Annotated in this window: 48 protein-coding genes (1 of these 48 running past the window's edge); 39 read left to right on the plus strand and 9 right to left on the minus strand. The window is 49.1% G+C overall.

The annotated features are described in order from the left end of the window. Positions 1-134: 134 nt before the first annotated feature. From ACAN56_RS00005 to ACAN56_RS00015, 3 genes are all read right to left on the minus strand, one after another. Entirely contained in the window at positions 135-1,202 is a 1,068-nt protein-coding gene (locus ACAN56_RS00005) for a HAMP domain-containing sensor histidine kinase (RefSeq protein WP_379139543.1), read from the minus strand. Then, positions 1,199-1,870 carry a response regulator transcription factor gene (locus tag ACAN56_RS00010; RefSeq protein WP_038591972.1) on the minus strand — a complete coding sequence of 224 codons (672 nt, stop codon included), beginning with the start codon at positions 1,868-1,870 and terminating at the stop codon, positions 1,199-1,201. Before ACAN56_RS00010 ends, ACAN56_RS00005 begins: the two co-directional genes overlap by 4 nt. Before the next feature lie 173 nt (positions 1,871-2,043). Further along, positions 2,044-3,969, minus strand: coding sequence for a PAS domain S-box protein (locus tag ACAN56_RS00015; protein WP_379139546.1), 1,926 nt, complete (start codon positions 3,967-3,969; stop codon positions 2,044-2,046). 141 nt (positions 3,970-4,110) lie between these two features. Between ACAN56_RS00015 and ACAN56_RS00020 the strand changes: the two genes are divergently transcribed. Beyond that, complete coding sequence (locus ACAN56_RS00020; protein WP_038591975.1) at positions 4,111-4,650, plus strand: GNAT family N-acetyltransferase; 540 nt, start codon at positions 4,111-4,113, stop codon at positions 4,648-4,650. A gap of 151 nt (positions 4,651-4,801) precedes the next feature. Here ACAN56_RS00020 and ACAN56_RS00025 read toward each other — a convergent pair whose 3' ends face one another. Continuing rightward, complete coding sequence (locus ACAN56_RS00025) at positions 4,802-5,818, minus strand: CapA family protein (RefSeq protein WP_379139548.1); 1,017 nt, start codon at positions 5,816-5,818, stop codon at positions 4,802-4,804. A 305-nt stretch (positions 5,819-6,123) separates the two neighbouring features. Between ACAN56_RS00025 and ACAN56_RS00030 the strand changes: the two genes are divergently transcribed. The 17 genes from ACAN56_RS00030 (at position 6,124) to ACAN56_RS00110 (ending at position 28,306) form a co-directional block, all read left to right on the plus strand. Then, complete coding sequence (locus tag ACAN56_RS00030; protein WP_379139550.1) at positions 6,124-7,362, plus strand: FprA family A-type flavoprotein; 1,239 nt, start codon at positions 6,124-6,126, stop codon at positions 7,360-7,362. 16 nt (positions 7,363-7,378) lie between these two features. Beyond that, a complete protein-coding gene (locus tag ACAN56_RS00035; protein WP_379139552.1) occupies positions 7,379-8,593 on the plus strand; it encodes an NAD(P)/FAD-dependent oxidoreductase in 1,215 nt (404 codons plus the stop codon). 28 nt (positions 8,594-8,621) lie between these two features. Beyond that, positions 8,622-8,804: a rubredoxin gene (gene rd, locus ACAN56_RS00040; protein WP_038591984.1), complete on the plus strand. Its 183-nt coding sequence runs from the start codon at positions 8,622-8,624 to the stop codon at positions 8,802-8,804. 46 nt (positions 8,805-8,850) lie between these two features. Next, a complete protein-coding gene (locus ACAN56_RS00045) occupies positions 8,851-9,561 on the plus strand; it encodes a Crp/Fnr family transcriptional regulator (protein ID WP_052092084.1) in 711 nt (236 codons plus the stop codon). A gap of 158 nt (positions 9,562-9,719) precedes the next feature. Then, complete coding sequence (locus ACAN56_RS00050; protein WP_379139554.1) at positions 9,720-11,081, plus strand: extracellular solute-binding protein; 1,362 nt, start codon at positions 9,720-9,722, stop codon at positions 11,079-11,081. 221 nt (positions 11,082-11,302) lie between these two features. Then, positions 11,303-12,379 (plus strand): SGNH/GDSL hydrolase family protein, encoded by a 1,077-nt coding sequence (locus ACAN56_RS00055; protein ID WP_379139556.1) that lies wholly within the window; start codon positions 11,303-11,305, stop codon positions 12,377-12,379. A gap of 5 nt (positions 12,380-12,384) precedes the next feature. Next, entirely contained in the window at positions 12,385-13,941 is a 1,557-nt protein-coding gene (locus tag ACAN56_RS00060; RefSeq protein WP_379139558.1) for an extracellular solute-binding protein, read from the plus strand. Positions 13,942-13,980: 39 nt separating this feature from the next. Further along, a complete protein-coding gene (locus ACAN56_RS00065) occupies positions 13,981-16,452 on the plus strand; it encodes an alpha/beta hydrolase fold domain-containing protein (RefSeq protein WP_379139560.1) in 2,472 nt (823 codons plus the stop codon). Between the two features lie 103 nt (positions 16,453-16,555). Beyond that, positions 16,556-16,762, plus strand: a complete 207-nt coding sequence (locus ACAN56_RS00070) for a tautomerase family protein (protein WP_341093199.1) — start codon at positions 16,556-16,558, stop codon at positions 16,760-16,762. Further along, entirely contained in the window at positions 16,752-17,708 is a 957-nt protein-coding gene (locus ACAN56_RS00075) for an ABC transporter permease (protein WP_379139563.1), read from the plus strand. The genes ACAN56_RS00070 and ACAN56_RS00075 overlap by 11 nt, the downstream gene beginning before the upstream one ends. A gap of 21 nt (positions 17,709-17,729) precedes the next feature. After that, complete coding sequence (locus ACAN56_RS00080) at positions 17,730-18,614, plus strand: carbohydrate ABC transporter permease (protein ID WP_341093201.1); 885 nt, start codon at positions 17,730-17,732, stop codon at positions 18,612-18,614. 65 nt (positions 18,615-18,679) lie between these two features. After that, the gene (locus ACAN56_RS00085) at positions 18,680-19,711 is read left to right on the plus strand and encodes a response regulator transcription factor (protein ID WP_379139566.1); all 1,032 of its coding nucleotides are present in this window, start codon (positions 18,680-18,682) and stop codon (positions 19,709-19,711) included. Beyond that, positions 19,711-21,507 carry a cache domain-containing sensor histidine kinase gene (locus tag ACAN56_RS00090; RefSeq protein WP_379139568.1) on the plus strand — a complete coding sequence of 599 codons (1,797 nt, stop codon included), beginning with the start codon at positions 19,711-19,713 and terminating at the stop codon, positions 21,505-21,507. The genes ACAN56_RS00085 and ACAN56_RS00090 overlap by 1 nt, the downstream gene beginning before the upstream one ends. 46 nt (positions 21,508-21,553) lie before the next feature. Then, positions 21,554-22,315: an SDR family NAD(P)-dependent oxidoreductase gene (locus ACAN56_RS00095; RefSeq protein ID WP_379139570.1), complete on the plus strand. Its 762-nt coding sequence runs from the start codon at positions 21,554-21,556 to the stop codon at positions 22,313-22,315. After that, on the plus strand, positions 22,312-24,396 hold the full coding sequence (locus ACAN56_RS00100; protein ID WP_379139572.1) for a heparinase II/III domain-containing protein: 2,085 nt from the start codon (positions 22,312-22,314) through the stop codon (positions 24,394-24,396). Before ACAN56_RS00095 ends, ACAN56_RS00100 begins: the two co-directional genes overlap by 4 nt. Positions 24,397-24,398: 2 nt before the next feature. Beyond that, entirely contained in the window at positions 24,399-26,693 is a 2,295-nt protein-coding gene (locus ACAN56_RS00105) for a DUF4962 domain-containing protein (RefSeq protein ID WP_379139574.1), read from the plus strand. A 56-nt stretch (positions 26,694-26,749) separates the two neighbouring features. Beyond that, positions 26,750-28,306 (plus strand): extracellular solute-binding protein, encoded by a 1,557-nt coding sequence (locus ACAN56_RS00110; protein ID WP_379139576.1) that lies wholly within the window; start codon positions 26,750-26,752, stop codon positions 28,304-28,306. Positions 28,307-28,448: 142 nt separating this feature from the next. Here ACAN56_RS00110 and ACAN56_RS00115 read toward each other — a convergent pair whose 3' ends face one another. Next, positions 28,449-29,123, minus strand: a complete 675-nt coding sequence (locus ACAN56_RS00115; protein WP_038591987.1) for a FadR/GntR family transcriptional regulator — start codon at positions 29,121-29,123, stop codon at positions 28,449-28,451. A 299-nt stretch (positions 29,124-29,422) separates the two neighbouring features. On the opposite strand from ACAN56_RS00115, the gene ACAN56_RS00120 reads away from it, so the two are divergent. From ACAN56_RS00120 to ACAN56_RS00205, 18 genes are all read left to right on the plus strand, one after another. Beyond that, positions 29,423-30,379: a sugar kinase gene (locus tag ACAN56_RS00120; RefSeq protein ID WP_379139579.1), complete on the plus strand. Its 957-nt coding sequence runs from the start codon at positions 29,423-29,425 to the stop codon at positions 30,377-30,379. Between the two features lie 30 nt (positions 30,380-30,409). After that, positions 30,410-31,075, plus strand: a complete 666-nt coding sequence (locus ACAN56_RS00125) for a bifunctional 4-hydroxy-2-oxoglutarate aldolase/2-dehydro-3-deoxy-phosphogluconate aldolase (RefSeq protein WP_379139581.1) — start codon at positions 30,410-30,412, stop codon at positions 31,073-31,075. A 3-nt stretch (positions 31,076-31,078) separates the two neighbouring features. Then, positions 31,079-32,227: a galactonate dehydratase gene (dgoD, locus tag ACAN56_RS00130; protein WP_379139583.1), complete on the plus strand. Its 1,149-nt coding sequence runs from the start codon at positions 31,079-31,081 to the stop codon at positions 32,225-32,227. A gap of 29 nt (positions 32,228-32,256) precedes the next feature. Beyond that, positions 32,257-35,259 carry a glycoside hydrolase family 2 TIM barrel-domain containing protein gene (locus ACAN56_RS00135; protein ID WP_038591999.1) on the plus strand — a complete coding sequence of 1,001 codons (3,003 nt, stop codon included), beginning with the start codon at positions 32,257-32,259 and terminating at the stop codon, positions 35,257-35,259. 109 nt (positions 35,260-35,368) lie between these two features. Beyond that, on the plus strand, positions 35,369-37,090 hold the full coding sequence (locus tag ACAN56_RS00140; RefSeq protein WP_052092085.1) for a cache domain-containing sensor histidine kinase: 1,722 nt from the start codon (positions 35,369-35,371) through the stop codon (positions 37,088-37,090). Further along, entirely contained in the window at positions 37,057-38,340 is a 1,284-nt protein-coding gene (locus ACAN56_RS00145; protein WP_379139586.1) for a response regulator transcription factor, read from the plus strand. The genes ACAN56_RS00140 and ACAN56_RS00145 overlap by 34 nt, the downstream gene beginning before the upstream one ends. 133 nt (positions 38,341-38,473) lie before the next feature. Beyond that, complete coding sequence (locus ACAN56_RS00150) at positions 38,474-39,808, plus strand: ABC transporter substrate-binding protein (RefSeq protein WP_052092086.1); 1,335 nt, start codon at positions 38,474-38,476, stop codon at positions 39,806-39,808. Positions 39,809-39,841: 33 nt separating this feature from the next. Beyond that, positions 39,842-40,723 carry a carbohydrate ABC transporter permease gene (locus ACAN56_RS00155; protein ID WP_379139588.1) on the plus strand — a complete coding sequence of 294 codons (882 nt, stop codon included), beginning with the start codon at positions 39,842-39,844 and terminating at the stop codon, positions 40,721-40,723. A gap of 14 nt (positions 40,724-40,737) precedes the next feature. Further along, a complete protein-coding gene (locus ACAN56_RS00160) occupies positions 40,738-41,616 on the plus strand; it encodes a carbohydrate ABC transporter permease (RefSeq protein WP_340898284.1) in 879 nt (292 codons plus the stop codon). 59 nt (positions 41,617-41,675) lie between these two features. Then, on the plus strand, positions 41,676-43,766 hold the full coding sequence (locus ACAN56_RS00165) for a beta-galactosidase (protein WP_379139590.1): 2,091 nt from the start codon (positions 41,676-41,678) through the stop codon (positions 43,764-43,766). Between the two features lie 200 nt (positions 43,767-43,966). After that, complete coding sequence (locus ACAN56_RS00170; RefSeq protein ID WP_379139592.1) at positions 43,967-45,127, plus strand: GntR family transcriptional regulator; 1,161 nt, start codon at positions 43,967-43,969, stop codon at positions 45,125-45,127. 125 nt (positions 45,128-45,252) lie between these two features. Beyond that, positions 45,253-46,590, plus strand: coding sequence for a glycoside hydrolase family 125 protein (locus ACAN56_RS00175; RefSeq protein WP_379139594.1), 1,338 nt, complete (start codon positions 45,253-45,255; stop codon positions 46,588-46,590). A gap of 48 nt (positions 46,591-46,638) precedes the next feature. After that, complete coding sequence (locus ACAN56_RS00180) at positions 46,639-47,949, plus strand: ABC transporter substrate-binding protein (RefSeq protein ID WP_379139596.1); 1,311 nt, start codon at positions 46,639-46,641, stop codon at positions 47,947-47,949. A gap of 73 nt (positions 47,950-48,022) precedes the next feature. Next, complete coding sequence (locus ACAN56_RS00185; protein ID WP_038592014.1) at positions 48,023-48,910, plus strand: carbohydrate ABC transporter permease; 888 nt, start codon at positions 48,023-48,025, stop codon at positions 48,908-48,910. A 35-nt stretch (positions 48,911-48,945) separates the two neighbouring features. After that, positions 48,946-49,833 carry a carbohydrate ABC transporter permease gene (locus ACAN56_RS00190; protein ID WP_038592017.1) on the plus strand — a complete coding sequence of 296 codons (888 nt, stop codon included), beginning with the start codon at positions 48,946-48,948 and terminating at the stop codon, positions 49,831-49,833. Between the two features lie 42 nt (positions 49,834-49,875). Then, complete coding sequence (locus ACAN56_RS00195; RefSeq protein WP_379139599.1) at positions 49,876-50,940, plus strand: glycoside hydrolase family 76 protein; 1,065 nt, start codon at positions 49,876-49,878, stop codon at positions 50,938-50,940. 24 nt (positions 50,941-50,964) lie between these two features. Then, positions 50,965-52,035, plus strand: a complete 1,071-nt coding sequence (locus ACAN56_RS00200) for a glycoside hydrolase family 76 protein (protein WP_379139601.1) — start codon at positions 50,965-50,967, stop codon at positions 52,033-52,035. 384 nt (positions 52,036-52,419) lie between these two features. Beyond that, positions 52,420-52,872 (plus strand): MarR family winged helix-turn-helix transcriptional regulator, encoded by a 453-nt coding sequence (locus ACAN56_RS00205; protein WP_038592026.1) that lies wholly within the window; start codon positions 52,420-52,422, stop codon positions 52,870-52,872. Positions 52,873-52,941: 69 nt separating this feature from the next. On the opposite strand, the gene ACAN56_RS00210 is transcribed toward ACAN56_RS00205, so the two are convergent. Continuing rightward, positions 52,942-54,555, minus strand: coding sequence for a DUF4179 domain-containing protein (locus ACAN56_RS00210; RefSeq protein ID WP_379139603.1), 1,614 nt, complete (start codon positions 54,553-54,555; stop codon positions 52,942-52,944). After that, positions 54,539-55,060, minus strand: a complete 522-nt coding sequence (locus ACAN56_RS00215) for an RNA polymerase sigma factor (RefSeq protein ID WP_038592031.1) — start codon at positions 55,058-55,060, stop codon at positions 54,539-54,541. The genes ACAN56_RS00210 and ACAN56_RS00215 overlap by 17 nt, the downstream gene beginning before the upstream one ends. Positions 55,061-55,220: 160 nt before the next feature. On the opposite strand from ACAN56_RS00215, the gene ACAN56_RS00220 reads away from it, so the two are divergent. From ACAN56_RS00220 to bshB2, 3 genes are read left to right on the plus strand one after another with little or no spacing between them, the layout of a single operon-like run. Next, entirely contained in the window at positions 55,221-55,529 is a 309-nt protein-coding gene (locus tag ACAN56_RS00220) for a hypothetical protein (RefSeq protein WP_038592034.1), read from the plus strand. Positions 55,530-55,551: 22 nt separating this feature from the next. Then, entirely contained in the window at positions 55,552-55,896 is a 345-nt protein-coding gene (locus ACAN56_RS00225) for a YojF family protein (RefSeq protein ID WP_038592037.1), read from the plus strand. Between the two features lie 23 nt (positions 55,897-55,919). Beyond that, entirely contained in the window at positions 55,920-56,603 is a 684-nt protein-coding gene (gene bshB2 / locus ACAN56_RS00230) for a bacillithiol biosynthesis deacetylase BshB2 (protein WP_379139607.1), read from the plus strand. Positions 56,604-56,655: 52 nt separating this feature from the next. On the opposite strand, the gene ACAN56_RS00235 is transcribed toward bshB2, so the two are convergent. Both ACAN56_RS00235 and ACAN56_RS00240 read right to left on the minus strand, forming a co-directional pair. After that, on the minus strand, positions 56,656-57,294 hold the full coding sequence (locus tag ACAN56_RS00235) for a TetR/AcrR family transcriptional regulator (protein ID WP_379139609.1): 639 nt from the start codon (positions 57,292-57,294) through the stop codon (positions 56,656-56,658). Then, positions 57,287-57,671, minus strand: partial view of an MFS transporter gene (locus tag ACAN56_RS00240; protein ID WP_379139611.1) — the 3' end only. Its footprint extends 818 nt past the window's final position; the window shows 385 of its 1,203 coding nt (coding positions 819-1,203); its start codon lies beyond the right edge, outside the window; the stop codon is at positions 57,287-57,289. Before ACAN56_RS00240 ends, ACAN56_RS00235 begins: the two co-directional genes overlap by 8 nt.

Genomic DNA, 57,671 nt, shown 5'->3' on the forward strand with positions numbered 1-57,671 from the left:
AACTGCGGGAACGCAGGGATCGCTTGCCCATAAGAGGAGGTTGCTCCTCTGTTCGCAAGAATCCACCCCTTCAAGCGTCAGCTAAGTGGTGGAGATTCAATCGATCTTATCCATTCAATCGCATGGGGAAGAGCTTACTTCTCCACTTTCAATTTGACTGTGAATGTTGTACCCTGGTCGGGCTCACTCCTAACCGTTATGGCACCGCCCACCAGTTCAATGACCCGCAGCGAAAGAGCAAGTCCAAGGCCGTTTCCCTCCCCGGAGTGGGAAGTATCTCCCTGATAGAATTTATCGAAAATATGCTTCATCGTTTCTTCGTCCATGCCGCAGCCAGTGTCTGCTACCGTAACCGTAATCGTATCTTTATCTGAAGTCTGCGATAAGGTGATCGTTCCGCCGGGGGCTGTAAATTTCAGCGCATTGGAGAGAAGATTAAGCCACACGATCTCAAGCATACTTTCATCTGCACGAATGATGGCACGGTCCTCTATGTCCGCCGCAAATTCGATATTCTTCGCTTCCCAGGAATTTTCAAAAGTAAGGGCGCAATCGCATAGCTGTCTGCACAGATCATAGGGTTCGGCAACGTGATTAATCTCCTGATTATCCAATTTGTTCAGCTTCAGAATATTGATCACCAGCGTCGTTAATTTTTGGGAGGCCGAAATGATTGTATCCGTATATTCTGTACGAAGTTTCGGCGACAGATCAACCTTTTGCAGCGCCATAGCGTAACTATGAATGACGGATAGGGGGGTTTTGATTTCATGCGACACATTGGATATGAAATCGTTTTTGAGTGTTTCGATGCTGCCGAGCTCTTCAACCATCTTGTTAAAATCCTCGAACATTACGTCCACATAATCCTTCTTATCCGCTCTATGGAGTGGTTCCAGATAGACAGAAAAATCGCCTTCCGCTACCTGTTTTGCGGCCTCGCTGAGTTTTCTCATGGGCTTATCAAAGGTTTTGTACTTCTGCCTTGCGGTGAAAAGGCAGAAGATGAGGGCAACGATGATCCAATATCCCGTGATCCCGAAGATGTATTGCGGTGGAACGTTTTCTACGGAAAGATAGGCATCGTAGATCAGCGCTTGCCCTGCGGTCAGCGTGGACAGCACAATAAAGGTCCAGAAAAACTCTTTCCATGAAAAATGCTGCGATTTGAGCCGGAGCTTCTCTTTCTTTATCTTCCTCATTGCAGCACTGCCTTGTAACCAAGTCCATGAACCGTCATGATCTTGAAATCCTCACAGCAGGAGAACTTGTCCCGAAGTTTAACAATATATACATCCACGGCACGCAGGCTTGTTTCGCTGCCAATGCCCCAAAATTCATCCATAAGCTGGGCACGGGAAAAGGTATGTTTGGGATAGGAAAGCATCTTGTAGAGTATGTTGAATTCCCGTAGCGTCACCGAAATTTCCTCACCGTTTACCGTTGCGGTCATCTCATCTGCGTCCATCATAAGACTTCCTACCGCCAGTTTCTTTTCATGAGCAATATTCGCCCGTCGAAGCAGAGCACCCACACGCATTACCAGTTCGTCCATATTGACCGGTTTGACCATGTAATCGTCAATCCCTGCACGAAACCCTTTTTGTTTCGAGGAAATATCGTCACGGGCGGTAACAAAAAGAATAGGGATAGTCTTGTTAATAGCCCTGACCGTTTCCACAAATTCAAAGCCATCAATCTCCGGCATCATAACGTCTGAGATGATAAGGTCGTACAGACTGTTATACATCAAATCATATGCCTCGCGTGGGTTTAAACACCCTTTAGCATCGTATCCGTTATCACACAGATAGGTGCAAATAATTTGATTGAGCTTTATATCATCCTCCACAACAAGGATATTGACCATGAAAAAACCATCCTTTCTAAGGAAACTAAAATTAGTATAAGAGTCAAATGTTAAAAAAATGTTTGGATGGAGGGATGAACGAAAAAACCCCTCCAAGTATAACAGTAATGTGATGCTTTTTACTGTCTACCTAAAGGGGATAATGTAATATCACTCAGAAATAATGCTTATCATTATCTGTTCACAAGCTCGTTAATTAGCTTCAGGATGACTTCCCGCTTAATAGGCTTGCTGACATACTCGTCCATCCCGGCAGCAAGACATTTTTCCCGATCACCTTTCAAAGCATTGGCTGTGACTGCGATAATCGGCGGACAGTTCTCCTTGTGTTCTTCTCTTATCAACTTCACCGCATCGAAGCCGTTCATAATCGGCATGTGCAGATCCATTAAAATAAGATCAAACTTTTCTTTGTTTGCTGCTTCAACTGCATCTATTCCGTTTGTGACAGTAGTGATTCTATGACCTATTTTTTCAAGTGTTTTGGTTAACACCAGTTGGTTGATGTAATTGTCTTCAGCAAGCAAAATGTTAATTTCCCGTGTATTAGGGTGCTTGTACAAGGAAGACTCTTGAGCGGGTACTGCCGCTGTTTTCTTGGGCTTGATGGTGAAGGAGAAAGACGAGCCACTCTTGCCGTCACTCTCCGCGTATATCTCGCCGCCCATCATATCGATGATTCTGCGGCTGATCGCAAGGCCCAGACCAGTGCCTTCGTGATTGCGCGTCATAAAGCTGTCAATCTGCGCAAACGGTTCAAAAATGTCATTCAGCCGCATAGGATCAATCCCAATGCCCGTATCAGTTACCGTAAAGGCCAACTTTGTCGGATCTTCCTTTAGCAGCTTCACTTTTACCGATATGCTGCCCTTGGAGGTGAACTTCACGGAATTGCCGAGCAGGTTCAGGAGGACCTGTTTCAAACGGTCGCGATCTCCGTAGATATAGTCCGGAACATCATGATTTATAGTACTGGAGAGCTCAATTTGCTTTTGATCGGCTTTCATGGAAATGACGGCGAAGCTGTCCTTGATGCATTTGCGAAGATCGAATGAATCCTCTTGCAGTTCTGTCCGGCCTGCCTCGATTTTTGAAAGATCAAGAATATCATTGATGATATTGAGCAGCGTTTCCCCGCTTTTGCGGATGATCTCTACATAGCCCCGTTGCTCTTCATCAAGGTTAGTAGTCTCAAGCAGAATATCCGTCATGCCGACTACCCCATTCATAGGGGTGCGGATTTCGTGGCTCATCATCGCAAGAAACTCACTTTTCGCTCTGTTCGTAGACTCGGCAGCCTCTTTTGCAAGCAACAACTGCCGCTGTTCAGAGATGTCCTTACAGATGAGGTAGAATCCGATATTTTGATTACTCACATAAATCGGTGCAATACTGGTGAGCACTTCAACAATCTGGCCACTCTTGGTTCTAAGCGCATTAATGTGCTGTTCAACCGAATCATCGTACAGCGCTCTTTTCAGAATCTTCTGGACATTCTCGTGGCCAATTAGACTCGAAAGCTCCATCCCGATCAGATCGGCCTCTATGGAGTAGCCTGTGATCTTTTCCGCCATACTGTTGGCGTTAATAATTCGGCCGTCTAGGCCAAAGGAAATCACGGTGTCATGGTTGTATTTTTTGAGTGACGTATACCGCTCAACTGATTCCTGAAGGCGCTGCTCGGATTCTTTTTGCTTGGTGATGTCAATGATTTGGCAAATGTAATACAATGCCTGGTCCGCCTCATCACTGAAAAGCTTGAGAGAAAGCAACCCCCACAAGTCGTCTTCATTTTTTGAAATAAACCGTTTTTCGAGCTGTACGTTGGTTCCGTCACCCATGAGCGCCTTGAGCTGGTGTATAGTTCTAAAATCATCATCGGGATGGGAAAGGTTTTCCAACCTCATGCCGTCAAATTCTGCAGTGGAATAGCCAAAGATCTGTTCAATGGCGGGGTTAACAGTTAAAATCACACCTTCTGGCCCAACAAGGGCGATGCCAAAGGAGGCGTGATCAATGACCTGTTGGTTGAATCGTTCCTGGTTCAGGTTTACGCGATGCATGGCGGCCTCCATAGGATAAGGTAATGTGTGCGTCAAAAATAGACCTCCTATATGGAAGGCCTGAATCTAGTGAAATGAATATAACTCCGAAATTGAATTACCCGATTGATTTTTTATTGAAACAGGAAGAAAATTGAAAATACCCGTAACATAATTTCAAGCTAGGAGATGATTAGAATGTACAATCAAGCCAAAAGAACGCTTACTACCGGACGATTGATTTTAAGACCCTTTAAAGAATCTGATGCACAACGAGTCAGTGAGCTCTGCAATAATTACAATATTTATAAAAGTACATTAACTCTACCTTATCCATACTCCATTGATTGTGCATTATCATGGATTCAAACACAAGAGGTTAATTTTAACAATAATAAATCCTATGAGTTCGCCATTACTGACAAAAATACATATGAGCTTTATGGAGCTATCGGCCTGTCCAATAACCAAACACACAAAAATGGCGAACTCGGGTATTGGATAGGTGAGGAATACTGGGGTAAAGGATATGCGACAGAAGCAACAAAAGCTATCCTTGAGTTTGCCTTCACAGAAAAGCATTACCATAAAGTGTACGCGAGATTTTTTGCTTCAAATCCAGGCTCTGGACGGGTTATGCAGAAATCGGGCATGGTGAAGGAAGGTGTTTTATTGCAGCATGTCTATAAAGAAAATAAATTTGTAGACCTTATTCATTATGGAATTATTAACACTTGAGGGTGAGCTTTTTTTATATACAAATGACCAATTGAAACAGCGGCAGCCATGGACGAGTGATACAGTCCTGGACTACCGCTGTTTAGATTATAACGATGGCTATCAGCATATCCGGAATGTTACAGACGAAACTGTTCATTATAAAACGGCTCTACCCCCGCTTTAAGATAGTCTCCGTATGCTTCAACATACCAGTTAAGGCATTTCGCTTCCCCGTGTTTAAATCAGCGGCATTCCGCTTTAACGCATCGCGGATGGGGATGACCTCTGTCATTTTTCTGCCGCTTTTCTCTTTACGAACTACGCAGGTCGGGATGTAATCGACGTTAGTGATACTTGTGTTTCCTTTTTGATCCTTTTTGATTTTAAGAGTAAGAATGATACTGCTTTGGGTATAAGGAATATTCATGAGTTTAGTCGAAACAAAATTACCCAGCGAATAGATAACGAATTGTTTCTTTCCCCGAACAGCTAACGGTTGAAGAACATGCGGGTGAGATCCCAGGATGATGTCCGCGCCATTTTTAAAGAAGAGGTTGACCAGCTGCTTTTGCCGCTTGTTTGGAGTGTACTTATATTCGTTTCCGAAATGCAGATAAAGCAAGACCAGGTCGGCTTTCTTTTTTATATTTCGAATTTCTCGGATGATTTTATCGGTTTCTATCCGATTGACCAGCCATGGCTGACTCGCCGGTACAGGAATCCTGTTGGTTCCTGCCGTGTAAGAGAGAATTCCGATCGTAATCCCTTTTACGTTTTTGATAAGAGTTTTCTTGGATTCTTCTAATGACTTAGATGTTCCGGTATGGTCGATTCCAGTATGGTCCAGAACTTTTAACGTGCGAATCAGACCCTGTGTACCATAATCCATGCAGTGATTGTTCGCAGTTACTAATACATCGAATCCGGCTTCCTTAAGTGCCGGGGCCAATTCGTCTGGGCACTTGAATATCGGACCGCTTGAACGCAGACTTTTCCGGCTATCCCGCCCGCTTCCGGCAAAGGTGGTTTCGAGATTGCCAATCGTCAAATCAGCCTGTTTCAGATAAGGAGCAACTTTTGCGAACAGGGGGCCGAACGAATAGGTACCGTCAGCTTGTTTAGCATCTGAAATAATATGACGTTTGACCATAAGGTCTCCTACAGCATTTATTTGTATTTCCGTCATCGTTATCCACCTTTTTATTGTTTTGATTAGGATATGGCGGAGGGGGGGTATGGGTTATTAATATTCACATCAGAACAAGGGCTGTTTCCGGGACATCGAAAGCTCGGAAAGAGGCTTTATTTTTTCTTTTTTATACAAAATGTGACCCTACGCATAATCACTTCATTTAAATCGTCTAAATTTAAGGTACACGAATTTTATCTCAAACTTTCAGAATTTGATTCAAATCCTCTTTTTTGTTTGGCGGCCATAATAGAATATGGTTATTGATAAACATTATCAACCAAACATTGGAGGTTAACGAAATGAGTACACAGTTCAAAAAAATCGCCGAGGATACTTTCTGGATAGGCAAAATTGATAACCGTCAGGTTCCCTTTCACCGCCTGGTTCTGTCAAAAGGAACGACCTATAACTCATACCTGTTAAAAACAGGCAAGCCGACCGTCATTGATACCGTAGATATGGAATTCGGACGTGAATATGCCGAGTGTCTGGGTGAAATGATTGATCTTCTGGATATTCATTACATCGTAATTAACCATACAGAGCCTGATCACTCCGGTGGACTGGCGGCTCTTGCTGGCAAGGCTGCAAATGCCACAATTGTATGCACCGAAATTGCCGTACCGGAATTGCAGGAAATGTACAAGCTTCATAGCCGGAACTTCCTGGTGGTTAAAGACGGAGATAAGCTGGATATCGGAGGAAAGACACTTCTGTTTAAAGAAACACCGTACCTTCACACTGCTGAAACGATGATAACCTATTGTATCGAAGATCAAATCTTATTTCCTTGCGATATCTTCAGCACGCATGTTGCGGTGGAGAATCTGTTCAGCGATGAAGCCGGTTTTGATATCACGGAAGATTTCCAGGGTTATTACGCCGCCATTATTCATCCTCACAGACGATATGTAAGAACACTGCTGGAGGCTGTCAAGGATATTGAAATCCGGATGATCGCTCCTTCCCACGGATTTGTGATCCGGGAGGACATCCGTAAATATATCGAAATGTACGCCACGTTGAGCCGCGAAACCACTCAAGGAAAAAAGGCAGCCATTGTATATACCACCATCAAAAACAGCACCAAGAAGATGGCCAAAATTATACAAGACTGCTTGCAGGAAAATAATATTGCGACAGAGGTCTGGGATGCGGATAAAAGCAACGCAGCCGATATTCTGAACAGCATTGCGTCAGCCGATGCGGTCTTTATCGGCAGCTCCACTAAATACGCGGACATGATCGGGAACCTGGAGAACATTCTGAAAGAAATGCAAAACATGAATCTGGAAGGCAAGCTTGCTGCAGCCTTTGGCTCATACGGCTGGAGCGGTGAAGCCATTGAAGTCATTCAGGATTATCTGAACGGAACCAACATGACGGTACAAAGTACTTCTGAGGTGATTAAATCCACAGGGATGACACATGTGGAGTTCCCTTTAAGAATCAGATTTTCCCCTAAAGAGAATGAGAAAGTACAAAAAATTAAAAATGCGGCTGAATTTGTATCGGATTTGCTGCTGAGTTCATTTTAGGGAGGAGGATTATAGGATGACAAAACATTACGTTATTGTCGGCGGCGGAGTAGCCGCCGTCCATGCCGCCAAAGCGATCCGTGATCAAGACGCAGAATCGGAAATCTCGATCCTCGGAGAGGAAGACCAACTGCCCTACAACCGGATTAAACTGACCAAAGGCCTGTTTACCGACCTGCACAGTGAGAAGGTGCTGATCAAGAAGGAAAAATGGTATCGCGATAATCGGATATCCGTAAAGACCTCTACCCGAATCAGTTCTGTCCACCCGGACCGGCAGCTGGTGGAGACAGAAGACGGGCAAAGTGTATCGTATCACAAGCTCCTGTTGTGTATGGGAGCAAGGAACCGCGCTCTACCGATTGAGGGTGCGGGCCTAAACAATGTTCATACCCTCCGTGATATGAACGACGCGGACCGGCTGAAAGACAGCCTGCAGGATGGCAGCCGTGTAGCCGTAATCGGCGGAGGAGTACAGGGAATCGAAACCGCTTGGGCGCTGCATGAAGCAGGATATCAGGTAACGGTGATCGAAGCATTTCACCGTCTGATGGGCAGACAGCTTGATGAGAAATCCTCACAGCTGCTTAAGGACACCCTCGAACGATCAGGTGTTAAGGTTATTCTGCAATCAGGGGTGGCATCTATTACAGGGTCAGAGTTTGTTACCGGAATTACGCTGGATGATCAGTCATATTTCTCCTGTGACCATGTAGTTTACTCTATAGGTATCGTACCGAACACGGCGCTGGTAAATGGCTCGAATATTCTAGTCCGGCAGGGCATTCTCGTAAATGAACAAATGCAAACAAGTGATCCGCATGTGTACGCAGCCGGAGATGTTGCTGAAATTAACGGGCATGTGGAAGGACTGTGGGGCGGAGCGATCGAGCAGGGCCGGATTGCCGGCAATAATATGGCCGCCAATCTCACTGTTTATCGTAGAGCTGTTCCAGTGACCTTGTTTAACGCTTTTGGCCTCTCTCTATTTTCAATAGGCAACGTTGATGAACGGCAATGTGACATGATAGTGTGTGGAGAAGAAAATGGAGCGCATACGCTCATCTATGTGAAAGATAACACAATTACCGGGGCGATATCCTGGCAAGGCGCAGCTGCGTCCCTGGTATATAAAGCCGCTGTCGAGCAAGGCATCACGCTTACGGGGATTGATCTCAACGGGAGCAATATCGTGGAAATTATGGCTGAAGTACAAACCAGATTGAACTAAACTACCAACTTTTTAGGAGATGATAATGATGAAGAAATACATCTGTCAACCCTGCGGCTATATCTATGATCCGGCAATAGGCGATCCCGATGAGGATGTGGCTGCAGGTACAGCATTTGAAGACTTGCCTGAAGATTGGGTTTGTCCGGTATGTGGTGAGGATACAAGCCACTTTGCGCCGGTTGAGGACAAAAAGTCTTCTGCTTCCTAAAAAGAAGCAGGAGTTGTAAAAAAAATGAACAAAAGGGGGGACAGTTATGAATGAGCATTCTTGCCAACACGCTGCAGAACCTTGTACCCGCAAGGTGCCGATTTTTGCTGCGTTGAGCGATGACGATCTCTCCCGGATCAGCGCCATGATCAAGCACCGTAAGTTCACTAAAGGTCAACCGTTAATTCTGGAAGGGGCGCCGTCGGATACGCTGTACATCATTCAGCGGGGGCATGTTAAATTATCCAAAACAACTCCTGAAGGCAAGGAACAAATTCTGCACATCCTGACGAACGGGGATTTCTTCGGGGAACTGAGCATATTTAACAGCGATGAGCTGAGCAACTTCAGTGCTTATGCGCTGAAAGAAACCAATATTTGCATGCTGACCCGAACCGATATGGAGCAGCTAATGACTGATAATCCGGATATTTCGCTTAGGCTGTTGAAGAGTGTTACCAAAAGACTAGCCCATACAGAAAATCTGGCGCAAAGCCTGGCAACCAAAGATCCGGAAATACGGATTGCTTACATGATCATGGAACTCAGCGACAAATATGGCAAGCAACGTGGTGATCATATTCATATTGACCTTCCGCTGTCTCGTGAAGAACTGGCCAGTTATGTCGGGGTCACCCGCGAAACTATTAGCAGAAAATTCTCAAGGTTCGAAGATTCGGGTCTTATTGAGCTGATTGGAAACAAGCAGATGGTTATTACAGATCCGGCTGGTTTGGAGAGTTATATGGGGTATTAAGATATGGAGCAAGCTCCGATACTTGTCGTTCTCAGAGGATTTCAGTATGATGAATACTGTATAACTTGTCCCTATGGGCTCGATTAATCGGAAGATGGCGAGGAACCCCAATGCAGAAAAGGAATAGCAGGAAATTTTTCCGTATTCGGTTAGAGGAAATGATTCAAACCTTGCGGCATGAAATTCGTTCCGGGAGTATTGCAATCGGCAGTTATCTCACTTCGGAGAGCGACCTGGAGGTGCGCTTCGGACTTAGCAACGCTTCCGTGCGCAACGGGCTCAAGGTGCTGGTGGACGAAGGCTTAATTGAGAAAATCCCTCGTGTTGGCAATCGGGTACTCTCTCCGGTGCCGGAGGGCAGAACGGCGATCAAGTTCGGATATGTGAACACGATCCCAAAGCTTGTAGAGATGCAAGAGCTTCTGAATGAGTTCGGCAAGCGGTATCCGCATATCGAAGTTCAGCCGATCGAGTTGTCTTCAGGAAACTACTCATCATCGCTAAAGGAACATTTGCAATCGGAAATCATGGATGTCGTACTGATGAACAATAATAATTATCAGGATTTTGTGGAGCAAGGCTGTACGGAGCTGCTGGAGCCGCTGGACGAGCAGCCGGACACCTACCGTTTTCTTTCCGATCCGTTCCGGTATGGTGACCGTAATCGCGTTCGGCCCTTTATTTATTCTCCAGTCGTGCTTTGTTATAATAAACACCATTTTAAGGAAGCCGGCGTATCACCGCCTGACAGCAGCTGGACCTGGGATGATTTGTTCGCTTACGGTCGGAAGGTAGCTGAGGGTCAGGATTGGTACGGATTTTATTTTTATTTGCCTTCCCGCAACCGGTGGCCGTTGTTCCTGCTTCAGAGCGGCACGACGTTTGAGGCAGAACAGGACGGCGAAGGAAAATTCCGGCTCAGTGGCTCTAAGCTAATCGACAGTTTAGGTACCATTCGAAAGCTGATCGGCATGAAAGATGTATTTCCAGCTGTACTGTCCGAGAGCGACGCCGATGCGGAAGCGTTATTCTTGCAAGGCAAAGTATCCATGATTATGACGACTTATTACTTCTTGAATCAATTGCGTCATTCCGATCTGGCATTCGATATTGCCCCGCTGCCCAGGCTGCAAAATGCCAATACGCTGCTGATCATAAACGGGCTGGCGGTTAACAGCAAATCGCAGAATAAGGATGCTGCCATGCTTCTCGTCGATTTTCTCACCTCGCATGAGGCGCAACTGCTCCTTCGGCGCAAGACGCTGAATATTGCAGCCAACCGTTTGGCGATGGAATGGGAAGGCGAGGAAGCCGGTTATCGTCCGGCCCGCTTTCAGTTATACCGCGAGATCTTTCCCACCTATCGTCTGGTCACGGAGCTGGGCTTAAGCAACCGCCAGTTAAAAGACATTCAGCGTGATATCATGATGTTTGTTTCTGGCTTGCTGAATAACGATGAGTTATGCGGCAGGTTAGAGGAAACATTGAACACGATGGATCAGGAGACTCCGCTCTCTTGAGTAGTGCATTGTGATTTGAAAATTCCGGCACAGGTTCAGTTCTGAACCTGTGCTTTTTGCTTTGTTGAATTATTTGTTCACCAACAATTACTAACTCATAAAAGACTCATATAAAACATAAATACATATTGACTACGCTTACATTGTTATTATATGATTCTTTAGAAGTCAGATATGAGTTAATGCTGACTCATAATCATTAAGGTGGTGTAGCTGCAACGATGGAGAAGGACGGAGTTTATTTTCACAATGTTTCGGAGCTGGTACATAAACCCTATCAATCCGGATTGCACCTGCAGCGTTTTCCGCAGCAAGTGCGTACCGGTTTGTCAGAGAAAGGACGGAGCAAGGCCATACAATCGAACGGCTGTGAATTGCGGTTTGTCACCGAATCCAAACATGTCAGAGTGACCGTCGGCTCGAATGATAGCAATGGCCGCGTCGTGGTATGCAGAGGGGATTTTTTTCATTCCCAGCATTTACTGCAAGCCGGTACGGTAACCACCCTGCATTTGGAGCAGCCGGAACGTTTCGCGGAGGTGCCGAGCGAGCGGCTGAATCAGTCTGGATTTTCCTCTAATGTGTGGCGTTTGCATTTTGACCGCTTCGGGGCTGTCTTCTATGATGTGGATGCATTTGGCTGCGAAGTGCGCGTGCCAACTCCAGAGGAGGTACCGAAGCTTACGATGCTGGCATACGGATCTTCCATCAGTCAGAGTGCGGGATCCACGCATCATTTCAACGGATACTTGCAGCAGACGGCGCGCAGACTCGGCGTGGATGTGCTTAACCTTGCACTCAGCGGATCCTGTTACTGCGAGAACGTTGTTGCCGATCATCTGGCGGAACGCGAGGATTGGGATTTCCTGTTTCTGGAGCTTGGTGTCAATATGCGCGCAGTCGTGTCTCCTGAGGAATTCAAGCGCAGGGTGTCTTACCTGCTGGACCGGGTTATCGGACACCATCCCGGCAAACCTGTTTTTGTCACTACGATTTACCCGAATCGAGCAACTTATTTTCTTGATACAAGTCATCTTCTTCATGTCCAAGAGGGGATTTTTAACGAAGCGCTGCTCCATTGCTTTGAAAGCAGTAAACATCCGCAGCTGCATCTGCTGGATGGCGCAGCGATTATGCGCGATCTTACATCGCTCACGTCCGATCTGATTCATCCTTCGGATTACGGACACACGCTGATGAGTGAGCAATTAGCAAAGCTGCTGCAGCCGGTGATCGAGCCGCTCCAAACTTCAAGTCATTCTAGTGCCGCTGACCAAAATTTTGTAACAGGGAGTTGATGGACATGAAACGTTGGATGCTTACCGTGGTGGGAGTTTCATTATTAGCCGCCTCTATGAACGGATGTTCCACTTCAAATAAGGGAGGAGAGGAACAAGCAGGGGAGAGTCCGGGAAAAAACACTGCTTTCTCCATATCGTTCCGGAGCGGAAACATTTCGTATGCAGACAATCATCCGAATATCAATGATGACAAATGGGTTAAAAAGCTGGAGGAGCTTACCCATACAGATCTTAACATCCGTTTGATGCAGCAGAAAAATTTTGACTCGCAAATGATCCAAATGTTCGCGATCAACGACATTCCGGATGTCGTTCAAGCAAGCTCCGGGCTGACGAATCCCCAACTGGCCGGTTCCGTGGAGGCCGGAGTATTCATGCCCCTTAATGAATTGCTTGAGAAGTATGGGCAAGACCTGCTCAAGAAGGTTCCGAAGGAGGCTTGGGAAAAGGAGACCGATGCGAAAGGCAACATCTACGCGATTCCCGAATGGCTGTCCAATCCGTCACGCCGGGCGACTTGGATTCGTGAGGATCTTCTGGAAAAAACGGGGCTGCCAGAGCCGAAAACAGTGGACGACTTCCTGAACGTCATGCGTGCCTTTAAGAAGATGGGTGTGGAGAATCCTTATATGGGCCGGGAGGACTTTGTATATTCGGATATGTTCTTCGGGTCTTACGATACCTTTGGCAATTTCTTTATGAAACAAGGGGAACAAATCGTACCGAAATTCATGGATATCGAGAATATGCAAAAGACGATTCAAACCTACAAGACAATGTTCGACGAAGGACTGATCAACAAGGAATTCGTCACGATTAATCCCACGAAATTCAAGAACGATATCCTCTCAGGCAAAGCGGGCATCTGGAACATGAATGCCAATCTTTTGATCCAATGGGACCAACAGCTAAAGGAACAGGTACCTACCGCGAAAATGAAACTGATCGCCTCGCCGACAGGGCCGGATGGGAAGGGTGGACTTCGCCTTGTCGGTACGGTGCCGAGAGCCTATTTAATCAACAAGAATGCGAAGGACCCTGCCGGAATCGTCAAGTTTTTCAACTGGATGGTCAGTGACGAAGCGGAAAAGTTCTTTACCTTCGGGATTGAAGGGGAAAATTATACGGTTGAGAACGGCAATATTAACTACAATAGACCGAAAACCGCCGATGAGGTCGACGAGGAAACGTTCCGACAAATCCTGCTGTGGTTCGTACAGGATACAACCTACAATAAAGGCGCGCTCAGCCTCACCCCTGAAGGAAAAGACTTGATGAAGCTCTACGATACGGTACTTGCGAGGGAGGGCCGCGACGGGATTCAATTCGAACCCCAGGTGCAAGGCTACCAGAAAAACCCGGATATTACTCCAGGGGGAGATAAACTGCCGCCCGTCATATTGACGCATGTGATCAATATGGTGTACGGCAAGGAGCCAATTTCTGATTATCCGAAGGTGGTGGAGGAATGGCTGCAGAAAGGGGGGAGTGATGTCGTCAAGGAAGCAACAGAACGTTTTAACAACAACGACGGTGTCATTTTGTCCCGGCAACAATAAGCGTTGATAATACCTATACCTTGTCAGGGAGGAATTTATTTGAGAAACGGACTGCACAGGAAAGCTTTTCGATTCGGAACAAGAGTACTGTTGGCCTTGACTTTGTTATGTCCCCCTCTTGAATTGCAAGCGCTTACTCAGGTGCATGCAGAAACACCGGTGCCAATCCCTCCACCGGCTGAACCTCAGCCGTTTCCGGTTCCGGAGGGCGTTGAGCTGTATGAAGATGTGCTGATTGGAAATGCTGGAACGCGTCCGATTTATACTTCGATAGCCGTACCGAAGACCACGCCTAATGCACCGGTGCCGGTGATGGTATACATCCATGGGGGAGGCTGGAACCACAGAGACCGGAAGCAAGCCCTTGCCAGCATCTGCAGCTATGTGACCAAGCGGGGATACATCGGAGTTTCACTGGATTACCGGTTAACCCCGGAAGCTCCGTTTCCGGCGCAAATTCAGGACGTGAAGCTGGCAATTCGTTATTTGCGCGCACATGCAGCAGAATATCATCTGGACCCTAGTCGAATCGGTGTATGGGGTACGTCCGCAGGCGGTCATCTTGCCTCGCTGCTCGGTACGACAGGGCAGATCACTTCAGGTGAGACGATCACACTGGATACAGGACATGTCGTAAACGTTCCGGATTTGGGCGGGAATGGCGGTTGGCAGCAATATTCCGATCAAGTCCAAGCCGTTGTTGATATGTACGGACCAGCGGATTTCACCACAAACTTCGCCAATAGCTACAAATCCGTGAAAGCACTTTTAGGCGGAAATAACGCCTTCTCTGTGCCGGACCAAGCGCGGCTGGCCATGCCCGGCACTTATGCCTCACCGGACGATCCGCCTTTTTTTATCCGCCATGGTGATGCCGATGCGACGATCCCATACACAGATAGCGTTACGTTCTCCAATCAATTGAAGGATGCAGGCGTGAAAGTGGTCGATGTCAAAATCGTGCTAAAACAAGGACACGGCTTCACCGGCGAGGCGGCTGAGCAGGCAAGCGCCGAGGCGTGGGCCTTTTTGGATCAATATGTGAAGAACCGTATCACAACAACACCTCCGGGTGATGTAACCAGTATTCCGAACTTTACGCCGGGTCCGCCTCGGGAACCGGTCACGTTCACAGCTCCGGGATTAACCGAAGCTGACGGAACAGTGCATCCGGTTCATTCTCCGCATGTGACAACCGGCCGTGTCCTGAATGTGCTGAACTATCATGCCGATCCCGCTGATAACGATGCAGACGACGGCCTTGCCATTCAAGCTGCCATAAACAGCGCCCAGCCCGGTGACGAAGTCTATTTACCGTCCGGGGTTTATAATTTGAACTCGACACTAGATACCCTTGTCAATTTGAAGCTCAAGTCTGGTGTGAATCTTCGCGGCGAAAATCAATCCGCAACCATTCTCAAAACGTCACTCAACAAGATGAAAAACAGTTCGCTTATGAAAGTATCCGGTCAGCATGATCTGTCCATTTCCAATCTCACCCTAACTTCCACCTGGAAGGGTGTCTACCGGACAGATCATAAAGTGAACAATCCGGACGCCGGCGGTCCCGACAGTATGATCACCATCGCGAATTTTGGCGAGCTTCCGTCATACAACATCACGGTTGATGGGGTTACTGTTGAGAAGTATTCACGTATGGGCGTGCGTATCGACAACAGCCGTGATATTGTCGTACGCCGCAGTACGTTCCGCAACGCGACGGATGTAGGTCCTGGCGGTGCCGGCTACGGCGTGTCGATTCAGGGCATAGCCAAACAGGATCGTAACGGATACGATAACGACACCCTCTGGAATGTTGTCGAGGACTCCCGTTTCGAAGGGCCTTATTTGCGGCATGGCGCGCTGATCCAATTTGTCGCACATAACAATGTCCTGCGAGACAATCAGTTTACGAATACAAAGCTGGATGCCATCGATCTGCACGGGGAACTCGAATATTTGAACGAGATATACGGCAATGTGATCAGCGATATTCCTTACGGCGCTGCGGTCGGACTGGGAAACACCGGCGGAACAGCACCCAGTAATCACAGTAAGACAGGACCACGCAACTATATCCATGACAATACGATTCGCAATACAAGAGAAGGAATAAATGTAACTATGGGTACCCCGGATACAGTCATCGAGCGCAATCTGATTGAAAATACAAGCGGTATAGAGGATGCCAAGGGCATTCGGGTTTTGAATGGTCCGGGCACGATCATCAAGGAGAATGTCATTCGCAATAATACATCATCGAATTATTGGGCTGTATCGCTTGAGCATGATCCCGGCGACAGCAAAGCAAATAATATCGGAGAAGGTGACCCGCAGAATGTTCAGTTAATCGGGAATTCGCTGACCGGCAATACGAACGGCATACGGCTTCTTGCGGGAACCGGGATCACCCTGCAGGCAAATCTCGTTGACAGCGTAAGTCTCAATTATTTCAAAAGCGAACATGTGGTGGTAGAAGGCTGGCCTTCAAACAACGTAGCTAACCCCTAAAGAAAACACAAGTACACTCACAGAAACCCCATATTGCAAGCGCTTTATTGTAGGTAGAATAAGGATAGATTCAATCACTATTCGAGGAAATGGAGGAAAGACGATGCCACATATTGAGATCAGAATGTACGAAGGCCGAACGCGTGAGCAGAAGGAGGAGATAGTCACTGTATTCACGCGGGAGCTATCCCGGATTATTGAACGGGAGGAACGGTTCATCACCGTCGAATTTGAGGAAATTCCCCTAGATGAGAATGCTCCGGCAAACCTGTTGAAAACAGGACCTGGAGGAAACGGTCATGAAGGCTAAGTTAACTGCGGTAGACCTTATTAACTACAAGGCCGATACGAAAAAGTCCCTGCTTTTAAACATGTGGAAATTCAGAGCGCTGTACGTGATCGCGATTCCCGGGATTTTGTACTTTATCATTTTCAAGTATGTGCCGTTGGCCGGTTCAGTTATTGCGTTTCAGAACTACAACATTTTTAAAGGCTTCACAGGCAGTGAGTGGGTGGGACTTGAGCACTTTAGAACCATGTTTCAATACCAGGATTTCGGACGGATCTTAAGCAACACGATTCTGCTGGGCTTGTATGATCTCCTATTCGCCTTCCCGGCTCCGATATTGCTTGCGCTCCTGCTGAATGAAATCCGTCTTGTGTTTTACAAACGTTTTTTGCAAACAGTGGTGTATATGCCCCATTTTCTGTCCTGGGTAATTGTCAGCGGAATCGCCTTGGGCATTCTCTCCCCAGGAACAGGGATCGTGAACCAGGTTTTACAGGCCTTCGGGTTTGAACCGATTTATTTTCTTGGTGAAAATTCATACATTCGCACGATTCTGATCAGTTCCGGCATTTGGCGGGATTCCGGGTACGGTACGATCATTTACCTGGCCGCATTGGCAGGAATCAACCCGGATCTGTATGAGGCTGCAGAAGTAGACGGAGCCGGGCGCTGGAAGCAAACCATGGCGATTACGCTCCCGTCTCTTATACCGACAATTATGATTTTGTTCCTTCTCCATATCGGGAGATTTCTTGATCTTGGCTTCGAGCGGGTCTGGGTATTCCTGAACGCGCTTAATACCGGGAACGGGGAGATTCTGGACACTTATATCTATAAGGCGGGGCTGCTGTCTCAGCAATACAGCTATACAACAGCAGTGGGGCTATTCAAGTCGGTAGTGGGACTCATTCTGGTGCTCATCGGCAACATTTTGAGCAAGAAAACAACCGGTGAATCGCTGTATTAATCGCTCTTTATGGAGGTAGGGATGATGAGAGTACGCTACACTCGCGGCCAGAATCTATTTAATGTGTTTAATCTTTTGTTTCTGACAGCCCTTGCTTTGGCTATGTTTCTGCCGTTTCTGAATGTGATTGCCCAGTCCTTCAGCAGCTCCGAAGCAATTATTAATGGCAGGGTAGGCTTGCTGCCCAAGGATTTTACGGCGATCAATTATCAGTACGTCTTCAGCGATCACTCCATTTGGCGGGCGTTCGGTGTCTCCGTCTATATTACGGTGTTGGGCACTGCCATCAATCTGATTGCGACAGCTTCTCTCGCTTATCCGGTGTCGCGTCCGGAATTCGTAGGGCGTAAATACATCGTCATGATGGTATTATTCACCATGGTATTCAGTGCCCCCCTAATTCCGAACTTTATTCTGATTAAGAATTTGGGGCTTATGAACTCCCTATGGGCACTCATGATTCCCGGCGCCATCAGCGCATTTAACTTCTTCGTGATGAGAAGCTTCTTCATGCAGCTGCCGCAGGAACTGATTGACTCCTCCCGGATCGACGGGTGCGGCGAGCTGCGGATCATCGTCAGTATGGTACTGCCGCTGTCCAAACCGGTCATGGCCTCATTGGGGATTTTCTACGCCGTCGGGCATTGGAACACTTACATGAGCGCGCTGTATTACATCAACAAACCGTCCTTATGGCCTCTGCAGGTGATGCTGAAGAAGCTCTTCGAGACGGACGATATCAGCATCGACCCGGCTTCTTCGGTCTATAGCTCTCTGGCACACACCTCGCCTGAGGGCATCAAAATGGCCGTTATTATTGTCGCAACTATTCCGATTATCATGATTTATCCGTTTCTTCAGCGCCATTTCGTTAAAGGAATGATGGTCGGCTCCGTGAAATCCTGATCTATTATAATGTGATAGAATAGGAAACGCATGTAGCGAGACGAATCGGAAGGTGGTATCCATGGATGAGATGTGTATTGATCGTAGACGACGAGCCCATGATTCGAAAGGGACTTTCTATCATGATCTCTCAATGCGGCGGGCATCCGTATAACATCAAGCTGGCCCAGAATGGAGAAGAGGCAATTCAGCTCATTATGGAGGAAGCGCCGGATTTTCTGTTTACAGATATCCGTATGCCTAAGGTAGACGGACTGGAGCTGTGCCGGCGATTGTCGGAGATGGAGACGGATATTCAGACCGTTGTCATCTCGGGCTATGGGGATTTTGAATACGCCCGCCAATGCGTGTCTTATGGAGTGAAAGAATATCTCCTGAAGCCCGTAAGCAAAGGGGGCCTTCAAAATGTGATCGCCAAGTTAGAGGCGAATAGAGTGAAGCTGGAGAGCTTTGTCTCTGTCGCCAAGCTCGATGAATGGGTCGTGCGTATGGATGATGCCATCTGGACCTTGGATAAAGAGAAGCTTCACCTTGTATTAAAGGAATGGGAAACGGACTTCCTCCAGCGGAAGATGAGCCGAAGCCAGCAAAAAGAACTTCTGGAAGAGGGCTACACTTTGCTCGTGAAGAGGCTCCATATCAATTCGGTCACACCCCGTAAAAGCGTGCTGGACTTGTCCGCAGCATCCGGACCTGATCAGTTATTCCACTGCTTCGCAGAAGCGTCGGCAGCTATAATGGAAGAGCTTCGGATCAAGCGCAAGGGCAAGGCGAAGGACCCGATAGAGGAAGCTAAAGCTTTCATAGAAAAACATCTCGCCCAGGAAGTATCACTGGAGGAGGTGGCGGAGGTGCTTGGACTGAATGCCTCTTACTTCAGCCAGTTGTTTAAGCACTCGACAGGAGAAACCTTTGTACACTACCGCATTAAACGCAGAATGGAGAAGGCCAAAAGGCTGCTTGCCGATGCAAGCTATCGGATAACCGATATTTCCTATGAGGTCGGGTATGCGGACCACCCCCATTTTACGAAGACGTTCAAAAAGTTCACAGGGCAGGCTCCCTCCGAGTACCGCAACCGGCTGGGAATTGATTGATGAGAAAGAGCCTGTCGAACAAGCTGTTTGCCTCATTTCTGACCGTCATCGTTCTATCCTTGGCCATGGTAGGATTTATCTCTTATTTTCAGGCTTCGGCTGAGCTTGATAAATCTTCGGAGAAGTCCATTGCCCAAGTGATCAGGAGCGCGTCCTATCAAACGGACCTGTATTTGCAAAATTATGAAAAGGCCAGCGATTCCATCCTGTCCTACAATCAGGTCAAACGGTTCCTGGATATGGACCCGGAGGACAGCTACTCTTATTATCAATATACAAATGACATACAGAAGGATTTATTTCGATCTTTATTCATTCTTTATCCTCAGATTAACCTGATGTACGTTATTGGTGAACACGGCAAGGCCATTAGCGACGATAACTCATATCAGGCGTATAGCCTGAAGTTCCATCCGCTGGAACGCTACCGGTTCTTAAGCGAGCACACGCCGGAGAGCGGCCGCATCACCATTCTCAACACAAATGTGATGAATGAAGGGGATCAGAACATTATAACGATGGTCCGCCGGATCAGAGGGATCTCGTCCTATCACCCCAAAGGCATAGTGGCTATCGAATTCAAGGCAGAAGACCTGGCCCGTATATGGGAACCTCTTGATCTGGGACAAGGCGGGTCCTTCTTTATCATGGACGAATTCGGCAAACTCCTATATCAGCCCGAAGGAAATGAGAACCATCCAGGGTTATCTGCCGGTCACATCCGAAATGTATTTCAGCACCCTAATGACTCTGTTGTGGAGAAGGTAGACGGGAAAGAGTATTTGTTCGTGTCGAGAAAATCCGATTATTCCAAATGGCAGCTTGTGGTATCCATACCGGTTGGCGAGCTGCGCAAGCCGATCTCCACCATTCGTACGACCACGCTGGTTGTAGGAGTTCTCACCCTTATAGGTACTTTGTTGCTTGCCACCTGGTTCGGACGATCCATCACGAAGCCGATCCTGATTCTCAAGGAAGGCATGAGGCAGACGGAAAAAGGCAATTGGCGCAGGCTTGAGATGAACGGCCGTCAGGATGAGCTGGGGGGATTGATGCATAGCTACAATCTTATGGTGTCCCGGCTGTCCGAAATGATCGAGCGGGTATATGAAGCGGAGCTTACAACCCAGAAGGAGGCATTGGAGCGTCATCAGGCTGAATTTCAGGCACTTCAGCTGCAGATTAACCCGCACTATCTGTATAACACGTTAGAAACTATTAAATGCTACGCCGTTGTACAAGATTCGGACGAAATTACAGAAATAGTGGAGGCCATGGCGTTCATGCTTCGTTACTCCATCCAGACCAATCTGGAGGAGATTACGATTGCCAATGAGCTTAATCATGTACTGAGCTACATGACGATTCTCAAGCACCGGAACGGCAGGGAGTTCGAAATTGATGTTGTGATTCCGCCGACGCTGCTGCTGGCCAAGATGGTCAGGCTGACGCTTCAGCCTTTGATTGAAAATATTTTTCAGCATGCGTTTCCCGATGGGATTGAAGATAGGCATTATATTCGTATCGACGCCAGGATAGAAGGGGACAGGTTTCTCGTTCTCGTAGAGGATAACGGAGCAGGGATGTCCCGGGAACGGCTAGATAAACTCCGCGAGAAGCTGAACCTGAACCAGCTGGCGGATACGGAAGGCGACTCTCTCTATCATCGAGGTGGGATCGGGCTGATGAACGTCCACCGGAGAATCCAAATGGTATTCGGAGAACAGTATGGGTTAAGCGTCGAAAGTGAGGAGAATGAAGGAACACGGATGATCTTATCCATGCCTGCGGAGTGAAAATACGGATGATTAAGAAAAAAACTACTACTTGGAGGAATATGTAATGAAAATTGATTTGACTGGTAAAATCGCGCTGGTTACAGGGTCCAATGCAGGGATAGGCCGGCAAATTCTAGAGACGCTTGCAGCTTCCGGCGCCAAAGTCGCCGTAAACTATCTGTACGGTTCTTCGGAGGAAACGGTCGAAGCCGTCCGCCAGGCTGGAGGAGAAGCTTATGCATTTCAGGCGGATGTCACAAATCCAGCCCAGCTGGACAATATGGTGAAGGAAATAGAGGCGCAATTCGGCGGAACCATCGATATCCTCGTCAACAATGCCGGAGGTATGGTCAAGCGGGTTCCCAATACCGAAATGGACGAAGAACATTACAACAAGGTGATGGACGTCAATTTTAAATCATGCGTGTTTGCCTGCAAAGCGGTTGCAGCGGGAATGATCGCTAAGAAAAGCGGGAAAATCATCAATGTATCCTCTCTCGCGGCTCATGACGGCGGAGGACCGGGCGCTTCCATCTATGCAGCAGGCAAAGCGGCGGTATGGTCTTATACCAAAGGACTTGCCAAAGAGCTCAGTCCTCACGGGATTAATGTAAACGCTATCTCTCCCGGATTTATCGGTCAGACCGCATTCCATGCCACCTTTACTGCAGATGCGGCAAGACAGGCGACAATTGCGAAGATTCCATTGGGCCGGGAAGGCGCACCGCAGGATGTGAGTAACGTGACACTCTTCCTAGCTTCAGAGCTGTCGGATTATCTGACTGGCGAAATCATTGAAATTAACGGAGGCTTGTTCATGCGATGATGAACCTTAAGGAGAAAGCAGACACTTTTTCCTGGGTTGGCCCTGTGGTGGATAAATTGAAGAGGGAGCTGGACTTTTTCCGGGGAGAAGAGATTCGGCTTCCGGCAGAACCCGGCGGCTGGTGGCACCAATATGTGTGCCCCCGGCATCATACCGAGCTGATCTTTGATGCTGCGGAGCAGGACGCGTTTGTCTTTACTTGCCCGCAAGGCTGCAAGCTGGAAGGCGAGCCTTACCGGGGAGCCTGGCTGGTATACCGGCATCAGGCGATAGCGCGTTACGCACTGCAGGCTGCCGCGGTATTCGCCGCAGACGGGGAAGACTTCTATAGAGGCTTGGCCCAGAGGATTCTTGTCGGATATGCGGAGCAGTTCCCGCTGTATCCGGTTCATCCCGATGCCCAACCCTGGATGCTTAGCGGCCGTGCCTTTCATCAGGCGCTGACGGAAGCGATCTGGTCCACCACACTTATTCGGGCCTATCTGCTTCTTGTGGACCATGGAGTAACGTTCACGGAAGAGGAAGAGTTGAAACTGCAGGTGTTCTTCATGATGCTGGAGGAGAGCATGGAGCAATACCGTCACATTCTCATTCACGAGAAGAAGAATGCAGAGAACAATTATACCGCATGGCTGAACGCCAGCCTGGCCTGTGTATATGCCGCCAAAGGTACCCGGGAAAAACTCGGTTCCCTGCTGGAGGGGGAAGGCGGTTTCTATCATCATCTGACTATCGGCGTCAAGCCGGACGGCTTTGAATTTGAAGGCAGCACGTACTACCATATTTTTGTACTGCGGGCTTACCTCATAGCAGCCGAGATGGTCGGACGCTTCGGGGTTGAGCTATATGATGCCAAAGGAGCGCAGGGACAATCCATCCGCGGTATGTTTCAGCTGCTGGTCGAGCTTAGCGGAGACAACGGGGAGCTTCCAGCAGTGCATGATGGTCCTTATGCACGTGTTCCTTTCGCGCGGGAAATCGTTGAAGTGCTTGAAATAGGGTGTACGGCTTACAAAGACCCCACCTTCCAGCCTATACTGGCGAATGCTTACCGGTATTTATACGGACAGGAAGAGCGGAGCGGTCTGGAGGCGGTGCTGTATGGAGAAGGAGAGCGTAAGGTGCTTCATTCCGCCTCCCGGGCAAGGGCTTCTACCCTGCTGCCGGATTCGGGCTTCGCCGTGCTCCGTCATCCGGGCAACCCGCTGTCCGTACTGGCAGACTTCGGTGAGCATGGCGGATCTCATGGGCATTATGACAAGCTTCATATCACGATTATGCACCGTTTGGGAGAGGTTGCTCCCGAGCTGGGCATGGTTCCTTACGGTTCTATTTTGCGCAAGGAATGGTATGCCGAAACCGCGAGTCATAACACGGTCACCATCGGAGGCTGCTCTCAAGCAGCCCATACCGGCAGCTGCAGGAAATTTCGGCAGGAAAGCGATGATACGTACTTATGGATTCGCTCGGATGGTGCCTATGAAGGAACGGTTCTCGACCGGCATCTTTTGTTGACTGACGGTTGGCTGCTGGACTGGTTTCATGTTGAGCAGGCAACGGACCGGAAGCAGGATCAGGAGGTGGACTTATGGTTACATCCAACAGGAGATTTGCTGTTACCGGTGGAGTCCCGCCGCATCCGGAAGGACTCCCCGGCAGTCCTCGGACAGGAAGCGGGCTACGGTTCGGTAGAGGTACTGTCCGTACTGCAGAATGAGACGGACTGTGCATTAAGCGCCGGGTGGAGCAGCTGTTATGATGGAGTGGGCCACGCTGCGGATTATGAAGTCTCCGCGTGTACTCTGCTGGCACCCGGCTCCATTCTGCATGAAATCCGCACACCGGGTGTTGCTGAAGACCCGAGCAGTCTGATCCGAGGCATCATGCTTCGGCACAGAGGCACGTCGGTTGATTTTATTACAGTTTATCGGGCCGGTCATGAATCTGCTTCACTAAAGCTTGTGAGTCAGGCGGGTGAAGAGGCCCGAATCCAGATAGAAACAAACGGGCAAAGAGTCATCTACTGCCTGAATCCCAAAATGGGACTGATTCAGGAAGAGTCCCTGAATACGGAGGAGTAGAGATGTCAGAACCTTTATTTCAACCTGCCAGCGGCGTGCTCGACCTGCCTTATGGTCCTGATGAACATTTGGATGTTGGAGAGAACCCGCCGCGGTTTACATGGATGCCCGCAAGTCTGGAAGCAGGGAAGTATGAGCTGCAGATCTCCTCAAACAAAGAGTTTGAGCCTGAATGTACGCTGACCTACAGTCAAATTCCCTATAATCTGTTTACTCCGGATAAAGCGCTTGAACCAGGCATGTATTATTGGCGGTACACTCTTATCGGAGAGAACGATATCCGTTCCGAGTGGAGCAAAGTAAGAGCTTTCGTGGTTGCGGATGAGCTGCCGTTAACGCCTCTGCCATCCCGAACGGAACGGTATACCGCTGCTTCCGGCAATCATCCGCGGCTTTGGCTTCAGGAGGAACAACTTGAATCATACCGGGAAACCATCCGCCAAGACCCTGAGTTAACAGGCTGGGCTGATTTCCTAAAGCATTCCGTACTGCCCTGGACAGAACGAGCGCTTATTCCCGAGCCTGCGCCGTATCCGGATAACAAGCGTGTTGCCAAGCTATGGCGGCAGATGTATATGGACTGTCAGGAAGTTTTCTATGCTGTTCGGCATTTAGCCATAGCAGGGGTTGTGCTGGAGGACGAAGCGCTTATTGCCAAAGCGAGAGAGTGGCTGCTTCATGCTGCAAGCTGGAACACGGAGGGTACCACCAGCCGGGACTACAATGATGAATGCTCCTTTCGCATAGCCGGAGCGTTGGCATGGGGCTATGATTGGCTGCACAGCTCTCTGACAGAAGAGGAACGTCTTAAGGTACGGCAGGCACTGCTGCGGAGAACCGGTCAGATCGCCTTCCACGTCATCGAACGCTCCCGAATTCATCAAGTGCCTTATGACAGCCATGCCATCCGTTCTTTATCCTCCGTGCTCGTTCCCTGCTGTATTTCCATGTTGGGCGAGGAGGAGGAAGTTCAGGAATGGCTTGATTATACGCTGGAGTACTTCTCCGCCATGTATACTCCATGGGGTGGCAAGGATGGCGGCTGGGCCGAAGGCCCGATGTATTGGACCACTCAAATGGCTTTTGTTACGGAGGCACTTAATCTGGTCCGCAAATACATGGGCATCAACTTCTATGAGCGTCCCTTCTTCCGCAAAACCGGCGACTTTCCGCTCTATTGCTTCAGCCCGGATACCTTGAGGGCCAGCTTCGGGGATCAATCATCGCTGGGAGATCCGGTCAGTCTCAAGACGGGCTTCAATATCCGCCAGTTTGCCGGTTTAACGGGAAATGGACAGTACCAGTGGTATTATGAACGGACAAAGGAATTGAATCCCGATAGCCAGATGATCTTCTATAACTACGGCTGGTGGGATTTCCGGTTCGATGAGATGGTTTACCGCACGGATTATCCGCAGGTTCCTTCAGAACCACCGGTGGCCGCAGAGCCTCTCAAGTGGTTTCAGGATGTTGGCTGGGTCGCCATGCATCACCGGATGGAAGCTCCGCAGGAACATGTCATGATGCTGGCCAAGAGCAGCCGTTACGGTTCTGTGAGCCATAGCCACGGGGATCAGAACGCCTTCCTGCTGCATGCTTTCGGCGAGCCTCTGGCTATCGAAAGCGGCCATTACGTCGCATTCAACAGTACAATGCATATGCAGTGGCGCAAGCAGACCCGCTCCAAGAACGTAATTCTTATTGACGGAAAAGGCCAATATGCCGGCACGGACAAGTCGAAGAACATGGCAGCCTACGGCAAGGTGCTGAAAGCGACCACTGCACCTGGGATCAGCTACACGCAAATGGATGCAACGGAAGCCTACCGGGAGAATGTACCCTATATTAAACGGTATGTGCGGGAGATCCACTTTTTTGACAACGCTTATTTTGTTATTACAGATAGTGTCGATCTGGAGCGTCCCGGAAAATTGGATTGGCTGTTCCATACGCTCTATCCCATGAAGTTAAAGGACCAAACCTTCAAAGTAAATGGCCAAAAAGCTCAAATGGAGGGCAGGTTTGTCTACAGCTCCTCCGGAGATATGGCGCTTAGCCAAAATAATCAATTTACCGATGTAGATCCGAAGGAATGGGAAGGGCTGCCCGAGCACTGGCATTTGACTGCATCCACCCAAGAGGCTATAAGCCATCGGATCGTTACGCTTCTGATTCCCCAAAAATCTGGAAGCCGGGATTACGTATCATACTTCATGGACGATCAGGACCATGGGGTTCATGTTTACTTTACCAATCAGGGGGTTACCCGCCGGGTTGAGATTCCTAAAGCATATTAGTCTAAAACACATTTTCATTTGCGTATGGCACCCCATTGTACAAGGAGAGGGTTATCATGAAAAAATGGATTGGCGTCTGTCTGACTGCTTTATTGGCTGCTACAGCCGTTGCAGGTTGCGCGGACAAGGACAAAGAAGAGACTGCCGGAGGAGCGTCAAATGCGCCGCAGAAAACTAAATTCTCCATCTCGATGCGGACACTGGCTTTTAACTATGTTGAGAAATCACCTAATCTGAATAAGGATAAATGGGTGAAAAAACTGGAGGAGATGACAAACACCGATCTGGACATTGTGCTGGTGCCTCATAAAGAATTCGAGCAGAAAATGGTTCAGATGTTTGCCACTAACGATATTCCGGATGTGGTTCAAGGCTCGGGCGGTGTAAACGGCAAGGAAATGGCCGGTTCCGTTGAAGCCGGCGTGTTCATGCCCTTGGATGATCTGCTTGAGCAACATGGTCGGAACCTGTTGAAAGTAATCCCGAAGGAAGCCTGGGAAAACGTCACCTATCAAGGAAAAATCTACGCAATACCTGAGTTCCTGTCCAATCCGTCCCGTCGCGCGACTTGGATTCGCAAGGACCTGCTGGATCAAACCGGCTTGCAGGTTCCAAAAACAGTAGATGAGTACTTGAATGTGCTGCGGGCTTTTAAAAAACTGGGTGTTGATAACCCTTACATGGGACGCCAGGATTTCAAATATGCCGATGCTTTCTTTGGCGCTTATGATGTTTTTCCGTACCTGACGATGTTCGAGGAAGTAAACGGCCAGGTTCAGCCGAAGTTTATGGATAACGAAAATATGATGAAGGCGTTAGAAACATACAACACCATGTATAAAGAGGGGTTAATCAACAAGGAATTCGCCACCATCAACCCGACCAACTACAAGAATGCGATTCTCTCAGGCAACGCGGGCATGTGGACGATGAATGCCAACGAGCTGCTGCAGTGGGAGCAGCAATTGAAGGCTACAACGCCATCCGCCAAGCTGGAGATTATCCCGTCGCCAGTTGGCCCAGACGGAAAAGGCGGCTCTTATTTGTACGGCTCCGCTACGCGCACCTACTTTATCAAGGAAGGCACGAAAAATGCTGCGGATATTGTGAAATTCTTTGACTGGATGCTGAGCGAAGAGGCGGAAACCTTCTTTACCTTCGGGATCAAGGGCGAATCCTACAAGGAAGAGAACGGCAAAATCGTATATACGGCCCCCACGGATTCCGCTGCCATAGATGAAGAGCGCTACCGTCAGTCTTTCCTGTGGCTGGTGCAAGACACCACTTATAACAAGGGTGTCCTGAACATGACGGAAGAAGGCAAAAACCTGATCAAAGTATATGATACGATTCTGGCTAATGAAGGCCGGGACGGGATTCAATTCGACCCGCGTCTGGACGCACTGGTGAAGAATCCGGACATCGCTCCCAACTCGGACACAGCTCCTCCGGTGCTGCTGACGCATATGGTGAAGATGGTGTATGGCAAGGAACCCATCGGTGACTGGCCGAAGGTTGTGGAAGAGTGGCTTTCCAAGGGCGGCGAGGACGTCATCAAGGAAGCTATGGAAAAATACAACTCTAAAACCGGCGTCACCATGCCCCGCAGATAAGATAGCCCTCCTGATGGTTTAAACCGATGCGGATACCAGTACTTCGGATGGGGTATCCGTTACTACAGGGAGTTTATAGGCGTGTTAAACAAGCTGTCGAGATTATTCTCGGCAGCTTGTTTTGCAGTGTCACTGGGTGAATCTACTTCTTCAGGGTTGTCAGCATACTCTGGATATGGCTCTCCATTAGCTGCCGTGCTGTTTCGCTTTGTCGTTCCTCGATGGCAATGGCGATCAGAACATGATAATTGGAAGCTTTCGTCCGCATATTGGGCAGCGTATTGGTCTGCTTGCGCCCTTCGGCCAGCAATGGAAGAATCGAATTCAGCATCCGCGCCACTACCGGATTTGCTGCCCCTTCGGCGATTAACTGATGAAAGGCAAGGTCTGTCTCGAAGAATGGGCCACCTTCCTCCATTTGCCGCACCATTCGCTCTGCCAGTACCCGCAGCCTGCGGATCTGATCGTCATCGGCCCGCTGCGCGGCCAGAGCGGCAAGTTCAGGCTCAATGAGCAGTCTTGCTTCCAGCAGATCCACTATCGAAATGTTTTCCAATTCCTCTAAGGCTACCGCCGGATCATCCAACAGCAGCGGATCGTTTCGTACATACATCCCACGTCCGTGCTCAATGCTGACATTCCCCTGACTCTCTAATATCCGCAGCGCCTCGCGTACTGTAGTAACGCTAACGGAAAAATCAGCAGCTAGCTGCTGCAGAGTAGGAAGCCGATCCCCCGGAGCCCATTCCCCATCGAGGATTTTCTGTTTCATAAGCTCTATTGTAGCCTGAAACGCGGTCTGTTTGATCTGTTTCATGTTTAGCCGTCCTTATCACTTGGAATGAATTCATTTTAGCATAGGAGCTTCTTGAGGATAAGCAGATATGTCTAAGTATTGATTTAGTATTGACTAGCAAACAACAAGATAATATGATTGTAGCATAAAGATCGTATCATTATCGTAAAGGTAATTACATTTAACGCTAAAAAACAATGGATCGCACGGTTTTTTTGTGTAATAAGGCAAAAAAGTAAGTGATTTAATTTCGTTCAAGATTAAAGATATGATCTTTATGTGGAAACTCTATCAGTGATGAAGCAGAAGGAGGAGGGGCAATGGAGGTAGTAACCTTTGGGGAAACCATGGTACTTCTGGCACCGGACCGGATGGTTCCCCTGGAGTATGTGAACGGCTTTCACAAGCATGTTGCAGGAGCCGAGACCAATGTGGCAGTTGGGCTTGCCCGTATGGGACATACCGTGGGCTGGTTCAGCAAGCTCGGAAATGATCCATTTGGACGCTATATTAGGCAGGTCGTAAGAGGACATGGCGTCGATACTTCCGAAGTCAGGATTACAGACGAAGCGCCGACGGGAGTGTTTTTCAAAGAACAAATATCCCCGGACAAAATACAGGTGTACTACTACCGCAAACAATCGGCTGCCAGCCTGATGCACGAGGATGAGCTTAATGAGGCTTATGTTGGAAAAGCCCGCATCCTGCATGTTACCGGCATTACTCCGGCGCTTAGCCCGGAGTGCAGGAAATTAACCTTTCGAGCCCTCGAAGCGGCAAAAAAACACGGTGCGGCCATTGTGTTTGATCCCAATATCCGCTGGAAGCTTTGGAACAGAGAGGAAGCCTGCGTTGTGCTTAATGAAATGGCGGCACTTGCCGACTACGTGCTGCCCGGTATTGAGGAGGGACAGTTTCTGACAGGATGCTGTACGCCTGCAGACATCGCAGATCGTCTGCTGAAATCCGGCGCCGGTGCTGTCGTAATCAAGCTCGGCGCCAACGGGGCTTATTACAGTAACGGACGAATCGCGGGAAATGAGCCAGGGTTTCCGGTGAAACGGCTCATTGATCCGATGGGGGCCGGAGACGGTTTTGCCGCCGGATTTATAAGCGGATTGCTGCAAGGGGAGGACCTGCCCTCAGCGGTCCGACGCGGCAACGCGGTAGGTTCCATTGTTGTCGGGGTAAGCGGCGATGTGGAAGGTCTTCCGACACGGCAGGATGTAGATCTTCTCCTGGCAGGGGGATCCGACATGGAGGATATTATCCGGTAAGTGAGGGCAATCCAAAGGAGGAGGAAAGAAATGGACAAAAAAATTCAGATTGAGCGGTTGATAACTTCCGGACTGGTCGCTGTTATTCGCAGACCTGAGCCTGAAAGGGTGGATAAAATTGCCGCGGCACTGGCAGATGGCGGTGTCGGGGCGCTGGAGATTACAGCCGATACGCCGGAAGTGAACAGGTTGATCGCGGACATGAAGGCGAAATATGGAGATCGCCTGCTGGTGGGAGCAGGTACGGTGCTGAAGTTGACGCAGGCCGAGCAGGCTATCGCGGCGGGAGCCGATTTTATTTTTTCGCCAAATTTGAATGAGGCAATTGTGGATCTGACCTTAAAGTACGGGCGAATCTCCATCCCAGGCGTAATGACGCCGACCGAAGCTGTCAGAGGGCACGAAGCTGGTGCAGACCTGCTAAAGGTGTTCCCCGGCGGTTCGCTGGGCGCCTCCTACATAAAGGAACTGCAGGGGCCCCTTGGTCATATCCGGATGATGCCGACAGGAGGGGTGACACTTGCGAATGTCGGATCCTTCATTGCCGCCGGATCTGTTGCCGTCGGTTTAGGAAGCGCTCTCGTAGACCGGAAAGTGGTGGAACGGGGCGACTATGGGAAGATAACAGAGACGGCCCGCCAATTTGCGAAAGAAGTCAGCAAGGCTAGAATGAACAACACAAAAGGAGCTAAATAATCGATGAAAATAACCGGATTTGAGACCTTTATCGTTCCTCCCCGCTGGCTGTTTCTAAAGATTGAAACCGATGAGGGCATATCCGGCTGGGGAGAGCCGGTGGTCGAAGGTAAGGCTCACACTGTTCAGACCGCAGTGGAAGAGCTGATGGATCTTTTGATCGGACAGGATCCTCAGCGGATTGAAGACCTATGGCAGTTGATGTACCGGGGAGGATTTTATCGTGGCGGGGCTATTTTGATGAGCGCGATAGCCGGGATCGATCAGGCGTTGTGGGATATTAAAGGGAAAATCTACAATGCGCCCGTGTACCAGCTGCTCGGCGGCGCTTGCCGCAATTCAATGCGGGTTTACTCCTGGATAGGCGGAGACCGCCCCATCGATGTCGTCAAATCTGCTCTGGAGAAGAAGGCCGCCGGTTTCACGGCGATTAAGATGAACGCCTCGGAAGAGATGCAGTTCATTGATACACATGACAAGGTGTATGCAATCGTTGAGCGGGTCGCCGCCATTCGGGAGGCCTGTGGACCGGAATTCGGGATCGCTGTCGATTTTCACGGGCGGCTTCACAAACCGATGGCAAGGGGACTGGCCAGAGAGCTGGATCCGTACCGTCTGATGTTCATTGAAGAGCCGGTGCTGCCGGAAAACAACGAAGTACTGCGGGAAATCGCACATCATACCAGCACTCCGATCGCGACGGGTGAGCGCATGTTCTCACGCTGGGATTTTAAAAATCTGCTGAAGGATGGGGTGGTCGATATTATTCAGCCCGACCTGTCCCATGCGGGAGGCATCACGGAATGCAAGAAAATATTCGCCATGGCCGAGGCGTTCGATGTTGCGGTCGCTCCGCACTGTCCGCTTGGGCCGATTGCTCTTGCCGCCTGTCTTCAGGTAGATGCGACGTCTTATAATGCGGTCATTCAGGAACAAAGCCTCGGCATCCATTATAATCAAGGAAATGACCTGCTGGATTATATCACCGATCCTACAGTTTTTGCCTACAGTGACGGTCATGTCAATATTCCCTCCGGACCGGGTCTTGGCATTACGGTGAACGAGGAGTATGTGCGGAAGATGGCGGAGTCGGGCCACCGTTGGAGAAATCCGGTATGGCGGCATCGGGACGGCAGCATTGCTGAGTGGTAAGGCCTATTACAATATTCAGGAGGATGGTCATGTCATTTATTCCGAATTACTGGGAAGATACCGAGACGCTGCAGATTAACAGGAAAGCATCCAGAGCTTACTATATCCCATACGCGTCAGCTGCAGACGCGCGCCGCAGAAAGCGGGGGCGTTCCCCGTATTATCAGACGCTGAACGGCCGCTGGAAGTTCAAATATCACGCCAGCGTCAGAGAGGTCAAGGAAGATTGTGTGGCCCCTGACCATGACATCAGCCGTTGGGATGATCTGGTGGTTCCGTCCTGCTGGCAAGTTAACGGTTATGATCAACTGCATTACACGAACATCAACTATCCCTTTCCGTTTGACCCGCCCTTCGTGCCCAATGATAATCCTGCCGGACTTTATGTCAGGGAGTTCACACTGCCGGATAATTGGAACGGCAAGGAGAAGGTGGCGGTATTTGAAGGAGTCAATTCCTGCTTCTACCTGTGGGTGAACGGACAATTTGTTGGCTACAGCCAAGGAAGCCGGATGCCGGCCGAATTCGATATATCGCCTTATGTCCGTCCTGGTGTGAACCGGATGGCCGTCATGGTGCTGAAATGGTGCGACGGAAGTTATGTGGAGGATCAGGATCTTTGGAGATTCTCTGGTATTTTCCGGGACGTCTACCTGCTTGCCAGGGATTCCGCTCATATCTCCGATGTATTCAACCGCACATCTCTGTCCGCAAGCTTCGATAGTGCGGAGCTAAACTGCGAGGTGGAGACAACAGGCAGGCTTGAAGTTGAAGCTGTTCTGCAGGATGCAGACGGTGCTGAGGTAGAGCGGACGCAGGCCGTGATCGAAGGCCAAGGTACGTTGAAGCTGCATGTTCAGAATCCCGTGCTGTGGAATGCAGAGAACCCGCATTTATACCATTTATACTTGTTCGCAGGCGATGAAGTGCTGCATTTTCCCGTAGGCTTACGCGAAATATCCATTCAGGATGGCGTGTTCACGATCAACGGTCAAGCGGTAAAGCTTAAGGGTGTCAATCGACATGACTCCCACCCGGAGCTTGGACAGACGATTCCGGTCAATCATATGATCAAAGATTTGCGGCTGATGAAACAGCATAATATCAATACCATTCGAACCTCGCATTACCCGAACGACTCCCGTTTTCTGGAGCTCTGCGACGAATACGGCTTCTATGTGATCGGAGAAGCCGATCTGGAATGTCATGGCGCGCTTCCTGCAGGGGACTTCAACTGGTTCACGCGCAACCCCGAGTGGGAGAAAACTTTTGTCGAGCGGGCAACCCGGATGGTGGAGCGGGATAAGAACCACCCATGTATCATCATTTGGTCCATGGGCAACGAATCCGGTTATGGAGAGAACCATATGGCAATGGCCCGCTGGACCAAAGCAAGGGACGCTTCACGTCCTATTCACTACGAGGGTTCGGATCCCCGCCACGGCGGCAGCCCGGATACGGAGGTGCTCGACATGGAGAGCCGGATGTATGCCTCCAGCGGGGCGATTGCAGCGTACGCGTCCGATCCGGATACGACCAAACCGATGTTTCTGTGTGAATACAGCCATGCCATGGGTAACGGGCCCGGTGATTTGCAGGATTACTGGGATGTGATCAACCGGTATCCGAAGCTGATGGGTGGATGTGTCTGGGAATGGGTGGATCATGGCATCAAGATTATGAAACACGGACGGCCTTATTATGCTTATGGGGGAGATTTCGGCGATCAGCCTAATGACGGCAACTTCTGCATTGACGGTCTGGTTGCCCCCGACCGGAAGCCGCATTCCGGACTGCTGGAACTCAAGCAGGTGATTGCACCCGTTGTATTTGAAGCCAAAGAAATCGGATCGGGGCTCATAGAAATTCACAACCGCTATGATTTCAGGGATCTATCTCATGTGAGAGTTCTGTGGAAATTGGAAAAGGACGGTGAAACGGTAAGTCAAGGTGAAATCAGCGGTTTGTCGGCCGGCCCTCACGGATCGCAGACAATCGAAGCTGGTTTCGCGATGCCGGAGGAGCCGGGAAGGTACTTTGTTACTCTGTCGTGCAGGACGGCGAAAGAAACCTGGTGGGCATCACCCGGCCATGAAATTTCCTTCGGCCAGTTTGAACTGCCGGCTCCGCAGCGTGAGCTGTTCCAACCCGAGGCCCGGTCACCTCTCCAGGTGGAGCGCCGGGACGACCGGCTTGTCATCACGGGATTTGATTTTGAATATGGCTTTAATCTTGGCACCGGTATGTTTGACAGCCTGGTCAAGAATGGAGTGGAGATGCTGCTTGCGCCGCTTTCTTTTGCGGTATGGCGCGCCCCGGCGGATAATGACCGGTTCGTGAAGCACGAATGGATGCAGGAGGGGTACGAACGGGCTGTAACCCATATTTACCGCGTGGACACGATCCGGCAGGACGGTGAAGCCGTAGAGCTGGAAGCGTTCTTCTCGATGGGAGGCTATTTACGTCCGCCGTTCTTACGGGGAACGTTCCGCTGGAAGGTGGACGCAACAGGAGAGCTTTATCTCCGTACTAACGTAACGACCAGAGACGGTATTCCATTCTTGCCCCGGTTCGGGCTGTGCGCTGTGATGCCGGAAGGGAATGAGGAGATCGAATATTTCGGCAGGGGTCCCCATGAAAGCTACATCGACAAGGGACATAGCACTAAAATAGGAAAATACCTGACTACCGTCGATGAGCAGTTTGTGGATTATATCATGCCGCAGGAGAACGGTTCCCACAATGAAACGGAATGGGTTATTGTCTCGAATGAGCTCGGCATGGGACTGAGATTCCGGAGTGACCGTCCATTCTCCTTCAATGCTTCGCATTATACACCGGAGGATCTGACCCAAACCTCGCATCAATACGATCTGACCCGCAGGCCGGAGACAATTGTTCATCTGGATTATCAAATGAGCGGCGTAGGCTCCAATTCCTGCGGTCCCGCGCTGCTGGCTCCCTACAGGCTGGATGAGAAGGAGTTCCAGTTTGAGCTGAATATTGCACCGGTGTTCAAAGAAGACGAATAAACCGGGATTAACCGGATTTGCGGAAATAGGCAAGGGGGACCGGATCACGTAGATCCGGTTGCCCTTTTTACGCTTTGGTAAGGCCAGTCGATGCTGTGGAGGGAACGGAATGAAAACGAAAGCTTCACACCCCCGGAACAAAGGCAAACCGCAGGCATTATCAATAGGCCGAAGCATGTACGCCAAGCTGCTGATGTTCTTCACAGTCATTGCGCTGCTTCCGTTGGCCGTAATGGGTTATTTCTCTAATCATAAATCGTCGCAGATCGTGAATTCACAGTTCGGGAGCTACGGAATGAACGCCATTGAGGAGCTTAAGCTCCATTTGGATACCAGCATCGCGCAGATGGACAATATTACGGGCAATCTACTGAATTATTTGATCTCTACACCCATGGTCATCGAAGATGGCGGAACGCTGAACTATAGCCGATATAAGGAGGAACAGGCGCTCCAGCGCTATCTTATATCTTTTGAAACGGTCAATATTGTAAGTGTTTCGGTTGTGATGCCTTCGGGGAAATTTATCGGAAGCGGCGGACTTGATCAGGCAAGGCTTACGGATTCCTCCTTCTGGCGCCAAGTTGCCGGGAATGGCGGAAGACAAGTTATCATCCACCGGCCGGATTACTATTACAGCTTTGTAAATGACAACATGGTCATCAGCCTGGTTGTGCCGGTCAAGGATCACTTCGGACTCCCGCCAGGCAGCCGGATTCTAATCGATACGAAGGCGGATTCTGTGGTGAATCTGCTTCGGGCGTTTCAGCATAATATGAATGCTCACCTGCAAATACGGGCAGCGGACGGAAGCGTACTGCTGCAAAGCTCGGAGAAATACAGTAGTTCGGAGGACGATATTGTCTGGTCCGGCGTTATGGAGCGGGAGGGCTGGACTGTTGAGGCCAGAATGCCGCATGCTGAGTTCTATCGCTCCTCGGGCGTGATCCTGAACTATACGCTGATTGTTGCGGGCTGCACGCTGCTCTTCGCCATCGCGATGGCCCATTTCTTCTCGCTTCGGCTTACGCGGCCCATTCAAAAGCTGACCCATTCGATGCGAAGATTCGGACAAGGGGAGCTGTTCATCCAGACCCCGGTGCTCACCAGCGATGAGCTGGGCTATTTAAGCCAATCCTTCAACCGGATGACCGGACAAATCCAGGATCTGGTGCGTGAGATCAGCCGGAGCGAAAAGCTGAAGAGCGAAGCGGAACTGCGGGCGCTTCACTACCAGATCAACCCCCACCTGCTATTTAACACACTGAACAGCATTCAGTGGAAGGCGAGGTTGGCCGGGCGCCGCGATATTCAGAAAATGATTGAGCATCTGGTTGCCGTCCTGGAGAGCACTTTTGCAGTGACTAAAACACTGGTGCCGCTTGAGGAGGAACTGGCTTTAGTGCTTCATTTTATCGAAATCCAGCGGCTCCGGTACGATGATGCCTTTAGTTTCAAGCTGGAGGCCGAGCCGGAGCTGATGTCCTGCCTGGTGCCGCGGATGGTGTTCCAGCCGCTACTGGAGAACATCTTTTTTCACGGCTTTACAGACGGAGCAGGTGAAATTAGGCTGTCACTCGTCTCCGGATCAGGCGAAATTAAGGCGGAGTTAACTGACAACGGGATCGGTATCAAGCCGGAGCATTTGCTCTATGTGAGGAACGGCCAAGTCATTCCGGGCAAAAAAGGAGGACTTGGCATGCGGAATGTCAGAGAGCGCTTTAACATGCATTTTGGCGAAAACTGCGATTTTACGATAGAGTCCGAACGAAACCACGGAAGTAAGGTGATCATACGATGGCCAAAGAATTACGGAGAGATTTACCCCTGAAGGTGCTTATCGTTGATGATGAACAGCTTGTGAGAAAAGGGCTGAGGATGACAGTGGACTGGGACAGACATGGCATGGCAGTCGTCGGCGATGCACCTAACGGCATCCTGGGCTGGGAGAAGGTGCTCAATCATGAACCCGACATTGTCATTACCGACATCGTGATGCCCGAGATGGACGGAATCGAGCTGGCTCATAAAATTAGACACAGATATCCCCATGTCAAAATCCTGTTTCTGAGCTGTCACCGCGACTTTGCTTACGCACAGCAGGGGATCCAGCTCGGTATCTCCGACTATATTGTAAAAACCAGCATGGGCGACGAGGAAATGGAGCGATGCCTCGATAAAATCCGGCGTGAATGCGAGCTTCATCTGCAGAATCAGTCCTCCATGGCAGCATCTGAGGACGAGATGCAAATTGTAATGGAGTGGCTTCGGGTACAGGATATCAGTGCAGACGAGAGGCTGGTAGCCAAGCTGAATGGAGATTGGAGCTGGATGACCCGAGGCGGCTGCATCTTTCATTTGTATGATAATGGAAGCGCTAACAATTCCAGTTTTTCGATGTCTGATGACAAACGGAAGGAATACCGCAATGAAGTCCCCTCCCCAATAGGCCCGGAACCGGAGCCAAAAGCTTTTCTAAAGATTGGTGAGGCATTTGCATCCGGGTCACCAGGACGTGCGTTCTTACCGTGTCCAGACGGTACTGCGCTGCTGGCCTGCCACTGGGCGGAACGGGATACGGCGGAGCATGAACTGCTGCATCTGAAGAGTTCACGTAATCCCGGATTGGGATGGAGACTGGAGGGGCCGGTTGAGGGCGGGGTACGATGGATAGAGGGCGTGCTGCGTCTGTTGCGCCTGCGGGCAATCGAGCGCGAGACCCGTCTGGTTAGCCGCCAGCATAAGGAGGATATTCTCAGCGCCATTGACTATATCAACCACCATCTGCATCTCGATCCCCGAGTCGGCGAAATCGCCGACCGGATCGGTATAAGCCGCAGTTACTTCAGCACCGTATTCAAAGAAGCAACAGGCAGCAGCCTGATTGATTTTCTTTCCCAGAAAAAGCTGGAACGGGCACAGAATCTGCTGGCAATGACAGACTACCGTATGGAGGAAGTAGCGGAGAAGATCGGGATTGGAGACGTCAAATACTTCGCCAAATGGTTTAAGAAAAGTGTCGGATTCGCTCCGGGACAATACCGCCAACAAACAAAAAGACACCAAAATCCAATGAATTGACCTTTCGCCCGTGTAGAAAACGGGCTTTTTTATTACATTCCAATAAAAGTGAACCTTTTTCGAACGGCAGTCGGATTTGAAAACCCTTACATTTCTCTTATGATGGTATCAACCCACTCAAGGAGGTCAAACAATGCATAACAAAAGAGGGAAAATGCTGCTTTCCATGCTTTTTACAGCTTCCATGCTGTTAAGCGCCTGCTCTGGTTCCAACACACAGAGTAATTCCGGATCGGCTGGAACGGATCAGGGGGGAGAGGAGAAGGTGAAGCTTGTCGTCTGGATTTGGGAGCAGGCCAAAGCCGGGATTGATCTAAATATGGACCGGTTCAAGGAAGCTTATCCCAATATCGAAGTTGAGTTCCAAACCATGAAATCCACCGATCTTTATCAGAAGTATTTGGTGTCCTCCAATACTGACGACGCGGTGCCGGATGTGCTGGCGCTCGAATCGACGAATCTATCACAGATGGTGGAGATCAATTCGCTGCTCGACATTACCGAACGTGTGGCTCCATATAAAGATAATATCGTTCCCTACAAATGGAAGGACGCCACCATGGACGATAAAATTTATGCCATGCCATGGGACAGCGGCCCGGTGGTGATGTTCTACAGGAATGACCTGTTCGCTAAGGCCGGTCTGCCGACCGATCCGGATGAGGTCGCCGCCAAGATTAAGACTTGGGACGATTATTATCAAGCCGCCAAGCTGGTGAAGGAGAAGACAGGAGCGTTCATGTACGGCGATTCGAAGACCAATTCCAGCAACCGCGTGTTCGAATCTATGATGTGGCAGCGCGGATACTGGTATTTTGACGAGAACGGCAAGGTCACGGTCGATAGCCCGGAAGTGAAGGAGATCACAGATTACTTGATCAAGATGCAGCAGGAAGAGCTTGTCTATGACGCCCGCGCCAACTCCGACCCTTGGGGCAATGCCATCGGTGAGGGTAAAATCGCCAGCGTAGTCGGCGGTTCCTGGCATGACGCGATCATCGAAAAGCAGTACTCGCCGCAGGATTCGGGCAAATGGTCAGTTACGACGATGCCGAAATGGTCAGCAGACGATAAATATGGCGGGGCTAACCAAGGCGGGTCCAACATGGCGATAAATAAAAACTCGAAGCACCCGGAAGAAGCCTGGAAATTCATCGAATTCATGCTCGGCGATAAGGAGTCTCAGACCAAAATGATGCTGGAAGCTGGGCTATTCCCCTCGTTGAAGACAGTATATTCCGACTCGGCAATGGACAAGCAATTTGATTACTTCAAGGGCCAGCCTATCTTAAAAGTGTATGCCCAATCACTGGAGAGCACCTATCCGCTTGCTTACACCTCCGATTTCCCGATGGCCAACAAGCTGATGACGGACGTGTGGGCAAAGGTGTTCCTGAATGACGCCTCCTCTGGAGATGCGCTAAAGACAATGGCCGATGAACTCCGGCAGAAGACCAAAAGAGAGTAGACAGCAGCAAGGATCAAGGAGGTGAGAATATCTATGGGCAAGACAAGATGGAACAGACAGATGCGTTACGCTCCGTATCTGTACATTTCCCCATACTTTATTTTATTTGGAATCTTTTCACTGTATCCAATTATTTATTCGTTTTATCTCAGTCTCACGGAATGGAACGGTGCAAGTGACAAGCTATTCATCGGGCTGGACAACTATACGGCGCTGCTGAAGGATCATTACTTTTGGCTGTCGCTGTGGAACAGCTTAGTCATCTTCCTGATGTATGTGCCGCTAATGCTCTTTCTTGGCTTAATCTTTGCCAGTATGCTTAACTCCAAATGGATGGTGGGCAAAGGGTTTTTCCGGATGGCTCTGTTTGTGCCGAATTTTGTGTCGGTGGTCGCTGTATCATTCGTATTCGTGCTGCTATTCAATACCCAAGACGGGCTGATCAACACGTTCCTGCTTAACCTCAGTTGGATCAAGTCTCCGCTTCCTTGGCTTGATTCCCCGTGGTGGGCGCGCTTTTCTGTGGCGTTAATGGTACTGTATCGTTGGCTCGGCTACAATATGCTGCTGCTGCTGACCGGTCTGCAAAGTATTCCGAAGGATTTGTACGAAGCAGCTTATGTCGACGGAGCGACGAAAGTGAAAAGCTTCTTCTTCATTACCATTCCTTTGGTCAAAAAAATGCTGCTATTCTGCACCGTGCTGTCCACAATCGGCACCTTCTCGCTCTTTACCGAGCCGTACATTCTTACCAAAGGCGGTCCGCTAAATTCGACGCTGACGCCGGTGCTGATGCTGTATAACGAAAGCTTTCAGAATTTCAACTTCGGCTACGCCTCGTCAATCGCTGTCTGCTTCTTCATCTTGATGATGAGCATATCGCTGATCCAGATGCGTCTATTCGATGAGAAATAAGGGGGGAGAACCGAATGACGCTTTTGACTCAAACGAAAAAGAAGTCTGCGGCGAAAAGGGCCAGCCGTTCAGGTGAGAAGGGTCTGACCGCTGGTGCAGCATTTGTCCTGATGGCCGTGGTCTCCCTCATCACGTTGTTTCCGCTGTTCTGGTTATTCAGCTCATCGCTGAAAGATATCAGCCAAATCTTCGTCAATCCGCCGATCTGGCTGCCGACAACGCTACATTGGGAGAACTTCACTGAATTGTTCGTGAACCGTAAATTTGGCATTATCACCTGGAACAGTTTGCTGCTGTCCACGACGATGACGATTACTGCGCTGCTGTTCTGCAGCCTGGCCGGGTTCGCCTTTGCCAAATATCGGTTTCGCGGCAAGGACATTCTGTTCGTCTTCGTGCTCGCTTCGCTAATGATTCCTCATGAAGCAACGATGGTTCCACTGTTCGTCATTTATAAGAACCTGCATCTCATCGACAACATCTGGGGAGTGATCTTACCCGATCTGGCCAATGCTTTTGGCATCTTCTTCATGCGGCAGTACTGCAGTTCCATTCCCGATGAAATGATGGAGGCGGCACGAATCGACGGTTGCAGCGAGATTGGCATGTTCCGCCGGATCATTCTACCCAACCTGAAATCGGCATTCGCCGCCCTGGGGATTATCCTGTTCGTCAAGCAGTGGAACAACTTTCTGTGGCCGTCCGTGATTCTGCGCTCCCAGGAGCATATGACGTTGTCCGTGGCGCTCAAGGCGCTGGAGGACAGCAACAATACACCTTATCATCTCATCATGGCCGGTTCGGTTGTAAGCGTACTGCCGCTGCTTATTATCGTTCTGATTTTTCAGAGACAGCTTATTTCCGGCATGATTGACGGTGCGATTAAAGGATAAACACGAATAGATTAAAGAGCTGGACATTACCTCGTGAATGGGAAGGAGTTACGCAAGCCATGAAATTTGGTGTTGATTATTATCCCGAGCATTGTCCGCCCGACTTGTGGCAGCGGGATGCAGTAATGATGAAGGAGATGGGCATCGAGGTTGTGCGGATGGCGGAGTTCTCATGGGCTAAGATGGAGCCGAGTCCCGGCATCTATGATTTCGGCTGGCTGGACGAAGCCATTGAACTGCTGGGAGAGCAGGGGATTACAACCATGCTGGGCACGCCGACGGCGGCTCCGCCGGTGTGGATGATGGAGCTTCATCCAGATCTGTATCCCCTGAATGCGGAGGGACAGAGGGTAGGCTTTGGCGGCCGGCATCATGACTGCCAGTCGCATCCACACTACCGGAAGCATATTAAAGAATTTGTGCGGACCATGGCTCTGCGCTACCGGGACAACCCCTATGTTGTCGGCTGGCAAATTGACAATGAGCTGGGTAACAGTCACCGTAATTTGTGCTATTGTGATCACTGCCGGGCAAGGTTCCACCGATGGCTGGAGGAACGGCATGGGACGATCGAAGGCCTGAACCAGGCGTGGGGAACGGTGTTCTGGAGCCAGACATATACCTCTTTCTCGCAGATTCCCGTTCCACTTGCTACACCTAACAGCCATAATCCATCGCTTCTGCTAGATTGGAAACGATTCTGCTCCAGTCTGGTCGTCGAGTTCCAAAAGTGGCAGGCGGATATACTGCGGGAGGTATGTCCCGGCCATCTTATTACGCATAACTTTATGGGCTTCTTTGACAAGACTGATTATTTCGAGCTGGCGAAGGATCTGGATTTCATCTCCCACGATCAATACCCGATGCTGTTTCTGGAGGAGCGGATCAAGCGCAGCTCGCCCTCCCACCTCGGCATGGCGCTCGATCTTATGAGGGGAACCAAAGGGAAGCCGTTCTGGGTGATGGAGCAGCTCGCCGGACCGACAGGGACGGAAATTCTCGGCTCAACGCCCCGGCCGGGGCAGATGCGGCTCTGGACCTTTCAATCCGTTGCCCATGGTGCGGATACCATCGTCTATTTCCGGTGGGATACCTGCCTGTTCGGCAGCGAGCAGTACTGGCACGGCATTCTGCCCCACAGCCGTATTCCGGGTCGCCGATACGAGGAAATCCGCGACAGCATAGCTGAACTGGCTCCTCATATGGAGGCTTTCCGCGGGGGACTTCCCGAAGCCGAGGTTGGGATTGTGTTCAGCTACGACCAGGAATGGGCGCTGCAAATCCAGCCGCATCATCCCGACCTGAACTACGTCGCACATCTGCACCGTTATTATAAAGCATTATTTGATCACAATATCCCTGTAGATCTGATTTCCGAAAATGACGATTTCTCGAAGTATAAAGTGCTGATTTTTCCGCTCCTGTTCGTCACCGATTCAGAGCTATGCCGAAGACTATATGAATATACAGAAGCGGGCGGGCATGTCCTGCTCGATATGCGGACCGCAGTCAAGGACCGGGATAATGCCGCTATCCCACTGACGCTGCCGGGAAAATATTCGCAGCTGCTGGGTCTAAGCATCTACGATTACGACTGTCTGCGCCAATTCGGGCAGAGTGTGAGCTGGCTGAATGATGAGGGGATTTCCAGAGCAACCCAAACGGAAGATGAAGGCGGGAGGTCTGAAGAGGAAGCGGAGCTGTGGTGCGATGTGATCACTGTGGAAGGCGCAGAGGTACTAGCCGTATACACCAAGGATTTCTATGCCGGGACACCGGCGGTTACCCGCCATACTTACGGCAGGGGACGAGCCTATTATGCCGGCACGGAATTGGGGCCGGAGACGATGGAAAAGCTGATCTTGGAGATGATTGGCGACGCTGGGGTCTGTGGAATCGCAGCCGCACCGGAAGGTGTCGAGATTACCCGGAGACGGGGCAAGGACGGTACTTATTTCTTTGTCATGAATCATAACCGGACGGTATGCGAATTGGATGTTCCAAAGGGATGGAGTCTGGTTTCGGAAGTAAGTGGAATGAACAAGGGTTGCAACCCGAAATTGAAGTCTGAAGCCTCCAAGGAATGGCATGAATCCAATCCCATCCTGCTTCAGCCTTTTGATTGTGCATTGTTTCTTGAGATCACCTGATTAACTTGAACTACATCAGCGGCAGTTCATAAAATCTACCTAACAGACGGACACAGCTATATTGCGTCCGTCTGTTAGGTTTTTTGCAGTCAGATCTATAATGAAGACAGAAAGACTAGGTATACATCGACAATCATAATATATCATGATATATTATTATGTAAATCATGAATAATAAGAGTCAGGAGATAGTGAAGGTCATGAACGAACCGACGTCTTCTAAGCCGATGTATGAGAAGATCTTTGACGAAGTGAAGGAGAGCATATTGACTCAAGCCTATAAGCTTGGAGAGCGTGTTCCTTCCGAGAAAGAACTGGCTGATAGCTATAATGTAAGCCGTATTACCAGTAAAAAAGCACTTGAGCTGCTGGCCGCCGAGCATTTGATCGTCCGTAAGCCGGGCAGGGGCTCGTTTGTGGCCGATCCGGCCGCTGAACTTCAGGAGCTGCCTCCAGGAACAAGTACCGGAATCCCTGCAATCAATGTAGAAGAGAAGACCATCGGGCTGATCATCACCGATTTTGGAAACAGCTACGGTACGGGGCTGATCTATGGCATGGAGCAGGCTTCACGCGATAATGACTGCTTTCTGGTCTTGCGGAGAACCTTCGGTATTCCCGAGAATGAAGAGCAATCCATCCAGAAGCTGCTCAACCTGGGTGTGGATGGGCTGATTATCTTCCCGGCGCAGGGCGAATATTTCAACGCGGAAATCCTCAAGCTGGTCATTGGCCGTTTCCCTCTGGTGCTGGTGGACAGACATTTAAAAGGGGTAGCCGCCGCATCGATCAGCACGGATAATCTTCAGGCAGCGCTTGAAGCTACAGAGTATTTGTTTGATTTGGGACATACCCATATATCATTTCTTTCGCCTCCGCCGGTCGATACCACTGCCGTCGAAGACCGGATTGAAGGCTTCATACAGGCACACGCCCAGCGGGGAATCATGGTGGATAAGGAGCTGTGGGTCAGTGACTTAACCTCGACATTGCCGAAGTTTTTTAACCCGGATAATATTGAACATGATCTCGCGCGCCTGGAATCCCATCTGAAGAGTCACCCAGACATTACTGCGCTGTTTGCCATTGAGTACAATATTGCCTTGCTCGCAAAGACAGCGGTGGAACGCCTGGGACTGCGCATCCCCGAGGATATCTCCATTATTTGCTTCGACAGTCCGCCGACACAACTTGGAGGAGGTTATGCCTTCACCCATATGCGCCAGAATGAAGAAGAGATGGGTCGGCTTGCGGTAGAGAATGTGCTGACAATTATGAATGGGCATTCTGTACCGAATAAGGTAATGCTGGAGGCGAAGCTGATCCCCGGCAGCTCGACCGGACCTGCAGTTCGAAAGTAACGGCAACAGATAGCGACGAACCCATTCAATCGGATGGGTTTTTTTATATCCAGATTCTTGAAATGATATATCATTAAGTTTAAAATATTGATTGACATATTATTTGTATACCAATATACTATTTAATGAAAGCGCTTAATAAAAATACAAAAGGGAGGTTATTTCAACTGTACTCTTCAAATGAACTACCCCAATCCATACAACGGCTGGCTGCACAGGTTCGGACAATATTGCAGGACCGCCCAAAACTGGCGGACATGTTCGAACAATGTTTATCGAACACCTGGAATACAACAATAAAACGCAATAAAGACGGAAGGACCTTTGTCATTACTGGTGATATTCCTGCCATGTGGCTGAGGGATTCTGCCGCACAGGTCAGGCCTTTTCTGATCCTTGCCGCTGAAGATGAAGAAATAGCAGACATGATCGAAGGATTGATTAAGCAGCAATTTGCTTTTATCGAGATTGATCCTTATGCAAACGCTTTTAATCAAGAGGCGGATGGACGGGGGCATCAGGATGATCTCACGGCAATGAACCCCTGGATCTGGGAGAGGAAATACGAAGTAGATTCCTTATGTTATCCGATCCAGCTCAGCTATTTACTGTGGAAGAATACCGGACGGACCAGCCAATTTGATGCTGCTTTTGAAAAAGGGGTCCGGCGGATTATTGAACTGTGGACCACCGAACAGAACCATGAGCGCGATTCCCTCTATACGTTTCAACGCCTACATGGAGCACCCACGGATACGTTGGTCCGTGAAGGCAAAGGCAGCCTGACGGCCTATACAGGAATGACCTGGTCCGGGTTTCGACCAAGCGACGATGCCTGCGAATATGGCTATCTCATCCCGGCCAATATGTTCGCTGTCGTTGTTCTCCGGTATGTGTGTGAAATTGCCGGTGAGGTGCTGAACAGCTCTGAGCTTGCAGCTTCCGCGCAACACCTGCTGGAGCAGATCGAAGGAGGTATCCGGCAACACGGTACTGTGGACCACCCTGAGTTTGGGACTGTGTATGCCTATGAGACAGATGGACTTGGTAGTGTGAATTTGATGGATGATGCCAATGTTCCCAGCCTGCTCTCCATTCCTTATCTCGGCTACTCTCCAGTTGATGAGCCTGTATATATGAATACCCGCAGCTTCATTTTGAGCAAGAGTAATCCCTATTTCTATTCAGGCATAGCCGCAGCAGGCATTGGCAGTCCCCATACCCCAAACCGTTATATCTGGCCAATCGCCTTAGCAGTGCAAGGAATGACTTCAGGAAATACAGAGGAACAGCAATCCATTCTTGACCGGCTGGCGCAGTGTGATGACGGTACCGGGTATATGCATGAAGCTTTTCATGCAGATGATCCCGGCGCGTACACCCGTCCATGGTTCTCTTGGGCCAATATGATGTTCTGCGAGCTGGTGCTCATGCGCTGCGGAATCGAAGTAAAGCGCAGCTAAATGAACGGCAACAATGACATACCAAATAGTCTGAGGGGGATGAAAACAATGAAGAAATGGTTGATTACAGCACTTACTCTGGTGACGGTCTCTGGTCTGGCCGCCGGGTGTGGCGGTAATTCTGGCAATTCCGGGGATGCCAATGCAGGGAAAAGCGGAACAGAGCAAGGCGGCAAGAGTGCAAAGAAGACAGAGCTTACTTTCTGGGGGGACTGGGGCGGAGAAGGCCAGAAGCAGTTCGAAACGATGGTCGATGCTTTTAACAAATCGCAGGATAAAATTCACGTGAAATACGTGCTGCAGCAGGATATGATCACTAAATTTCTTACTGCGGCCACGAACGGCGGTGCTCCTGACGTACTTTTCTGGGACCGCTGGCGGACTTCACTTTATGCGCCCAAAAATGTGCTGCATCCGGTGGATGACTATTTAACACGTGATGGGATCTCCAAAGATGATTTTTACAGCGAATCGCTGAACGAACTTTCTTACGACAATAAATTATACGGTCTGCCGCTTACAGTAGACGCTCGTGCACTATTCTACAATAAGAAGCTGCTGGCCGAAGCCGGGCTTCAGCCGCCGACGACTTGGGATGAGCTTGAAGCGGCGGCTGCGAAGCTGACGAAATGGAACGGAGACAAGCTTGAAGTAGCAGGCTTCTCCATGGCAGACCTGGGATTGTTCAACATGTATCTCCAGCAGGCGGGCGGCACCATGCTGACCGAAGACGGGAAGACCAACTTCAACAATGAGCAGGGTAAGCAGGTGCTCGAATTCTGGGACCGGATGATGAACAAAGATAAAGTGTACAAAGTGGGCTTTGAGCTGGGGCTCGGAGAAGGCCAGGATGCCTTTGTTACCGGAAAAGTCGCTATGCTCTATTCAGGCCCATGGATGCTCAGCACTTACAATAAATACGGCAAAGACCTGGAATACGGCGTTGTTCCTCCGCCAGCAGGCCCTAACGGTGACAAAGGCAGTGTGATGGGCGGCTTCGGCCTGGTTATTCCTGAGGGCTCCAAGCATCACGATGAGGCCTGGGAATTTATCAAATGGTGGACGGCTAACAAAGACAACGCTCTGCTGTGGGCTAAGACCAGCTTGAACCTGCCTGGCTTCAAGCCTTCGATGGAGGACCCGTTCTTCAAGGATGATCCGCTGTGGAAACCTTTTATGGAAACCCTGGAATTTGCTAAGGTCCGCCCGTCACATCCCGGCTATTCCGTGATGGAGACGGACGCCTTGGCGCCGAATCTTCAGCTTAACCAGCAGAACAAACTGAGTATTGAGGACACACTTAAGAAGTCTCAGGAGCAGGGAGACCAAATGCTTAAGGATAACGAAGTTGTGAAGTGACAGTTGTAGCAGCAGGGAGACGGTGCCTCCCTGCTGCTATGGAACCTTGCCGCATAATGAAGGGGGGAGTTGTATGGCTTCCATGAGAAAAGTGGAAAGACATCAGGCGCGGACTGCTTATTTGTTCATCACACCTACAGTGCTGCTGTTCGTGGTCTTTACAATTATTCCAGTAGTAATGGCCTTATATCTCAGCTTTACCAATTATGATGTGCTTAGCCGAAATGACTGGATCGGGCTTGATAACTACCGGCGGCTGGCTCATGATGATCTGCTGTGGAAAACCTTCCGCAATGTGTTTCTGTATTCGCTGATTTTTGTGCCGCTCAATATTCTAATTTCACTGCTATTGGGACTGCTGCTCAGCCGGGCGTGGCGCGGGGTGAAGCTGTTCCGCACCTTTTATTATCTGCCTACGCTGACTTCAGCTGTCGCGGCAGCAACGGTATGGATCTGGCTGCTGCACCCGGAATTTGGGCTGATTAACGGTTTGCTCTCCTACGTTGGGATTACAGGTCCGGCCTGGCTGTCCGAGACAAGAACGGCCATGCTCTCAATAGTCCTGCTGACACTCTGGCAGTCCGTCGGCTCTAATATGATTATTTATCTGGCAGGTCTGCAAGGCGTTCCGGATTATCTGTATGAATCGGCCCGCCTGGATGGTGCCAACAAAATGGATTGCTTCCGGTATATCACTTGGCCGCAGTTACGGCCGACAACTTTCCTGGTCAGTACCATGGCCATCATCGGTGCACTGCAGCTGTTTGACCAGGCTTTTGTTCTGACGCAGGGAGGGCCGGCCAATGTCACGAAGACACCGGTCTATCTGATCTACCAGCAAGGCTTTAACCAGCTGCAAATGGGCTATGCTTCTGCGCAGGCATTTGTGCTGGCGATGGCCATCCTGGTCTTTTCACTGATCAATATGCGGATATCCAAAGCGGAAGAGTCAGTCATTTAAACAGGGCTGCCCAGGAAAAAAGGAGGCTTACAGCTATGGGTGTTACCGGCGGCTCCGCCCTGAAGCGGGGCATTAACAAATCCATTTATTATATCGTATGTATCGTTATTGCTGTTGCCATGTTCCTGCCATTCTATTGGAGCGTACTAACGTCCCTGAAACCGGATGAGGAGATCTTTGCGATGCCGATCCAATGGTTTCCGAAGCATTTGACCTTTGATCATTACCGCAAAGCATTCTCGACCGTGCCATTTGCTTTATTTTTCTGGAATTCGCTTGTTCTTGCCGTATCCGGTGTACTGGCCAATTTATTCTTTGGCTCACTCAGCGGCTACGCTTTTGCGAAGCTGAAATTCAGGCTCAATAAGCCGGTTTTCCGGGTGCTCCTGGCTGCGATGATGATCCCCGGCATCGTAACCATGATTCCGACCGTTTATGTGATGCGCCATATTCCATTCGCCGGAGGCAATGATCTTTTCGGCAGTGGCGGCAACGGACTGATGAACTCCTTCTGGGGCATTATTCTGCCGGGCGCATCCGGGACGTTCGCGGTATTCTTCATGCGGCAATTTTTCCTCACCCTGCCCAGCGACATGCTGGAAATGGCCCGGATTGAGGGCTGCGGTGAATTTAAGATCTTTTGGCGCATTTATCTGCCGCTCACCAAACCTGCACTGGCTACCTTAAGCATCTTTACCTTTCAGGCAGGGTGGAACAGTTTCCTTTGGCCGATGATCGTCTTAAATGATCCGGATAAAGCGACCATTCAAATGGGGCTGCAGGCCTTTTCCTATAACTTTCAGACCGATTACGGGCCGATGATGGCCGGTGCGCTGGTCGCGATTCTGCCGATATTGGTGCTCTTTTTGGCCCTGCAGCGTTATTTTGTACAGGGCATTGCGTTCAGCGGTATTAAAGGGTAAGCAGCTACTGAAACCAGATCAGATATGAGGAGAGAGAGCCTTATGAAGCAATTGAAAATTGAGCCACGACTGTGGGAGGAACGGGCGGACAAGGCGCAGGAAGTGCTGGATCATTATTTCTGGAACGAAGACATGGGCATGTACAACATTGAGACGCCTTGCCCGAATGGAGAATGCAACACTATATTTCACTATTGGTGGATGGCTCATGCCGTGGATACGCTGGTGGACGGTCTGCTGCGGACAAGAGACAGACGGTACGAAGAACGTCTCGCCTCGCTGCATGAAGGTCTTCTCCGCCGCAATGGCGGAAGTTGGCCAAATGAGCTCTATGATGATATGGAATGGATGGCACTATCATGGCTACGTGCGTATCAGGCAACGGGGAAGGAGAGCTACAAGCAGACCTCATTAATTCTGTGGCAGGACATCAAGACGGGCTGGAACGATCATATGGGCGGCGGCATCGCCTGGCAGAAATCGCAGCTTGATTATAAAAACACCCCGGCCAACGCGCCTGCCGCCATCCTGGCTGCCCGGCTGTATCAGGCCTTCGGTGATCCGCAGGATTTAGAATGGGCAGAACGGATTCTAAGCTGGCAAAAGAAACATCTCGTCGACCCGGAGACCGGTTTTGTCTGGGATGGGCTGAACCGTGAGAGGGATGGCACAATCGATAAAGACTGGAAATACACCTACAATCAAGGAGTGTATATAGGCGCCGCAATTGAACTGTACCGGATTACGGATCAAGCCGGCTACCTTGAAGATGCCCGGCAGACCTTCACCGCAGCCGTTGAAGATCTAACCGGTCCGCAGCTCAGGGTGTTGCCGGATGAAGGAGGCGGAGATGGCGGTCTGTTCAAGGGCATACTGATCCGCTATACAGCCGAACTTGTAAAGTCCGATCCTGAGGCCAGAGAAGCTGCATCCTTTCTTCAAAGAAATGCGGAACTGCTTTGGGAGAGAGGGAAGGCGGCGGAAAGTGCGTTGTTTGGAACGGACTGGTGCCACCCGCCCGGCGGCATTGTACAGCTAAGCTCCCAGCTCAGCGGCATAAAGCTGCTGGAGCGGATGGCTGAGCTTGGCACTATTATCGGTGAATAATTAACGCCAGATGGGGATGATCCTATGGACATTTTTACTGAAGCTTCAGCACAGGCTGATTGGAAGGCACGTGCGGACTGGTTCCAGCGCTGCCTTCAGCAGCATTATTACAATGAAGAGACCGGTATTATGAATCAGTGGTTTCCCAAAGCGCATATCCGTCCGGACGACAACTTCTATTATTGGTGGCAGGCCCATGTGATGGATGTGCTTGTCGATGCTTATGAACGTACGGGAGATCCCGCAGCTCCCCTGCGTATCCGCGAATTCAGCCGTTGTCTGCGTGCTTATAATGGCGGTACCTTTTCCCATAATTATTATGATGATATGGAGTGGACGGCACTTGCGCTGCTGCGGGCGTACCAGGCTACCGGGGAAGAAGAATACAAGAATGCTGTGCTGGAGCTGTGGTCTGATATTCAAACCGCGTGGAACAGCCATTTCGGGGGAGGAATGGCCTGGAAGAAGGATCAGCTGGATTATAAGAACACCCCGGCTAATGCGCCCGCCGCCATTCTGGCTGCCCGTTTGTACGGATTATTCCGGGATCCGGAGGATCTGGAATGGGCGGTCCGTATTTACGAATGGAACAAAGCCCATCTGGTGGATCCCGGCTCAGGCTTTGTATGGGACGGAATCAACAGGCTGGGAGACGGCCAGATTGATTATGACTGGGAATTCACTTACTGCCAGGGAGTGTTTCTTGGAGCGGCGCTTGAACTGTACCGTGTTATAGGAGAGCAGCAATATGCAGACGATGCTCTGCGGACAGCCGACACAAGCATACGCCGATTGTGCCACCCGGTTACATTCATGCTGCCTGATGAAGGCGTTGACGACACCGGATTGTTCAAAGGAATTCTGATCCGCTACTGGGTTCAGCTGGAGAAGCAGTTTCCTGGAACACTGTCTATCCGTAAAGTTATTCTGGCGAATGCCCATGCTTTATGGACGAAAGGACTGGACCACGAGCTGGGACTCTGCGGCCCTTCTTGGGAGCATAAGCCTTTACTGCCGGTTCAGCTCAGCGTGCAGCTGAGTGGATTGATGCTGCTTGAAGGTGCAGCCGTTTTGGAAAATCAGCGGAACGAGTGAGCAGGGGATTTCAGCTTATCTAGGATACATTTCTAATCTAACCATACTGAGAATTGCAAACAGCACGTCTCCATTCCTAATGGGAGAAGTGCTGTTTAATTTGCAGGCTTCTATTCTTTCGTCATAAAAACACTATGGGGGTCTTCAATGTAATCCGTAAACGGACTATAGTATTCAGCTCTTGTACTCAGTTAGCAGAGTTGGCTGATGTACGGTGTAGCAACCGGTCCATAGCTTTCTGTTCTTTTGAGATTCATTCTTGCCCGCTTCATTCTGTGTTTATTTTTTATATAAAGAACGTCATAATGAACTAACGACAATTATAAGTATGTATAAAATTGATATTGTTGTAAATACAACAATATTGGACTGGCAGGTGATTGAATGAAGGAGATACTTCGTGAAGTTGGAATGATTGCGAGGGCATTAGATTCTATAAGTAATATAGAGTTCAAGGAATTAGATCTTACAAAAGGGCAGTATTTATATCTGGTTCGAATATATGAGAATCCGGGAATTATTCAAGAAAAGCTGTCGGAAATGATAAAGGTGGACCGAACAACAGCAGCACGTGCGATTCAAAAGCTTGAAATCCAAGGCTTTATTGAAAAGAAAGACGATGAAACGAACAGAAAAATTAAAAGGCTATTTACAACTGAAAAAGGTAAGCAAGCGTACTCTTTTCTGAAGAGAGAAGGGGATCATACCGATTCGGTTGCGTTAGCAGGATTTTCTGAAAAAGAACAAGAAACATTGTTTCGTCTTCTACTAAGAGTCAGAAAAAATGTTGAGGTCGAGTGGGAATTCGTAAAGAAGGGGAATAAAAGGGAGTACTGATATCAGAAGCGGCAGTCTAGGATTTTATTTTCCAATCCAAGACTGCCGCTGGTTTATTATTGAATTCAGTTAGAGTTTAACTTCTTCGTTCCGGCTTGGATCGCTGTATTTATAGATACCAGGGTTCAGTTCAATCTTTTCATCAAAGGGAATACCTTTGTAGCTATCGATATTAACCCCTGTAGATACCATACCCTTAGGTGTAATTTCAGGTACTATTTCTTTGCCATTAATCCGTACCGTAGTTTGGTTAACACCCTTGAAGCCAGGGGATTCGGAATGGGACTCGACCATCAAATTTCCGCCCTCAATATAATACGTGAATTGAATATCAAATCCATCCACATTAAGTTTGGCGAACTGCTTTTCTTTCTTAGGTTTATTTAGCGTGATCCAATTCTTAGAGGTATCCCGTTTTTCAATGACAGCATCTTTTAATTTAAGTTTCATTGGAACATCAGACCAGTCCTTATACCACTCCGAAGATTCAAATTCAAATAAATGCTGATAGCTTTCGGGATCATCTCCTTTTAAAACCCGATCCCCGGCGATTGTTTTATCCCCTATAACCAGCTGAGCAGTTTTGTAGTGGACAATTCCTTTTTTAAGCGATTCTTCTTCATTGATTAGGATCTGGATAACTAAAGGGGTAATCACCAGCTGATCAAACGTTATGCCTGTCTTTTTTTGGACTTCAGGACTGGTGTACAATTTCTTAGTGTACATAGCTTCACTTGCCTTTTTTCCATCTGCTTTAAAATCAAACTTCCAACTGCCCGAAATCCGTTTTGCTTCTTCAATGTAACTAAAATGAAGACTGGCATCCTTCCAATCGGGTTCAGTCATATCGAATACCTGTTCAATAAACAAATCCGAACCTTCGCTAGGCATGATGGTAGGAACTGCTTCTTTCACTTGACCACCAGCATTAATTACCAGTTGCGGGGTGCCGCGTCCCAAGTCAGATGGTGAAGCAGCGACTCTATAGCGGATAATGGTTTGATTTGAAGCTTGTCGAACGGATTCAATATGGAGGGTTGGATACTGTGTAGATCCGGTAACAATCGTATCTCCGGCTTGAGGGTTAGATTCTAAGGGAATATCCCTATTACGGAGAAAAATAAGATTTTGCGCTTCAAATTTGTAGTCTTTTTTATCATCCTTTAATGTATCAGGGGTTTCGTATACACCAAGGAGTTTCTTGCTTTCCGGGTCGTATTCTAAATTGCCGTATACTTTTGCCTCGCTACCGGATTCACTTGTCATGGTATTTTTCTCTGTAGCAATTCCAATATATTGGCTTAGGTCTGTTTTAGTATCCAAAGATATGAGCATTTTCATTTTTTCTCCATCCGTCACCACACCGTTCAAGTTCATTGTAACTCCAGAACTGGAAGCTTGGAGATCATACTGCTGGCCGATACCGTTTTTTAATGCATTGGTCACACTACGGCCGCCAATTTTATCCCAATTGATCGTCACACTAGCGTATACAGGAATGGCGACAAGCAAGATACATGAGAAAACGATACTGATGGGAACAACCTTCGCACGATGTCTAGGAATATTCTGCGAAGGCTGCAGATTTATTTGGCGTTGATATGCTTCTTTTTCTATGGCTGTCCACATTAAATCATAATCCGGCAGAGGAATGTTCTTATCCTTTTTAATATACTGATTCATTGCTGCTCATCTCCTTTAGTTGAGTTCCAACCATTTTGCCCTTTAACAGCTTGAGCCCCTTATTTAGTCTGGATTTTGCAGTTCCTTCGGGTATGTCCATCACTTTAGAGATCTCGGGTACAGTTAATTCGTTAATAAAACGAAGGACTACTACCATTCTGATTTTGTCGGGAAGCTTACTATATAAGCCTTGAATTTCTTTTTTTGTTTCCCGGCGATTTAAATGCTCTTCGACAGGGTTGGAATCCTGAGACCTGGATAGTAAATAATTACGTAATTCTTTCATCACTCCTGTTTTACGCCTTCTGATCAGGCTGTTACACTCATTCGAAGCAATTCGCAAAATCCACGATTTCAGGTTTCTTACCTTTGATCTATCTGCCAAAATCACTTTGACAAATACCTCTTGGCTAATATCCTCAGCATCAGCCTGGTTTTTCATCAAATAGTAGCAAAAATAATAAACATCTTCTTTATACAGCTCGAAAATTTCCCGGTCAGTCATTCTGCTGCACCCCCTTTTTTGTTGTTCTCATCAATAAGACAGATAGAGGCTAGCCATCGTTCATTTTATGTACACTATAGTTTTGACAGTAGACTCCGAGAATGAGAGAATATTGTTTTGTAGAAGCTACAGATTTCAAAAAAATTATGGAGGCATATTAATGAATCAGCGTTTTCGTATCACAAGATCAATGCAGGAAAACAATGCGGAGCCATCCATCTCTTTGGATGAATGCAAAGATTACTTTGCAGCTAAGCCCGACTTTGCATACTCACAGGTTTTTACCGTAAAAGGCCCGGAAAGCAACATGTCCATTGATGGAGACTTTTTTATGTGGAAGCAGGGAGATGTGGAAATTCCTTTCCGGCTTTACATGGGTGATTTGTATGTAGCTATTTCCAACGAAGCTGTAGTTCCCAAAATGATTGAAATTGCAACGGAATTGCAAGCTGATATAGTTGAAGGGTAAAACACCAATCAAGGAGGCCATTATGCTGCCGATACATCCTCAAGACATCCAAACTGTGATCGACCGCCTCACCGGTCAGGAACTTTACCTGCACCTTGAACTCACGACAGGCGCCTATGCCAGTCATTTGGACAGCAGCCGGCCAACGGCTTCGGCGTTCATCACCAACGCGGCCGTCTCTTATACGCACGGCTCCATCTCCGGAACAGGTCCTTACCGGGTCGGATTAAAGACAGCAAACGGCTGGATCTATGCAGAGGGCCTTACGCATGTTGATGAGAATGAGCATGAACGCCTTATCATGGCTGGGCACGACAGTCAAGGAAAGCTAATTGTGTCATTGCAATTAAGCCGGGAAAAGTTCTAATGAAAGCGGAGGATCAAGCAGCCATGAATACTAAACAAGCCAAACATGAGTGCATCTTAGTGGTATTTCCCCATCCCGATGACGAAGCATTCGTTGCATCAGGGACATTGGCTATGTACATAGAAGGCGGCGCTCAAGTCACCTATGCTTGTCTGACACTAGGGGAGATGGGCCGCAATATGGGCATTCCGCCGTTCGCGAGCCGTGTCAGCTTGCCAGCAATCCGCAAGGAGGAACTGACAGCGTCTTGCCATGCGATTGGCATTCAAGACTTAAGGATGCTCGGCTTCCATGATAAAATGATTGAGTTCGAAGACCAGCAGCTGCTGGACTCCCGCATCCTGTCACTGCTCCAGGAATTGACCCCGTCGCTGGTCATCACCTTCTATCCAGGGTACAGTGTGCATCCCGATCATGATGCCACCGGGGCCGCCGTCATCCGAACCATCAGCCGGCTCCCCGCGGCAGAACGGCCGCTTGTGTACTGCAGCGCCTTCGCCAGCAATCACGAGATGGTAATCGGGAAAGCAGATGTGACCGTAGACGTAACAGCATTCCTTGTTAAGAAAATGGCTTCGATTACAGCGCACCGTTCGCAATTCCAAGCGGCGGAACTCGTCGGCAACCGGGAGCTGAGTGATGAAGAAATCCGCGACCGGTTCGGCACAGAACAGTTCTGGACCTACCGGTTCGATTCATCTCTATGATATAGAAACAGGTTTATGGACAAATCCCCCTGCCTAAAGGCAGGGGGATTTGTTATATTCCACTTAAATGCTGAACCAACATTCCAACAAACCGCTTAGCCATTTGTTTATCCTGAAGTTCGCTGTTCCAACCGCCCTTGGGAACCAAGCTCATTTTCTGAAGTAAACCCATCATAGACATGAAGATAAAATGAGCGGTTTTCAAGGGCTCGGTATCTGACTTTAACGATCCATCTTTAAATCCAATGTCCAGAGCATCCAGTAGGAAATGGCGTTCTTTTTCCCGGTTCACAAAATTATTGTACTGCTCTTTGAGTTCATCACTTGAGTCGTAGGCTTCATAATGCAGGTCGAAGAGAAGAATAAACTTGATGTACTCTGGATGTTGCGAAGCATAATCAATCCAAGCCTCCAGCATCGAAGTAAGCATCTGCTTACCATTCATTTCGGGTGAAGCTGCTCTTCCAACAAATTGGGTCATACTCTGGAGAATTTCCATCTGGACCTCAAAGATCAGTTCGTCCATGGATTGAAAATGCTTATAGAATGTAACCCGGCTTACACCGGCCACGAGGCATACATCTTTAATATTAACTTTGAGAAAGCTTTGCTTCATAAAAAGTTCCTTAGCCGCAGCAATTAGTTCTTCCCGGTTTTTGTTTCTCAAATTCTGATGCCAGTTCTCAGTCATAGGCAGCGATCCGTTCTTTATCATTTTTTGGCTTTCGCAAGGTTAAGAAAAGAGCAGATGTAAGGATAAGTGCACCAAAAATATAGGGTATATTCATGTGTTTGTCAAACAACTGACCTGCTAAAATCGGCCCAAGTATATTTCCTATGCTGGTATACGTTGTATTCAATCCGGCAGCATATCCTTGCCGATCACCAGCTGAGTTGGCAATCAGCGTACTTACCGTTGGTCTTAAGAATGCATTAAAGGCAAAAAACAGGGCAGATACTACGATCAGATAACCTAAATTAAACTTGATGATCATTAAGAGCAAACTTATTGCCGTGATCACCAAAGATAGACGTATAAGTTTCATCTCGCCTAGCCGCTTAATGAGA

Origin of the sequence: Paenibacillus paludis (assembly GCF_042610515.1) — a bacterium.
GTDB lineage: Bacteria > Bacillota > Bacilli > Paenibacillales > Paenibacillaceae > Paenibacillus_AQ.

Bases quoted from the DNA above. Each gene is read 5' to 3' on its own strand.
- ACAN56_RS00035 (WP_379139552.1), top strand. From the start codon at position 7,379: ATGACAAAACATTACGTTATTGTCGGCGGCGGAGTAGCCGCCGTCCAT.
- ACAN56_RS00215 (WP_038592031.1), bottom strand. From the start codon at position 55,060: ATGACTGACCGGGAAATTTTCGAGCTGTATAAAGAAGATGTTTATTAT.
- ACAN56_RS00140 (WP_052092085.1), top strand. From the start codon at position 35,369: ATGAAAACGAAAGCTTCACACCCCCGGAACAAAGGCAAACCGCAGGCA.
- bshB2 (WP_379139607.1), top strand. From the start codon at position 55,920: ATGAATACTAAACAAGCCAAACATGAGTGCATCTTAGTGGTATTTCCC.
- ACAN56_RS00115 (WP_038591987.1), bottom strand. From the start codon at position 29,123: ATGAAACAGATCAAACAGACCGCGTTTCAGGCTACAATAGAGCTTATG.
- ACAN56_RS00205 (WP_038592026.1), top strand. From the start codon at position 52,420: ATGAAGGAGATACTTCGTGAAGTTGGAATGATTGCGAGGGCATTAGAT.
- ACAN56_RS00135 (WP_038591999.1), top strand. From the start codon at position 32,257: ATGTCATTTATTCCGAATTACTGGGAAGATACCGAGACGCTGCAGATT.
- ACAN56_RS00095 (WP_379139570.1), top strand. From the start codon at position 21,554: ATGAAAATTGATTTGACTGGTAAAATCGCGCTGGTTACAGGGTCCAAT.
- ACAN56_RS00200 (WP_379139601.1), top strand. From the start codon at position 50,965: ATGGACATTTTTACTGAAGCTTCAGCACAGGCTGATTGGAAGGCACGT.
- ACAN56_RS00025 (WP_379139548.1), bottom strand. From the start codon at position 5,818: ATGACGGAAATACAAATAAATGCTGTAGGAGACCTTATGGTCAAACGT.
- ACAN56_RS00150 (WP_052092086.1), top strand. From the start codon at position 38,474: ATGCATAACAAAAGAGGGAAAATGCTGCTTTCCATGCTTTTTACAGCT.
- ACAN56_RS00225 (WP_038592037.1), top strand. From the start codon at position 55,552: ATGCTGCCGATACATCCTCAAGACATCCAAACTGTGATCGACCGCCTC.
- ACAN56_RS00165 (WP_379139590.1), top strand. From the start codon at position 41,676: ATGAAATTTGGTGTTGATTATTATCCCGAGCATTGTCCGCCCGACTTG.
- ACAN56_RS00180 (WP_379139596.1), top strand. From the start codon at position 46,639: ATGAAGAAATGGTTGATTACAGCACTTACTCTGGTGACGGTCTCTGGT.
- ACAN56_RS00120 (WP_379139579.1), top strand. From the start codon at position 29,423: ATGGAGGTAGTAACCTTTGGGGAAACCATGGTACTTCTGGCACCGGAC.
- ACAN56_RS00195 (WP_379139599.1), top strand. From the start codon at position 49,876: ATGAAGCAATTGAAAATTGAGCCACGACTGTGGGAGGAACGGGCGGAC.
- ACAN56_RS00010 (WP_038591972.1), bottom strand. From the start codon at position 1,870: ATGGTCAATATCCTTGTTGTGGAGGATGATATAAAGCTCAATCAAATT.
- ACAN56_RS00155 (WP_379139588.1), top strand. From the start codon at position 39,842: ATGGGCAAGACAAGATGGAACAGACAGATGCGTTACGCTCCGTATCTG.
- ACAN56_RS00235 (WP_379139609.1), bottom strand. From the start codon at position 57,294: ATGACTGAGAACTGGCATCAGAATTTGAGAAACAAAAACCGGGAAGAA.
- ACAN56_RS00210 (WP_379139603.1), bottom strand. From the start codon at position 54,555: ATGAATCAGTATATTAAAAAGGATAAGAACATTCCTCTGCCGGATTAT.
- ACAN56_RS00070 (WP_341093199.1), top strand. From the start codon at position 16,556: ATGCCACATATTGAGATCAGAATGTACGAAGGCCGAACGCGTGAGCAG.
- ACAN56_RS00045 (WP_052092084.1), top strand. From the start codon at position 8,851: ATGAATGAGCATTCTTGCCAACACGCTGCAGAACCTTGTACCCGCAAG.
- ACAN56_RS00145 (WP_379139586.1), top strand. From the start codon at position 37,057: ATGGCCAAAGAATTACGGAGAGATTTACCCCTGAAGGTGCTTATCGTT.
- ACAN56_RS00185 (WP_038592014.1), top strand. From the start codon at position 48,023: ATGGCTTCCATGAGAAAAGTGGAAAGACATCAGGCGCGGACTGCTTAT.
- ACAN56_RS00190 (WP_038592017.1), top strand. From the start codon at position 48,946: ATGGGTGTTACCGGCGGCTCCGCCCTGAAGCGGGGCATTAACAAATCC.
- ACAN56_RS00055 (WP_379139556.1), top strand. From the start codon at position 11,303: ATGGAGAAGGACGGAGTTTATTTTCACAATGTTTCGGAGCTGGTACAT.
- ACAN56_RS00005 (WP_379139543.1), bottom strand. From the start codon at position 1,202: ATGAGGAAGATAAAGAAAGAGAAGCTCCGGCTCAAATCGCAGCATTTT.
- ACAN56_RS00060 (WP_379139558.1), top strand. From the start codon at position 12,385: ATGAAACGTTGGATGCTTACCGTGGTGGGAGTTTCATTATTAGCCGCC.
- ACAN56_RS00175 (WP_379139594.1), top strand. From the start codon at position 45,253: ATGAAAGCGCTTAATAAAAATACAAAAGGGAGGTTATTTCAACTGTAC.
- ACAN56_RS00080 (WP_341093201.1), top strand. From the start codon at position 17,730: ATGATGAGAGTACGCTACACTCGCGGCCAGAATCTATTTAATGTGTTT.
- rd (WP_038591984.1), top strand. From the start codon at position 8,622: ATGAAGAAATACATCTGTCAACCCTGCGGCTATATCTATGATCCGGCA.
- ACAN56_RS00170 (WP_379139592.1), top strand. From the start codon at position 43,967: ATGAACGAACCGACGTCTTCTAAGCCGATGTATGAGAAGATCTTTGAC.
- ACAN56_RS00085 (WP_379139566.1), top strand. From the start codon at position 18,680: ATGAGATGTGTATTGATCGTAGACGACGAGCCCATGATTCGAAAGGGA.
- ACAN56_RS00110 (WP_379139576.1), top strand. From the start codon at position 26,750: ATGAAAAAATGGATTGGCGTCTGTCTGACTGCTTTATTGGCTGCTACA.
- ACAN56_RS00125 (WP_379139581.1), top strand. From the start codon at position 30,410: ATGGACAAAAAAATTCAGATTGAGCGGTTGATAACTTCCGGACTGGTC.
- dgoD (WP_379139583.1), top strand. From the start codon at position 31,079: ATGAAAATAACCGGATTTGAGACCTTTATCGTTCCTCCCCGCTGGCTG.
- ACAN56_RS00050 (WP_379139554.1), top strand. From the start codon at position 9,720: ATGATTCAAACCTTGCGGCATGAAATTCGTTCCGGGAGTATTGCAATC.
- ACAN56_RS00160 (WP_340898284.1), top strand. From the start codon at position 40,738: ATGACGCTTTTGACTCAAACGAAAAAGAAGTCTGCGGCGAAAAGGGCC.
- ACAN56_RS00105 (WP_379139574.1), top strand. From the start codon at position 24,399: ATGTCAGAACCTTTATTTCAACCTGCCAGCGGCGTGCTCGACCTGCCT.
- ACAN56_RS00020 (WP_038591975.1), top strand. From the start codon at position 4,111: ATGTACAATCAAGCCAAAAGAACGCTTACTACCGGACGATTGATTTTA.
- ACAN56_RS00075 (WP_379139563.1), top strand. From the start codon at position 16,752: ATGAAGGCTAAGTTAACTGCGGTAGACCTTATTAACTACAAGGCCGAT.
- ACAN56_RS00100 (WP_379139572.1), top strand. From the start codon at position 22,312: ATGATGAACCTTAAGGAGAAAGCAGACACTTTTTCCTGGGTTGGCCCT.
- ACAN56_RS00090 (WP_379139568.1), top strand. From the start codon at position 19,711: ATGAGAAAGAGCCTGTCGAACAAGCTGTTTGCCTCATTTCTGACCGTC.
- ACAN56_RS00030 (WP_379139550.1), top strand. From the start codon at position 6,124: ATGAGTACACAGTTCAAAAAAATCGCCGAGGATACTTTCTGGATAGGC.
- ACAN56_RS00220 (WP_038592034.1), top strand. From the start codon at position 55,221: ATGAATCAGCGTTTTCGTATCACAAGATCAATGCAGGAAAACAATGCG.